Origin of the sequence: Pseudomonas sp. GD03875 (genome assembly GCF_029840585.1) — a bacterium.
Lineage (GTDB): Bacteria > Pseudomonadota > Gammaproteobacteria > Pseudomonadales > Pseudomonadaceae > Aquipseudomonas > Aquipseudomonas paralcaligenes.
In genome coordinates, this window is the sequence record NZ_JAOCCV010000006.1 from 113,908 (window position 1) to 168,554 (window position 54,647).

At 68.0% G+C, this 54,647-nt stretch carries 55 protein-coding genes and 2 tRNA genes (2 of these 57 only partly in view); 29 read left to right on the forward strand and 28 right to left on the reverse strand.

The features are described from left to right. Positions 1–1,171 carry the 5' portion of a phospholipase gene (locus N5D30_RS07190; RefSeq protein ID WP_279908468.1) on the reverse strand. The gene continues 125 nt to the left of window position 1, outside the view, so 1,171 of the gene's 1,296 nt are visible here — the first part of the coding sequence; it begins with the start codon at positions 1,169–1,171; its stop codon lies beyond the left edge, outside the window. Between the two features lie 109 nt (positions 1,172–1,280). Beyond that, positions 1,281–2,006 carry a transporter substrate-binding domain-containing protein gene (locus N5D30_RS07195; RefSeq protein WP_279902118.1) on the reverse strand — a complete coding sequence of 242 codons (726 nt, stop codon included), beginning with the start codon at positions 2,004–2,006 and terminating at the stop codon, positions 1,281–1,283. A gap of 138 nt (positions 2,007–2,144) precedes the next feature. On the opposite strand from N5D30_RS07195, the gene N5D30_RS07200 reads away from it, so the two are divergent. Next, positions 2,145–3,122, forward strand: a complete 978-nt coding sequence (locus N5D30_RS07200; RefSeq protein WP_279902119.1) for a zinc-dependent alcohol dehydrogenase family protein — start codon at positions 2,145–2,147, stop codon at positions 3,120–3,122. Positions 3,123–3,210: 88 nt separating this feature from the next. Here the strand turns inward: N5D30_RS07200 and N5D30_RS07205 are convergent, their stop codons facing one another. Beyond that, complete coding sequence (locus N5D30_RS07205; protein ID WP_279908356.1) at positions 3,211–4,548, reverse strand: DEAD/DEAH box helicase; 1,338 nt, start codon at positions 4,546–4,548, stop codon at positions 3,211–3,213. 303 nt (positions 4,549–4,851) lie between these two features. Here N5D30_RS07205 and N5D30_RS07210 point away from each other — a divergent pair, with 303 nt between their 5' ends. The 4 genes from N5D30_RS07210 (at position 4,852) to N5D30_RS07225 (ending at position 9,891) form a co-directional block, all read left to right on the forward strand. Beyond that, positions 4,852–5,385 (forward strand): sigma-70 family RNA polymerase sigma factor, encoded by a 534-nt coding sequence (locus tag N5D30_RS07210; RefSeq protein WP_279908358.1) that lies wholly within the window; start codon positions 4,852–4,854, stop codon positions 5,383–5,385. Next, positions 5,382–6,350, forward strand: a complete 969-nt coding sequence (locus tag N5D30_RS07215; protein WP_279908361.1) for a FecR domain-containing protein — start codon at positions 5,382–5,384, stop codon at positions 6,348–6,350. Before N5D30_RS07210 ends, N5D30_RS07215 begins: the two co-directional genes overlap by 4 nt. Before the next feature lie 298 nt (positions 6,351–6,648). Then, on the forward strand, positions 6,649–9,042 hold the full coding sequence (locus N5D30_RS07220) for a TonB-dependent siderophore receptor (RefSeq protein ID WP_279908363.1): 2,394 nt from the start codon (positions 6,649–6,651) through the stop codon (positions 9,040–9,042). 195 nt (positions 9,043–9,237) lie between these two features. Next, entirely contained in the window at positions 9,238–9,891 is a 654-nt protein-coding gene (locus N5D30_RS07225) for a 7-cyano-7-deazaguanine/7-aminomethyl-7-deazaguanine transporter (RefSeq protein WP_279908365.1), read from the forward strand. 306 nt (positions 9,892–10,197) lie between these two features. On the opposite strand, the gene N5D30_RS07230 is transcribed toward N5D30_RS07225, so the two are convergent. Then, positions 10,198–10,815, reverse strand: a complete 618-nt coding sequence (locus tag N5D30_RS07230; protein WP_279908367.1) for a hypothetical protein — start codon at positions 10,813–10,815, stop codon at positions 10,198–10,200. Between the two features lie 213 nt (positions 10,816–11,028). On the opposite strand from N5D30_RS07230, the gene N5D30_RS07235 reads away from it, so the two are divergent. The 6 genes from N5D30_RS07235 (at position 11,029) to ampC (ending at position 17,789) form a co-directional block, all read left to right on the forward strand. Continuing rightward, the gene (locus N5D30_RS07235; protein WP_279908370.1) at positions 11,029–12,225 is read left to right on the forward strand and encodes an efflux RND transporter periplasmic adaptor subunit; all 1,197 of its coding nucleotides are present in this window, start codon (positions 11,029–11,031) and stop codon (positions 12,223–12,225) included. Between the two features lies 1 nt (position 12,226). Further along, complete coding sequence (locus N5D30_RS07240) at positions 12,227–14,170, forward strand: MacB family efflux pump subunit (RefSeq protein ID WP_279908373.1); 1,944 nt, start codon at positions 12,227–12,229, stop codon at positions 14,168–14,170. Between the two features lie 4 nt (positions 14,171–14,174). Beyond that, the gene (locus N5D30_RS07245; RefSeq protein WP_279908375.1) at positions 14,175–15,578 is read left to right on the forward strand and encodes an efflux transporter outer membrane subunit; all 1,404 of its coding nucleotides are present in this window, start codon (positions 14,175–14,177) and stop codon (positions 15,576–15,578) included. Between the two features lie 78 nt (positions 15,579–15,656). Beyond that, on the forward strand, positions 15,657–16,196 hold the full coding sequence (locus N5D30_RS07250; RefSeq protein WP_279908377.1) for a dihydrofolate reductase family protein: 540 nt from the start codon (positions 15,657–15,659) through the stop codon (positions 16,194–16,196). Positions 16,197–16,294: 98 nt separating this feature from the next. After that, positions 16,295–16,633, forward strand: a complete 339-nt coding sequence (locus N5D30_RS07255) for an FKBP-type peptidyl-prolyl cis-trans isomerase (protein WP_279908379.1) — start codon at positions 16,295–16,297, stop codon at positions 16,631–16,633. A 79-nt stretch (positions 16,634–16,712) separates the two neighbouring features. Further along, entirely contained in the window at positions 16,713–17,789 is a 1,077-nt protein-coding gene (gene ampC, locus N5D30_RS07260) for a class C beta-lactamase (protein WP_347881186.1), read from the forward strand. A 28-nt stretch (positions 17,790–17,817) separates the two neighbouring features. Here the strand turns inward: ampC and N5D30_RS07265 are convergent, their stop codons facing one another. Beyond that, the gene (locus N5D30_RS07265) at positions 17,818–19,581 is read right to left on the reverse strand and encodes an EAL domain-containing protein (protein ID WP_279908381.1); all 1,764 of its coding nucleotides are present in this window, start codon (positions 19,579–19,581) and stop codon (positions 17,818–17,820) included. A gap of 302 nt (positions 19,582–19,883) precedes the next feature. Between N5D30_RS07265 and N5D30_RS07270 the strand changes: the two genes are divergently transcribed. Continuing rightward, positions 19,884–20,282, forward strand: a complete 399-nt coding sequence (locus N5D30_RS07270) for a DUF202 domain-containing protein (protein ID WP_279908383.1) — start codon at positions 19,884–19,886, stop codon at positions 20,280–20,282. Beyond that, positions 20,275–20,577 carry a DUF202 domain-containing protein gene (locus N5D30_RS07275; RefSeq protein ID WP_279908384.1) on the forward strand — a complete coding sequence of 101 codons (303 nt, stop codon included), beginning with the start codon at positions 20,275–20,277 and terminating at the stop codon, positions 20,575–20,577. Before N5D30_RS07270 ends, N5D30_RS07275 begins: the two co-directional genes overlap by 8 nt. 1 nt (position 20,578) lies before the next feature. Here the strand turns inward: N5D30_RS07275 and N5D30_RS07280 are convergent, their stop codons facing one another. Beyond that, the gene (locus tag N5D30_RS07280; protein ID WP_279908385.1) at positions 20,579–21,139 is read right to left on the reverse strand and encodes a TetR/AcrR family transcriptional regulator; all 561 of its coding nucleotides are present in this window, start codon (positions 21,137–21,139) and stop codon (positions 20,579–20,581) included. A gap of 168 nt (positions 21,140–21,307) precedes the next feature. On the opposite strand from N5D30_RS07280, the gene N5D30_RS07285 reads away from it, so the two are divergent. The 9 genes from N5D30_RS07285 (at position 21,308) to N5D30_RS07325 (ending at position 28,700) form a co-directional block, all read left to right on the forward strand. Continuing rightward, positions 21,308–22,105 carry a crotonase/enoyl-CoA hydratase family protein gene (locus N5D30_RS07285; RefSeq protein ID WP_279908387.1) on the forward strand — a complete coding sequence of 266 codons (798 nt, stop codon included), beginning with the start codon at positions 21,308–21,310 and terminating at the stop codon, positions 22,103–22,105. 71 nt (positions 22,106–22,176) lie between these two features. Beyond that, positions 22,177–23,079 (forward strand): alpha/beta fold hydrolase, encoded by a 903-nt coding sequence (locus N5D30_RS07290; RefSeq protein ID WP_279908389.1) that lies wholly within the window; start codon positions 22,177–22,179, stop codon positions 23,077–23,079. Then, the gene (locus tag N5D30_RS07295; RefSeq protein WP_279908391.1) at positions 23,076–23,804 is read left to right on the forward strand and encodes a nitroreductase family protein; all 729 of its coding nucleotides are present in this window, start codon (positions 23,076–23,078) and stop codon (positions 23,802–23,804) included. The genes N5D30_RS07290 and N5D30_RS07295 overlap by 4 nt, the downstream gene beginning before the upstream one ends. Positions 23,805–23,842: 38 nt before the next feature. Continuing rightward, positions 23,843–24,676 carry an enoyl-CoA hydratase-related protein gene (locus N5D30_RS07300; protein WP_279908393.1) on the forward strand — a complete coding sequence of 278 codons (834 nt, stop codon included), beginning with the start codon at positions 23,843–23,845 and terminating at the stop codon, positions 24,674–24,676. A 10-nt stretch (positions 24,677–24,686) separates the two neighbouring features. Continuing rightward, positions 24,687–25,124, forward strand: a complete 438-nt coding sequence (locus N5D30_RS07305; protein WP_220813267.1) for a hypothetical protein — start codon at positions 24,687–24,689, stop codon at positions 25,122–25,124. Between the two features lie 123 nt (positions 25,125–25,247). Then, entirely contained in the window at positions 25,248–26,381 is a 1,134-nt protein-coding gene (locus N5D30_RS07310) for an MlaE family lipid ABC transporter permease subunit (protein WP_279908397.1), read from the forward strand. Next, a complete protein-coding gene (locus N5D30_RS07315) occupies positions 26,375–27,154 on the forward strand; it encodes an ABC transporter ATP-binding protein (RefSeq protein WP_220813664.1) in 780 nt (259 codons plus the stop codon). The genes N5D30_RS07310 and N5D30_RS07315 overlap by 7 nt, the downstream gene beginning before the upstream one ends. 2 nt (positions 27,155–27,156) lie before the next feature. Continuing rightward, positions 27,157–28,095: an MlaD family protein gene (locus N5D30_RS07320; protein ID WP_279902149.1), complete on the forward strand. Its 939-nt coding sequence runs from the start codon at positions 27,157–27,159 to the stop codon at positions 28,093–28,095. Beyond that, on the forward strand, positions 28,092–28,700 hold the full coding sequence (locus N5D30_RS07325) for an ABC-type transport auxiliary lipoprotein family protein (RefSeq protein WP_279908398.1): 609 nt from the start codon (positions 28,092–28,094) through the stop codon (positions 28,698–28,700). The genes N5D30_RS07320 and N5D30_RS07325 overlap by 4 nt, the downstream gene beginning before the upstream one ends. A gap of 15 nt (positions 28,701–28,715) precedes the next feature. On the opposite strand, the gene N5D30_RS07330 is transcribed toward N5D30_RS07325, so the two are convergent. Continuing rightward, positions 28,716–29,390 carry a class I SAM-dependent methyltransferase gene (locus N5D30_RS07330; protein ID WP_279908399.1) on the reverse strand — a complete coding sequence of 225 codons (675 nt, stop codon included), beginning with the start codon at positions 29,388–29,390 and terminating at the stop codon, positions 28,716–28,718. Positions 29,391–29,441: 51 nt separating this feature from the next. Further along, complete coding sequence (locus N5D30_RS07335; protein WP_279908400.1) at positions 29,442–30,338, reverse strand: NAD(P)/FAD-dependent oxidoreductase; 897 nt, start codon at positions 30,336–30,338, stop codon at positions 29,442–29,444. Between the two features lie 128 nt (positions 30,339–30,466). Here N5D30_RS07335 and N5D30_RS07340 point away from each other — a divergent pair, with 128 nt between their 5' ends. Beyond that, positions 30,467–30,925 (forward strand): Rrf2 family transcriptional regulator, encoded by a 459-nt coding sequence (locus N5D30_RS07340; protein WP_279908401.1) that lies wholly within the window; start codon positions 30,467–30,469, stop codon positions 30,923–30,925. 3 nt (positions 30,926–30,928) lie between these two features. On the opposite strand, the gene N5D30_RS07345 is transcribed toward N5D30_RS07340, so the two are convergent. From N5D30_RS07345 to N5D30_RS07365, 5 genes are all read right to left on the reverse strand, one after another. Further along, on the reverse strand, positions 30,929–31,942 hold the full coding sequence (locus tag N5D30_RS07345) for a VOC family protein (protein WP_279908402.1): 1,014 nt from the start codon (positions 31,940–31,942) through the stop codon (positions 30,929–30,931). A gap of 88 nt (positions 31,943–32,030) precedes the next feature. Further along, on the reverse strand, positions 32,031–33,398 hold the full coding sequence (locus tag N5D30_RS07350) for a DUF1329 domain-containing protein (protein WP_279908403.1): 1,368 nt from the start codon (positions 33,396–33,398) through the stop codon (positions 32,031–32,033). 11 nt (positions 33,399–33,409) lie between these two features. Continuing rightward, positions 33,410–35,263, reverse strand: a complete 1,854-nt coding sequence (locus tag N5D30_RS07355) for a DUF1302 domain-containing protein (RefSeq protein WP_279908404.1) — start codon at positions 35,261–35,263, stop codon at positions 33,410–33,412. A 48-nt stretch (positions 35,264–35,311) separates the two neighbouring features. Next, positions 35,312–36,568 carry a hypothetical protein gene (locus N5D30_RS07360; RefSeq protein ID WP_279908405.1) on the reverse strand — a complete coding sequence of 419 codons (1,257 nt, stop codon included), beginning with the start codon at positions 36,566–36,568 and terminating at the stop codon, positions 35,312–35,314. After that, positions 36,565–37,464 carry a M24 family metallopeptidase gene (locus N5D30_RS07365; RefSeq protein WP_279908407.1) on the reverse strand — a complete coding sequence of 300 codons (900 nt, stop codon included), beginning with the start codon at positions 37,462–37,464 and terminating at the stop codon, positions 36,565–36,567. The genes N5D30_RS07360 and N5D30_RS07365 overlap by 4 nt, the downstream gene beginning before the upstream one ends. 208 nt (positions 37,465–37,672) lie before the next feature. Here N5D30_RS07365 and N5D30_RS07370 point away from each other — a divergent pair, with 208 nt between their 5' ends. Continuing rightward, positions 37,673–38,737, forward strand: a complete 1,065-nt coding sequence (locus tag N5D30_RS07370) for an AraC family transcriptional regulator (protein ID WP_279908408.1) — start codon at positions 37,673–37,675, stop codon at positions 38,735–38,737. An 87-nt stretch (positions 38,738–38,824) separates the two neighbouring features. Here N5D30_RS07370 and N5D30_RS07375 read toward each other — a convergent pair whose 3' ends face one another. Further along, a complete protein-coding gene (locus tag N5D30_RS07375) occupies positions 38,825–39,445 on the reverse strand; it encodes a hypothetical protein (RefSeq protein WP_279908409.1) in 621 nt (206 codons plus the stop codon). Between the two features lie 64 nt (positions 39,446–39,509). After that, positions 39,510–39,899 carry a hypothetical protein gene (locus tag N5D30_RS07380; protein WP_279908410.1) on the reverse strand — a complete coding sequence of 130 codons (390 nt, stop codon included), beginning with the start codon at positions 39,897–39,899 and terminating at the stop codon, positions 39,510–39,512. A gap of 88 nt (positions 39,900–39,987) precedes the next feature. Between N5D30_RS07380 and N5D30_RS07385 the strand changes: the two genes are divergently transcribed. Further along, on the forward strand, positions 39,988–40,293 hold the full coding sequence (locus N5D30_RS07385; protein WP_279908411.1) for a hypothetical protein: 306 nt from the start codon (positions 39,988–39,990) through the stop codon (positions 40,291–40,293). A gap of 10 nt (positions 40,294–40,303) precedes the next feature. Here the strand turns inward: N5D30_RS07385 and cysS are convergent, their stop codons facing one another. Together cysS and N5D30_RS07395 are read right to left on the reverse strand one after the other, a co-directional pair. Continuing rightward, positions 40,304–41,686, reverse strand: a complete 1,383-nt coding sequence (gene cysS / locus N5D30_RS07390; protein WP_279908412.1) for a cysteine--tRNA ligase — start codon at positions 41,684–41,686, stop codon at positions 40,304–40,306. 148 nt (positions 41,687–41,834) lie between these two features. Continuing rightward, positions 41,835–43,502 (reverse strand): glutamine--tRNA ligase/YqeY domain fusion protein, encoded by a 1,668-nt coding sequence (locus N5D30_RS07395; RefSeq protein ID WP_279908413.1) that lies wholly within the window; start codon positions 43,500–43,502, stop codon positions 41,835–41,837. Positions 43,503–43,677: 175 nt separating this feature from the next. Here N5D30_RS07395 and N5D30_RS07400 point away from each other — a divergent pair, with 175 nt between their 5' ends. Both N5D30_RS07400 and lpxH read left to right on the forward strand, forming a co-directional pair. Beyond that, on the forward strand, positions 43,678–44,172 hold the full coding sequence (locus tag N5D30_RS07400; protein ID WP_220813285.1) for a peptidylprolyl isomerase: 495 nt from the start codon (positions 43,678–43,680) through the stop codon (positions 44,170–44,172). 4 nt (positions 44,173–44,176) lie between these two features. Beyond that, positions 44,177–44,896, forward strand: coding sequence for a UDP-2,3-diacylglucosamine diphosphatase (lpxH, locus tag N5D30_RS07405; protein WP_279908414.1), 720 nt, complete (start codon positions 44,177–44,179; stop codon positions 44,894–44,896). Between the two features lie 4 nt (positions 44,897–44,900). Here the strand turns inward: lpxH and N5D30_RS07410 are convergent, their stop codons facing one another. Further along, positions 44,901–45,839, reverse strand: a complete 939-nt coding sequence (locus N5D30_RS07410) for a class I SAM-dependent methyltransferase (protein ID WP_279908415.1) — start codon at positions 45,837–45,839, stop codon at positions 44,901–44,903. A 111-nt stretch (positions 45,840–45,950) separates the two neighbouring features. Between N5D30_RS07410 and N5D30_RS07415 the strand changes: the two genes are divergently transcribed. Continuing rightward, positions 45,951–47,759, forward strand: coding sequence for a monovalent cation:proton antiporter-2 (CPA2) family protein (locus tag N5D30_RS07415; protein WP_279908416.1), 1,809 nt, complete (start codon positions 45,951–45,953; stop codon positions 47,757–47,759). Between the two features lie 88 nt (positions 47,760–47,847). Next, positions 47,848–48,600 (forward strand): sulfate transporter CysZ, encoded by a 753-nt coding sequence (gene cysZ / locus N5D30_RS07420; protein ID WP_279908418.1) that lies wholly within the window; start codon positions 47,848–47,850, stop codon positions 48,598–48,600. 142 nt (positions 48,601–48,742) lie between these two features. On the opposite strand, the gene N5D30_RS07425 is transcribed toward cysZ, so the two are convergent. The 10 genes from N5D30_RS07425 to xcpS all read right to left on the reverse strand — a co-directional run. Then, positions 48,743–48,819 (reverse strand) — tRNA-Asp (locus tag N5D30_RS07425). 21 nt (positions 48,820–48,840) lie between these two features. Beyond that, positions 48,841–48,916 (reverse strand) — tRNA-Val (locus N5D30_RS07430). 85 nt (positions 48,917–49,001) lie between these two features. Further along, positions 49,002–49,517, reverse strand: coding sequence for a type II secretion system protein M (locus N5D30_RS07435; protein WP_279908419.1), 516 nt, complete (start codon positions 49,515–49,517; stop codon positions 49,002–49,004). Further along, on the reverse strand, positions 49,514–50,659 hold the full coding sequence (gene gspL / locus N5D30_RS07440) for a type II secretion system protein GspL (RefSeq protein ID WP_279908421.1): 1,146 nt from the start codon (positions 50,657–50,659) through the stop codon (positions 49,514–49,516). The genes N5D30_RS07435 and gspL overlap by 4 nt, the downstream gene beginning before the upstream one ends. Continuing rightward, on the reverse strand, positions 50,656–51,609 hold the full coding sequence (gspK, locus tag N5D30_RS07445) for a type II secretion system minor pseudopilin GspK (RefSeq protein WP_279908422.1): 954 nt from the start codon (positions 51,607–51,609) through the stop codon (positions 50,656–50,658). The genes gspL and gspK overlap by 4 nt, the downstream gene beginning before the upstream one ends. Continuing rightward, positions 51,606–52,307, reverse strand: coding sequence for a type II secretion system minor pseudopilin GspJ (gene gspJ, locus N5D30_RS07450; protein WP_279908423.1), 702 nt, complete (start codon positions 52,305–52,307; stop codon positions 51,606–51,608). The genes gspK and gspJ overlap by 4 nt, the downstream gene beginning before the upstream one ends. After that, positions 52,304–52,693, reverse strand: a complete 390-nt coding sequence (gspI, locus tag N5D30_RS07455; protein WP_279902177.1) for a type II secretion system minor pseudopilin GspI — start codon at positions 52,691–52,693, stop codon at positions 52,304–52,306. Before gspI ends, gspJ begins: the two co-directional genes overlap by 4 nt. Further along, positions 52,690–53,226 carry a type II secretion system minor pseudopilin GspH gene (gene gspH, locus N5D30_RS07460; RefSeq protein WP_279908424.1) on the reverse strand — a complete coding sequence of 179 codons (537 nt, stop codon included), beginning with the start codon at positions 53,224–53,226 and terminating at the stop codon, positions 52,690–52,692. Before gspH ends, gspI begins: the two co-directional genes overlap by 4 nt. 6 nt (positions 53,227–53,232) lie before the next feature. Next, on the reverse strand, positions 53,233–53,655 hold the full coding sequence (gspG, locus tag N5D30_RS07465; protein WP_220813296.1) for a type II secretion system major pseudopilin GspG: 423 nt from the start codon (positions 53,653–53,655) through the stop codon (positions 53,233–53,235). Between the two features lie 5 nt (positions 53,656–53,660). After that, positions 53,661–54,647, reverse strand: partial view of a GspF family T2SS innner membrane protein variant XcpS gene (gene xcpS, locus N5D30_RS07470; RefSeq protein ID WP_220813297.1) — the 3' portion only. It continues 231 nt past the right edge of the window; the window shows 987 of its 1,218 coding nt (coding positions 232–1,218); the start codon falls outside the window, past its right edge; it ends in the stop codon at positions 53,661–53,663.

Here is a 54,647-nt window from a genome sequence, read left to right on the forward strand (position 1 = left end):
TGAAACCCTTCGCCACCGTGCCTCGCTGCGCCGCGACCCTGGCCATCCACTCGCCGATCAGCGCGTCCAGCTCGTCGGCGCGGGCGTTGGACTCGGCCGCCACCACCCCGGCCGCGTAGTCCTCGTCGAAGGCCGGATAATCCCCGTCCGCGTCGCGCTCGCCGTAGGCCAGCAGCAGCGGGTGGCGGGCCTCGCCCTCGTTCAGCAACGCCTGCATACGGTCGAACTGGTACTGCTCGATGGCCATGTGGCGGTCGGCGACGCGCTGGATGGCGGCCTCGCGGTCCTCCGGGAAGCCGACCTGCTCCTTGGCCGCGATCAGCACCATGCCGGCGGTGCTCACCCCGGGCAGCACGCTGGCGTGGTAGGGCTGGGTCAGGTCCTGCAGGTAATGCATGGCCCAGCCGAGGAAGCGGTAGCCCCAGTAGGGATGGCCGCTGGCGAAGGCCAGCCGGGCCAGCCCACTGTACTGGTAGACCCGCCAGTGGGGCAGCGTCTGCGCCAGGTAGGGCGCGGCCGCGAAGATCAGCGCGGACTCGTGGTAGTAGCCGATATGGAAGGGAGCCTGGGAGGAATACTCGAAACGGGCGTCGCCGAACGGCTGCGGGCCGAAGTTGTAGCGCTGGCCGGCCTGCCCCGGGTTGTCGCTGAACAGGTTGATGTCGTGGCCGTAGTCCGGCTCGTCCGCCGCGCTGGCCAGTACCTGCAGCGCCGCGACCCGCTCGCCCGGCTGCAGCGCCAGGTAGCGCCAGTGGGTCCAGGGGCCGACCTTGTGGAACACCAGCACCTCCTCGCCCCGCAGCAGCGGCCGGCCGCCGGACGCCTGCCCCGGCAGCTGCTGGATGAAGCTGGCCAGCCGGATTTCCGGGTTGATGCGCAGGGCGGCGAGGAATGCGGCGCGGCGGTCGCCTGCCGCGTCCGCCTGCCAGCGCAGTTCGTCCGGGCGCGGCGGATAGTAGGAGAAATGCTCGCGGGCATGGCGCTCCTGCTCATCCAGCAGGCGCTCGATGGCCGCGGCCTGGTCGTCGAGGAAGCTCTCCAGCGGTTCCACCGTCACCTCCTGGCGCAGCTCCGGCAGCTCGCGCAGGGCCAGCAGGCTGCCCAGCGAGTGGTTGGACCAGGCCAGGGCGTGGGTGGAAAGGCCGGCCAGCAGGCCGGCACCGAACAACAGGGCAAGGGACTTCACAGGCACTCCGGGTCAGCGACAGTCGGCCAAGGCTACCGCCGGCGCGCCGGCGAAGCACTGTCAGGGCGCGACAGCCGCACTCACCGATCGGGCTTCAGTAGTCGGCGTAGCGCTGCTCGATCTGCAGGTACTGGCCGCTGGCACGGATCAGCGCCAGGCCGCGGTCGAAACGCTCGGCCTGCGCCTTCAGACGAAAACCGACGCTGTAGGCCGTCGGCGGGAACAGCAGGTACTGGGTCACCGGCTGGGTGGTGTCGACCTGGTCGGCGACCTCGCGGTTGAAGTAGCGCAGGATGCGCGGATCGCCCACCGCGACCTCGACACGCCCGCTGTACAGCAGGCGGTTGCGGTTGATCTGCAGGGCCTCTTCCCGGTAGCGGGGATTGGCCTCGGCCATGGCCTGGAACTCCGGCCCCAGCAGGTAGCGGGCGCGCTGGAAGGCGCTGATCGAATAGTGGCCAAGGTCGGCGATGCCGGTGATCCGGTATCCCCTCGACGACAGCGCCAGGGCGACGTTCTGGCAGTGGATGTACGGCTGCGAGTAGTACGCCTGGACCCCGCTGAAGGCGTTGGTGGTGGCGATACCATCCAGCTCGCCGCGCACGATGGCCAGGTGCAGCCGCTCCATGGGCGCGTAGCGCGCATCCAGCTCGTAGCCGGCGGCGCTCACGGCGGCGGCCACGATGTCGTATTCCAGGCCACGGCTCTCGTTCTCGAACACGTAGGGCGGCTTGTGCGTGCCGAAGCCGATGCGCAAAGACTCCGCCATCACGGCCGGCGCCAGCAGCATCCACAACCACGGCCAGGCGCGTGAAGGCATGGGGTTCCCCTTGGTCAATCGGCCAAGCATAGGGCCTGGCGAGGGGGCCGCGCCATCACCCGCGCGTATGCCGGGCGATTCATCCCACGGCGGCGTCTTGGGTCTAGACTCAGCGCTCTCAGACGATGGAGAACCGCCATGCTCAAAGCCGAATACCAACACCGCGGCAAGGTTCCGCAGGACGTGATCGAAGCGGTCCCGCTGGAGCTGCCGCCGCTGGCCGACGGCCAGGCACTGATCAAGGTGCTGGCCGCGCCGATCAACCCCTCCGACGTGCTCACCCTGACCGGCGAGTACGGCATCCTGCCACCGCTGCCGGCCATCGGCGGCAACGAGGGCGTCGGCCGCGTCGAGCAGCTGGGCGAAGGCGTGAGCAACGTCAAGGTCGGCCAGACCGTGCTGCTGCCGGTCGGCAGCGGCACCTGGGTGACCCACCTGCAGGCCCCCGCCGCCAAGCTGATCCCGCTGCCGGACGCCGACCCGCAGCAACTGGCGATGATGACCATCAACCCGCCGACCGCCTCGCTGCTGCTGAGCCAGTTCGTCGACCTGCAGCCGGGCGACTGGGTGATCCAGAACGCCGCCAACTCCGGTGTCGGCGGCTACCTGATCCAGCTGGCCAAGCTGCGCGGCTTCAAGACCATCAACGTGGTGCGCCGCGAGGCGGCCGTGGCCGGCCTCAAGGCCGAGGGCGGCGACGTGGTGCTGGTGGACGGCCCCGACCTGCACAAACGCGTGCGCGAGGCCACCGGCGGCGCCAAGGTGATGCTCGGCATCGACGCCGTCGGCGGCGCCGCCACCGACCACGTGGCGTCCTGCCTGAGCGAGGGCGGCACCCTGGTGAACTACGGCCTGATGAGCGGCGAGCCGTGCCAGGTGTCGGCCGCCTCCTTCGTGTTCCGCGACGTCACCCTGCGCGGCTTCTGGCTGGCCAAGTGGTTCCAGAAGGCCACTCCGGCCGAGCAGATGAAGGTGTTCGGCGAGCTGACCCAACTGATCGCCAGCGGCAAGCTCAAGGCACGCATCGCCGCCACCTACAAGGTCGACCAGATCAAGGAAGCGGTGGCCGCAGCCGCCAGCGGCGAACGCGACGGCAAAATCCTGATCGTGCCCTGAGTATCAAAGCGTCAATCCCTGTCGGGTGCGCCGTGCGCACCCGATGGATCTCGGCGGTGTTGTTGGTGCGCACGGCGCACCCTACGCTTTACTCCACCGCCGGCTTCTTGCGCTTCAGCGGGGCCAGGCCATCCTGGCTGACCAGGCCGGAGGGCGCCTTGGGGGCGTTGGGTCGGCGCTTGGGCGCGGCCTTGGCGGCTGGTTTCTTGGCGGCGTCCTTCTTGTCGGTCTTTTTCTTCTTGACGCCGGCGGCCTTGCCGGAGGCCTTGACGTTCTTCGGGCCCTGGTAGCTGCCCTTCAGTTCCTTGATGGTACGGCGCTCGAAACGCTGCTTGAGGTAGCGCTCGATGCTCGACATCAGGTTCCAGTCGTTATGGCAGATCAGCGACACGGCCAGGCCATCCGCGCCGGCGCGACCGGTGCGGCCGATACGGTGCACGTACTCGTCGCCGGAGCGCGGCATGTCGAAGTTGATCACCAGGTCCAGGCCCTCGATATCCAGGCCGCGAGCCGCCACGTCGGTGGCCACCAGCACCTTGGTGCCGCCCTGCTTGAGGCGGTCGATGGCCAGCTTGCGATCCTTCTGGTCCTTGTCGCCGTGGAGCACGAAGGCCTTGTAGTCGGCCGCCACCAGATGTCCGTAGAGGCGGTCGGCCTGCGCCCGGGTGTTGGTGAAGACGATGGCCTTGCGGTAGGTCTCGTTGCTCAGCAGCCAGTGCACCAGACGCTCCTTGTGGCCCGGGTCGTCGGCGGTGATGATCTGCTGGACAGTGGTCTCGCTCAGCTGGTCGACGCTGTTGAGCTTGAGGTGCACCGGCTCGCGCAGCACCTTGGCGATCATCTCGCGCAGCACCTTGCCGCCGCCGGTGGCGGAGAACAGCAGGGTCTGCTGGCGGTTGGCGCATTCGTGGGTGATCCGCTCGATATCCTCGGCGAAGCCCATGTCGAGCATGCGGTCAGCCTCGTCCAGCACCAGCACCTCGACGCCATTCAGCTTCAGGCTGCCGGCGTTGAGATGTTCCAGCAGACGGCCGGGGGTGGCGATCAGCAGGTCCGGCTGGCGACGCAGCATGGCCGCCTGTTCCTTGAAGTCCTCGCCGCCGGTGACCAGGGTGCCGCGCAGGAAGGTGAACTGGGAGAAGCGCTCGACTTCCTTGAGGATCTGCTGGGCCAGCTCGCGGGTCGGCAGCAGGATCAGCGAACGCACGTCTGTGCGCTGTTTCGAGCTGGCATCACCGAGCAGACGATTGAGCAGCGGCAGCAGGAAGGCCGCGGTCTTGCCACTGCCGGTCTGCGCCGTCACCCGCAGGTCGCGCCCCTCCAGCGCCGGCGGAATGGCCGCCAGCTGCACCGGCGTCGGCTCGGTGAAGTTGAGCTCGGCGACGGCCTTGAGCAGGCGTTCATGCAGGGCGAATTGGGCGAACACGGGGCATACCTCGGAATGGATCGGAAAACAGGCTGCATAGGTTAACGGTTCTGCCGACCAAAAGCCCGACCGACGCGGCGGTTTGCCAGGCAATCGGGTAAAGCCCCATGCCGGCAGGAAATCCCGTCATTCCCGCGCAGGCGGGAATCCATGGGGCTGGTCCTGGCCGCCTGTATCTGGGTCCCTGCCTATCCGGGTCCCCGCCTTCGCGGGGATGAGGTGCCGGGAGGTTTGCCAGGAGAGCGCCGCCTCGCATAAGATGCGAACAAATCTCAAATGCACTTATTTCCGGTACGCAGCTCGATGTCGACCCTCGACAAGTCCTATCGCCAGCAGGTGGAGCTGTACTACGCCGAGCACCACGGCTGGGTGCGCGCCTGGCTCAACCGCAAGCTGGGCAACAGCAGCGACGCCGCCGATCTCGCCCATGACGTGTTCCTGCGCCTGCTGAGCAAGCCGCGTCGCTTCGACAGCGACAACCACGCCCGCGCCTACCTGAGCGCCATATCGCGCCACGTGTGCGTCGACTTCTGGCGCCGCCGCCAGGTCGAGCAGGCCTGGCTGGAGGTGCTGGCCAGCCGCCCGGAGGACTGCGCTCCCTCCGAGGAACACCGCGCGCTGATCCTCGAGGCGCTGCAGCAGGTGCACGGCATGCTCGCCAGCCTGCCGGAAAAGGTCGCCGAAGCCTTCCTCCTCGCCCAGCTGCAGGGCCTCAACTACCGCTGCATCGGCCAGCGCCTGGGGGTTTCCGAACGCACCGTGACCAAGTACATGGCCCAGGCCATGTACCAGTGCCTGCTGCTGGAAGCCGAACTGGACGCGGTGCTGGACCGATGAGCGCAGCCCGCCCCGACCACGCCACCCTGCAGCAGGCCGCCCAGTGGTACGCCCAGCTCAGCGCCTCGCCGCCGGACCAGGCCATGCGCCAGGCCTGGCGGCAATGGCACGAAGAGAGCGACATGCACCGCCAGGCCTGGCAGTACGTGGAGCGCATCAGTCAGCGCTTCGCCCCCTTGCAGCAGGACGCCGAGACCGCCCTGCAGACCCTGGGTAGCGCACGCCGCAACGCGCGCTCGCGGCGCCAGGTGCTGGGCACGCTGGCGCTGCTCTCGGGCGGAGCGCTGCTTGGCTGGCTAGGCCTCGGCAACGCCCAGCTGGGCCGTCCGCTGCTGGCGCTGCGCGCCGACTACCGCAGCCCGACCGGCGCGCCCCGTCGCTTCGACCTGGCCGACGGCACACGCATCTGGCTGAACAGCGCCAGCGCCCTCGACGTCGACTACCAGGCCGACCTACGCCTGCTGCGTCTGCTCGACGGCGAGGTGCTGATCGAAACCGCCAGGGACCCGCGGCCGCTGGTCGTGGAGACCGCCGAGGGACGCCTGCGGGCGCTGGGCACGCGCTTCAGCGTAGTCCAGCACGCGAACCACACCCAGCTCAGCGTGTTCGACGGCGCAGTGGAAGTGCGCAGCGCCGATGGAGGCGGAGCGCGGGTCGCACGGGCCGGCCAGCAGTTGGCCTTCGACCGCCAGCGGATCGGCGACAGCTCGCCGGCGAACGATCTGCGCCAGGGCTGGCGCGACGGCATGCTGCTGGCCAACGACATGCCGCTGGCGGACTTCGTGGCGGAGCTGACGCGCTACCGCCACGGCCACCTGGGTGTCGCGCCGGAGATCGCCGGGCTGCGCGTGATGGGCACCTACCCGCTGCACGACACCGAGCAGGCCCTGGCCATGCTCGAAGGCGTGCTGCCGGTGCGCGTGCGCTACACCCTGCCCTGGTGGGCCACCCTGGAGCCGCGCTGAGCACGGCGTGCCCGCTGGCACGCGAAATAATTGGCTATGTCCCAATTGAGTGTTGCAAAAATGGCGGGCGAGCGCTGTGGGCCCGTGGGAGCGGCTGGGCGGCATTCCGATTGGCCGCGAAGCTCTTGCGTCAGCCCCTATTCGCGGGCAAGCCCGCTCCCACAAGGGCCGAGCCCATCTACAACAGTTAACTCAGACATAGCCAAATAATTTCGACATCGCGCTTCCGGTTTTCCCTTCTCATCCGAATTAGCAGGTGACAACCGCTTTCTGCCAACCGGAAGATCAAGGAAAACCCATGTCACCACGCACTCCGCGCTTTTCGCTGCGTCCCCTGGCGCTGGCCGTTCCCCTGGCCCTGGCCGGCGGCCTCGGCCTATTGCCCGCCTCCTTCGCCCAGGCCGAACAGCGCCAGACCCTGAGCTACGACATTCCCGCCGGCCCGCTGACCAGCCAGCTCAACCGGTTCGCCGCACAGAGCGGCATCTACCTGGCCGGCGACGGTAGCCTCACCGCCGGCAAGACCAGCCAGGCGCTGCGGGGCGAATACACGGTGGCCGACGGTCTGAACGCTCTGCTGGCGGGCACCGGCCTGGCCGCGGTGCAGGGCGAAGACGGCAACTGGTCGCTGTACCCGATGGCGGAACAGAGCGGCGCGCTGGAGCTGTCCGGCCTGAGCATCTCGGGCAAGGCGCCGGGCTCCATCACCGAAGGAACCGGCTCCTACGGCACCGGCTCGACCAGCAGCTCCACGCGCTTGAACCTGGCGCCCAGGGAAACGCCACAGTCGATTACGGTGGTTACCCGACAGCGCATCGAAGACCAGAAGCTCGACAATCTGCCCGATGCGCTGGACGCCACGACCGGCGTCATCGTCAAGCCCTTCTCGATGGGGGCCGATGCTCCGCAGGTCTGGGCGCGGGGCTCGACCATCAACAACTTCCAGATCGACGGCGTGCCGACCTCGTCTTCCCTGGCCAACTACCTGCAGAGCACCATCGCCTATGACCGCATCGAGGTCGTCCGGGGCGCGACCGGCATGATGAATGGCGTAGGCAGCCCATCAGCAACCATCAACATGATTCGCAAACGTCCCACATTCGACCCGCAGGTCTCGGTCAGCGTCGAGGCCGGCACCTGGGATCGCTACGGCACCGGCATCGATATATCCGGTTCCCTGACCGAATCCGGGAACATACGCGGCAGGCTGGCGGCGGACTACAAGACCCAGCATGCCTGGACGGACAACTACGAGCAGGAGAACACGGCGCTCTACGGCATCGGCGAGATCGATCTCACGGAAAACACGTTGCTGTCCCTGGGGTTCAACCACATCAAACGCTACACGGACTCAGCAACCCGGCTATTCCCCATTGTCGATATCAATGGCCGCAGGATTTCCACCGATCCATCCGATAACGACTCGCCCGACTGGTCCTACTACGACCATACGCTGAGTAGCGCATTCGCCTCGGTCGAACACAGGTTCGACGGAGGCTGGAGCCTGAAAAGCGAGCTGACCTATTCGAAGTATCACTATGATGCGTTTGTCTCGGCCTTCATGGGCAACGTCGACCTGTCGACCGGCACCGGCGGCAGGGTTCAATCCAGCCACTGGGGTGGGACCGCCGATCAGCACAGCCTCGACACCTACATCACCGGCCCGTTCTCGCTGCTGGGGCGCGAGCATGAACTCATCACCGGCGTAACGCTTGCGACGCTGGAGGCAACCAACCCCAGCTATACCCAGACTACGCCGACCCACTACATCCCCAATTTCTGGGATTGGTCGAAGACAAGCCCTGTACCGGCTTTCCGCAGGACCGGGGAAACCGAGTTGCACGAGTACCAGTACAGCGCCTACTTGAGCTCGCGCTTCAGCCTCACCGACGACACGCGCCTGATCCTGGGTAGCCGTGTCACGGACTGGAAACAGAACCGCGACACGCACAACACCGTAACGGATGCCAAGGAGAAAACCAGGAGCCGGGAGAGCGGTGTATTCGTTCCTTATGTCGGCGTGACCCACGATCTGGACGACACATGGACGCTGTATGCCAGCTACACGAAGATCTTCAATCCCCAGCCTTACTACATCCGGGATATCAATGATCAGGCCTTGCCACCGGAAGAAGGCACCAGCTACGAGGCGGGTATCAAGGCGGGCTTCAATGAAGGACGTCTGAACGCCAGCCTCGCGCTGTTCAAGACCGAGCAGGACAGCCTGGCCGTATGGGACGGCGCGACCCGTAGCTATTCCCTGGAAAACGGTACCGACACAGAGGGTGTCGAGCTTGAGTTCAATGGCGAGCTTGCCGAGGGGTGGAACCTCAGTAGTGGTTATGTCTACAGCGTCACCCGCAACGCAGAGGACCAACGTATCGTCACCCGCGCGCCACGGCACAACCTCAAGACGTTTACCACCTACCGCCTGCCCGGCGCTCTGGACAAGCTCACGGTTGGCGGAGGCTTCAACTGGGAAAGCAAGACCGGCGACAACCTCAAGGTCTACACCCAGGAGAGCTATGCGCTGTTCAGCCTCATGGGGCGTTATGACATCAACCAGAACCTCTCCATCACAGCGAACGTCAACAACCTGTTCAACAAGGAGTATTACGTCGCAACCAATGGGTACTGGGGCGTCCACGGCGCTCCACGTAACGTCATGACGTCGCTGAAGTACAGTTTCTGATCCATCAGCGACCGAAGCGCCGTGCGCCGACAGGTGCGCACGGCGCGCCCTACGCAACCCCGGCCTACACATACGTGCGGGCCGCCTCTTGTCAGCCGGCCACGCACACGGCCTCTCATCTCTGTACAATGCGCGCCGCCGCTCAATCCCGGGCGCCATGGGTTCCCTAACCCCATCCATCAAAAAGGTGCCGTCATGACTCCGCTCTCCGAGCCGCGCCAGCGTCTGGCGCTGGCCGCCCTGATCGCTTTCCACATCCTCGTCATCGTCGCCAGCAACTACCTGGTGCAGCTGCCGATCACCCTGTTCGGCTGGCATACCACCTGGGGCGCGTTCAGCTTTCCATTCATCTTCCTCGCCACCGACCTGACCGTGCGCCTGCTCGGCAAGGGCGCGGCGCGCCAGGTCATCGGCCGGGTGATGATTCCCGCCCTGCTGGTGTCCTACGGCGTCTCGATGCTGTTCCAGGAAGGCCGCTTCCAGGGGCTGGCCGCGCTGGGCCAGTTCAACGAGGTGGTGCTGCGGATTTCCGTCGCCAGCTTCCTCGCCTACGTGGTCGGCCAGCTGCTCGACATCCAGGTCTTCGACCGCCTGCGCCGCCTGAGCCAATGGTGGGTCGCGCCGACCGGCGCCATCGTGGTCGGCAGCCTGGTGGACACCTTCGTGTTCTTCTCGGTGGCCTTCTGGCACAGCGCCGACCCGTTCATGGCCGAGCACTGGGTGGAAATCGCCACCGTGGACTACGGCATCAAGCTGGCGGTCAGCCTGATGCTCTTCGTGCCGCTCTACGGCGTGCTGCTGAACGCCATCCTGCGACTGCTGGCGGGCCGCCGCCCCGCTACTACCTGAATCCATCAGGCGGGTGAAGCTTACGTGGGTGCCGCATCCCTGGTGGATGCCCGCGGGTTGCACCCGCCCTACTCTGGGCTGCCTGTACGGCAGTGAAGCCCTTCAGCTCGCGCACCTTGGCGCGGTACTTTTTCTGAGCTGCCTATACGGCAGTGAAGAAGGACCTGCTGCACGAGCGCCTGAAGCTGACATTTCTGAGCTGCCTATACGGCAGAGAACATGGGCGCCAAGCCCCGTAGGGCGGGTGAAACCCGCGTAAATGCCGCACCATCAGTGGCACGCGGGTTTCACCCGCCCTACAGCGCCTTACTTCACCTCGAACGACAGGGTCGCCACATGGGTCACGCTGTCGTACGACTTGCCGTCCACCGTGGCCGAGCCGTTGATCTGCGCCGCGACTTCCAGCACGTAGCGTCCGGGGAACGGGGTGTCCAGGGTGACGCCACCGTCTGCATCGGGCTTCAGCACCTTGGTCCACTGGGCGCCGGTGTGCACGTTGACCTGGGAGGCGGAGACCACCGTGCCCTTCCAGTGCAGCTTGAACACGTTGCCGCCGGGCGTGGTCGGCACCAGCTCCAGGTCGTTCTTCGCCGTCGTCTCGCTGCGGCCCTCGCGCGCTTCGAACAGGGTCAGCGTCTTGCCGTCGGCGCGCTTGGCCAGCATGCGCAGGTCGCCCGTCGCGCCGGCCAGGGCGAAGGTGTCGCCGGAAGCCGTCAGCGCCTGCAGGCGGCCGTCACCCAGACGCTGCTGGGGCTCGGCCAGGGTGGCCAGGCTCAGGCGCTCGGAGGGCTGGTAGTCGCTGAGCACGGCCTTGGCCGAGGCGTCGGCGCTACGCTCGATCCAGAGGTATTCGGCCTGGACCAGCGGCGCGGCGCCGATCGCCAGCGCCAGCAGCAGCGCGCGGCGTGCAAGGGAAGCGGACATGGGAACTCCTTGTGTGGATGAAGAGGAAGGACCTCCTGAGGGAGGCTCTGTAGATAAAGACGAACGAGCGCCGAAAACCCTGCACTCCGATTCACGTTTTTTACAGTCCTGGCAAGGATTTACCCATTCTTGACAGTACTTACCTCCGCCTTACCCACAGTCGACGGCGTGCCCCCTATAGTGGCCACCTCCGAATCCGCCACGTAAACGTCCATGCCCAGACTACGCCCCCGCTACCTGATACCCGCCCTCGCCGCCCTGCTGATCGGCGGCTACGCCCTGAAGACCTGGCTGATCCCCGCGCCGGCCGGCGAAGGGCTGCTGACCGCCGAGGTGCGCAGCGCCGACATCGAGCAGACGGTGATCGCCACCGGTACGCTGGAGGCCTACAAGCAGGTCAGCGTCGGCGCCCAGGTGTCCGGGCAGATCACCAGGCTGCACGTCGATTTCGGCGACCAGGTCAAGCAGGGCGACCCCATCGCCGAGATCGACTCGATGACCCAGCAGAACGACCTGGCCAACGCCAAGGCCGCGCTCGCCAACGCCAAGGCCCAGCGCGCGGTGCAGGCGGCGGCGCTGAAGAAGGCCCAGCTGGCCTTCGCCCGGCAGAAGTCGATGCTGGCGCAGAACGCCACCTCTCGGGAGGACTACGAGACCGCCGAGGCCGACCTGGACACCGCCAGGGCCCAGGTCGCCGCCCTCGACGCGCAGATCCAGCAGGCGCAGATCCAGGCCTCCACCGCCGAGGTGGACCTGGGCTACACCCAGATCACCGCGCCCATCGACGGCACCGTGGTCGGCGTGGTGGTCAAGGAAGGCCAGACCGTCAACTCGGCGCAGTCGGCGCCGACCATCGTCAAGGTCGCCCAGCTCGACCGCATGACGGTGAAGGCGGAAATCTCCGAGGCCGACGTGGTCAACCTGAAGCCCGGCCTGCCGGTGTACTTCACCATCCTCGGCGAACCCGGCAAGCGGCACAGCGCGACCCTGCGCATGATCGAGCCGGCGCCCAGCTCCATCAACGACAACGACAGCTCCTCCAGCGCCTCGTCCGGTACCACCTCCACCGACACGGCCATCTACTACATCGCCGTGTTCGACGTGCCCAACCCCGATGGCAAGCTGCGCATCTCCATGACCACCGAGGTCAACATCGTCCTCGACAGCGTCAAGGACGCGCCGAGCATTCCGGTGTCCGCCCTGGGCAACACCACCCGCGACGGCCGCTACGTGGTCCAGGTGCTGGCCGGCAACGGCAAGGTCGAGCCCCGGCGCATCCGCATCGGCCTGGAAGACTCGATCAACGCCCAGGTACTCGAAGGCCTGGAGGTCGGCGACAAGGTCGTGCTCGGCGACGCCGCCGCCGGTTCCACCACCACCATGCGCATGCGCGGCCCGATGAGGCTCTGACATGGCGCTTCTCGAACTGCGCGGCCTGCGCCGCGAATTCCCGGCCGGCGAACAGACCATCGCCGTGCTCAAGGACGTCGACCTGAGCATCGAGCAGGGCGAGATGGTCGCCATCATCGGCGCCTCCGGCTCGGGCAAGTCGACCCTGATGAACATCCTCGGCTGCCTCGACCGGCCCAGCGCCGGCACCTACCGCGTCGGCGGCCGCGAGACAGGCCGGCTCGGCCCGGACGACCTGGCCGCCCTGCGCCGCGAGTACTTCGGCTTCATCTTCCAGCGCTACCACCTGCTGGGCGACCTGGACGCCGTCGGCAACGTGGAGATTCCCGCCATCTACGCCGGCAAGGACGGCGCCAGCCGCCGCGAACGCGCCGAAGGCCTGCTGCAGCGCCTGGGCCTGGGCGAGCGCCTGGGGCACAAGCCCAGCCAGCTTTCCGGCGGCCAGCAGCAGCGCGTCTCCATCGCCCGGGCACTGATGAACGGCGGCCAGGTGATCCTCGCCGACGAACCCACCGGCGCCCTCGACAGCCACAGCGGCGAGGAGATGCTCAAGCTGCTGCGCGAGCTGCACGCCGCGGGCCACACGGTGATCATCGTCACCCACGACATGAAGGTGGCGGAAACCGCCGACCGCCTGATCGAGATCAGCGACGGCTGCATCATCGCCGACCGCCGCCTGCGCGGCGACGACGATGCGCGCGCCCTCGACGAACCCGCGCCGGCCCGCGAGGCGGGCGCCCTGCGCGCCGGCTTCGGCCAGTTTCGCGAGGCCTTCCGCATGGCCCTGCTGGCGATGCTGTCGCACAAGCTGCGCACCTTCCTGACCATGCTCGGCATCATCATCGGCATCGCCTCGGTGGTGTCGGTGGTCGCTCTCGGCCAGGGCTCGCAGCAGAAGATCCTGGAGAACATCAGCGCCATCGGCACCAACACCATCGACATCTACCCCGGCAAGGGCTTCGGCGACCGCCGCTCGGCGCGCATCCAGACCCTGGTGCCGGCCGATGCCGACGCCCTGGCCGGCCAGGACTTCGTCGACAGCGTCACCCCGTCGGTGTCCAGCAGCGGCACCCTGCGCTACCGCGAACAGGCGCTGAGCGTGTCCATGAGCGGGGTCGGCGAGCAGTTCTTCCGCGCCAAGGGCTACACCTTCGCCCAGGGCCGTGCGTTCGACACCAAGGCGGTGCGCGAGTCGGCGCAAAGCGCGGTGATCGACAGCAACACCTACCAGAAGCTGTTCGCCGGCAAGCAGGCGCTCGGCCAGGTGATCCTGCTCGGCAAGGTGCCGGTGCGCATCGTCGGCGTGCTCGACCCGATCCAGAGCAACTTCGGCGGCAGCGACCAGCTGCGCGTCTACCTGCCCTACACCGCGGTGATGAATCGCATGCTCGGCCAGTCGCACCTGGAGAGCATCACCGTGCGCGTTGACGACAGCGTCTCCAGCGACGCCGCCGAGCAGGGCATCATCCGCCTGCTCACCCGTCGCCACGGGGTGCAGGACTTCTTCGTGATGAACACCGACACCATCCGCCAGACCATCGAGAAGACCAGCCAGACCATGACCCTGCTGATCTCGGCCATCGCCCTGATCTCGCTGCTGGTCGGCGGCATCGGGGTGATGAACATCATGCTGGTGTCGGTCACCGAACGGACCCGCGAGATCGGCGTGCGCATGGCGGTCGGCGCGCGGCAGAGCGACATCATGCGCCAGTTCCTGATCGAGGCGGTGCTGGTCTGCCTGATCGGCGGCGCCCTGGGTGTCATGGCCGCGCTGGCCTTCGGCGCGCTGTTCAGCCGCCTCACCAGCGAGTTCAGCCTGGTGTTCTCCGGCGCCTCCATCGTCGCCGCCTTCCTCTGCTCCACGGTCATCGGCCTGGTGTTCGGCTTCCTGCCGGCCCGCAACGCCGCTCGCCTGGACCCCGTCGACGCCCTTTCCCGAGAGTAGAACCGTGAAGCGATTCCCCCTCGCCACCCTGCCCCTGGCCCTCGCCCTGACCCTGTGCGGCTGCGGCTCGCTGATCTCCACACCGTACCAGCGCCCGGCGCTGGACATCCCGGCCAACTGGCAGCAGCTCGCCGAGGCCCAGGCCGGCAGCCACGCCGACTGGTGGAAGGGCTTCGGCGACCCGCAGCTGGACCGCCTGGTCGAACAGGCCCTGGCGAAGAACAACGAACTGGGCAGCGCGCTGCTCAACATCCGCCGCGCGCAACTGCAGGCGGGCCTGGCGCGCAGCGACCAGTGGCCGCAGGCCAGCAGCAGCTTCAGCGCCGACCGTACCCGCGCCCTGCGCGGCGAAGGCAGCACCTCGCACAGCTACTCGCTGACCGCCTCGGTGGGCTGGGAAGCCGACCTGTGGAACCGCCTGGGCAGCGCCACCGACGCCGCCGAACTGGAGGCCCTGGCCACCGAGCAGGACTACGCCGCCACCCGCCTGTCGCTGATCGGCACGGTCGCCACCCTCTACTGGCAGATCGCCTACCTCAACGAACGCCTCGCCGCCAGCGCCGCGAGCATCGACTATGCGCGCCAGACCCTGGCGCTGGTGCAGGCGCAGTACAACGCCGGGCGCGGCTCCTCGCTGGAACTGGCCGAGGCGCGGCAGAGCCTGGAAAGCCAGCTCGCCAGCGAGCTGGACCTGCGCCAGCAGCGGGTGGAGCAGCTCAACGCCCTGGCCGTGCTGTTCGACAGTGCCGCTCCGGTGGCGATGGACGAGCCCCGGCACCTGGCCCGCACCGACCTGCCCGAGGTAGAAGCGGACCTGCCGGCCTCGCTGCTGGCCCGCCGGCCGGACCTGCGCGCCGCCGAACTGCGCCTGCGCAGCACCCTGAAGAACGTCGACGCCACCCGCGCCAGCTACTATCCGGACCTCAGCCTGACCGGCACCCTCGGCTACTCCAGCGAGGCGCTCGGCAACCTGCTGCGCAACCCGGTCGGCGCGCTGGGAGCGGGCATCACCCTGCCGTTCCTGAAATGGCAGCAGATGCAGCTCGACATCGACGTTTCCGAGACCGACTACGAACTGGCCGTCAACGGCTTCCGCCAGACGCTCTACGAAGCCCTCGCCGACGTGGAGAACAACCTCGCCGGCCGCCGCCACTACGCCGAGCAGGAAGGCATGCGCACCCGCGCCCTGGAGGCCGCCCGGGAAGCCGAGCGCATCTACCGCATCCGCTACCAGTCCGGCGCGGAGACGCTGCAGTCCTGGCTCGCCGCCCAGGAGACCCGGCGCAGCGCCGAGATCACCCTGGCGGAGAACCGCCTGAACCAGCTGCTCAACTACATCACCCTCAGCCAGGCGCTGGGCGGCGATGCCCAGTCTCCCGACAGCCTGGAGGTCGAGCCGGCCGGCTGAGGGGGTACGGCGGGAAACTTCGACGCAGCGCTTGGCTCAAAACCTTACCGGTCGCCGACCAGCCCGCGAGAAACGCCGATGAAACCCACCCTGATCTACCACGTGGCAGCCAGCCTGGACGGCTACATCGCGCGCCCCGACGGTAGCGTCGACTGGCTGCGCGGGATCGGCGACGACCCGGGCTATGCCGATTTCCATAAAAGCGTCGACGGCCTGCTGATGGGCCGTGCCACCTACGATGCGATCAACAGCCTCGAAGGCGACTGGCCCTATCCCGGCAAGGCCTGCCTGGTGCTCGCCCGCAACCCCATCGGCAGGTCTTCCGCCGGGGTGCAGGGGCGCCACTGCACTCCAGCCGAAGCACTGGAGGAACTGGCCGGACGAGGCTGCCAGCGGGTCTGGCTGGTCGGCGGCGGCAGCCTGGCCGCCAACTGCCTGGCCGCCGGCCTGCTCGACGAACTGATCGTGAACGTCGTGCCCTACCTGCTCGGCGCCGGCATCCCGCTGTTCTCCACCGGCCTCGAACGCCCGCTGCGCCTGATCGGCGAGCGGCGCTTCGCCTGCGGGCTGGTGCAGCACCACTACCAGGTGCTCCCGGAAGCCGCGCTGGCCAGCTAGCCGAACCCTCCGCCACCTGCCCATCTCGCTCGCGCCACACTTGCCAAGCGGCCCGATCCCTGCCAAAACGCCGCCAACCAAACCTTCGCGAGCACAGCATGAGCGACGAACTGAAGATCGAAGACCTGCAACCCGGCACCGGCAAGGCCGCCGTCAAGGGTGCGCTGATCACCACCCACTACCGCGGCTGGCTGGAGGACGGCACCGAGTTCGACTCCTCCCATTCCCGCGGCAAGCCCTTCCAGTGCGTGATCGGCACGCGCCGGGTGATCCAGGGCTGGGACCAGGGTCTGATGGGCATGCAGGTCGGCGGCAAGCGCAAGCTCTGGGTGCCGGCCCACCTAGGCTATGGCGAGCGCCAGGTCGGTGCGATTCCGCCGCACGCCAACTTGATCTTCGAGATCGAGCTGCTGGAAGTGCTGACCCGCGACGATTGAGCCGCCGACTACCGAAGGACCACCCATGCGATTCACCACAGCCGCCCTGGCCCTGCTGCTGGGCGCCAGCCCGGCCGCCATGGCGCAGGCCGATCTGCGCGGCGCCGTCGATGCCGCCGTACAGCCCACCATGCGCCAGTACGATATTCCCGGCCTGGCGGTGGCCCTCCACCACCGGGGCGAGCGCCTGTACTTCAACTATGGCGTCGCCTCCCGCGAGAGCGGCCAGGCGGTGGACGAGCACACGCTGTTCGAGCTGGGCTCGGTGAGCAAGCTGTTCACCGCCACCCTGGGCGCCTACGCCCAGGCCGAAGGCCGGCTGAGCCTGGCGGACAAGGCCAGCGAACACCTGCCGGCCCTGCGCAGCAGCGCCTTCGACGCCATCAGTCTGCTCGACCTGGCCACCTATACACCCGGCGGCCTTCCGCTGCAGTTTCCGCAGGCGGTGCAGAGCGAACGGCAGATGCTCGACTGGTACCGCGCCTGGCAGCCGGGCTATCCGCCCGGCAGCCAGCGCCTGTACTCCAACCCCAGCATCGGCCTGTTCGGCCACCTGGCCGCCGCCAGCCTGGGCGAACCCTTCGACCGGCTGCTGGAGCACCGCCTGTTCCCGCAGCTGGGCATGACGGAAAGCCATGTGCGGGTGCCGGCACAGCAGATGGCGCGCTACGCCTGGGGCTACCGGGAGAACGAGCCGGTCCGCGTACAGCCCGGCCCACTGGATGCCGAGGCCTACGGCGTGAAGTCCAGCGCCGCCGACATGCTGCGCTTCGTCGAGGCCAACCTCGATCCAGCGCACCTGCCGGCCTCGCTGCGCCAGGCCATCGCGACCACCCACCAGGGCCACTACCGGGTCGGCGACATGACCCAGGGCCTCGGCTGGGAAGGCTACGACTATCCCATCGACCTGCAGCGGCTGCAGGCCGGCAACTCGTCGGAGATGGCGCTGCAGCCGCATGCGGTCGAGCGCTTCGCCACACCGAGGCCGGCCGAGGGCGACGTGCTGCTGAACAAGACCGGCTCGACCAACGGTTTCGGCGCCTACGTGGTGGTATTGCCGGCACGCGACACCGGCCTGGTGATCCTGGCGAACCGCAACTACCCGAACGCGGAGCGGGTGCGGATCGCCTTGCGCATACTCGCAGCGCTGGAGTGACGGGCCACCGCCACGGGGCCCATCCGGGCTATGCGGGCCTGGACGCCACCCACTGCGGGATCAGTTGGCCAGGCATCGGGCGCGCGACGAAATAGCCCTGGATCTGGTCGCAGCCCAGCTCCGCCAGCAAGGCGTACAGCGGCGCCGACTCGACGCCTTCCGCGACCACCGTGTAGCCCACGCTCTGCGCCAGGTCGATGATCGACTCCACCACCGCCCGGTCCCTGGGGTTGGTCTGCACGTCGCGCATGAAGGACTGGTCCAGCTTGACCGTGGTCGCCGGCAGGTCGCGCAGGTAGGTCCAGTTGCTGTAGCCGGTGCCGAAGTCATCGATGGCCAGCTCGATGCCGAACTCCCTGATCCTGTGCAGGTTGCGCTTGGTCAGCTCGGGATTGGTCATCAGGGCGCTCTCGGTGAACTCGAGTTCGAGCTGTTGCGGCCGGATGCCCTTCTCCTGCAGCAGCAGGATCAGCTCGTCGACGAACTCGGAATCCGCCATGTCCGCCGCCGAGACGTTCAGCGACACGCACCAGTCGTGGCCGGCTGCCGACCACGCGGCCAGCTGGTCCAGCGCAAGGCGGGCCACCCACGAACTGATCTGGCGGATCAGCGGCGTCTTCTCGGCCAGAGGAATGAATTCGCCGGGGCCGACGAAGCCCAGCTCGGGATGCCGCCAGCGCAGCAGGGCCTCGACCGCGCACATCCTGCCCGTGGCCACCTCAACCCTGGGCTGGTACTCCAGGTAGAACTCCTCCTCCGCCCTGACCGCCTTGGACAGCGAGGTCAGCAGCGTGAAGGCGCGCACCTGGGCGTGGTCGAGCGCGGGTTCGAAATGGAACCAGCCCTTGCCGTTGCGCCGCGCATGGTCCGCGGTACTGACCAGGCAGCGCAGCCAGTCGTCGTTCCAGGCGCGGCCGTGCAGGGCGAGTACGCCCAATCCGGTGCGCGGCTGCAACGGGATGCCGGCGCACTCGATGGGCAGCTCGATCTCGCGGGCGAGGCGTTCGATGATCGCGGCGGTGTCTTCCCCCTCGGCCAGCAGGAAGCCGAAGCGGGTGGGGCTGATCTTGTACAGGCTACGGCTACCGATGACGCCCTGCAGCCGCTCCTTGAGCACCTTCATCACCTCGGCGGAGAACGGGTAGCCCAGCGACTTGACGATCTCGTTGAGAAAGGCCGGCGACACCATGTCGGCGGCGATCACCGTCACCGCCTCGTCGCGGCCCTTGTAGACCTCGACGTCCTTCTCGAACTTGATGCGGTTGAACAGGCCGATGGTGGCGTCGATGTAGTTGCTGCTGCGCAGGTCGCGGATGCGCAGCATGACCAGCGCCGCCAGCCTGCGCAGGGTGTCGCGCTGCGCGTCCGACAGCGGAGGCCGCGGCACGGTGTCGATGATGCAGAACATGCCCAGGATCACCCCGTCCTCGGTGACCAGCGGCCAGCCGGCGTAGAAGCGGATGCCCGGGCTGCCGACCACCAGCGGATTGTCACGGAAGCGGCTGTCGGCCAGGGCGTCGCCGACCTCGAAGAAGCCGTTCGCCTCAACCGCGGTGGCGCAGAACGAGTCCAGCAGGGGCGTCTGGTCGCAGGCCATGCCGGACTGCGCGAGAAACCACTGCCGGCTGGCCTCCAGCACCGAGATCAGGGCGATGGGGACGGAAAAGTAGGAGGCCGCGAGGCCGATCAGTTCATCGAACAGGGCGTCCGAAACACCTTCGAAACAGGACAGAGCCGCTATTTCATGCTGCCGAAGGGGCGACTCCAGCTGTGACGACAGGGTTGACTTCACGTGCTACGCCTCGGTGGGTTTCAAGGAAGTCACTCTACTTCAGCCGGCCTCCACGCCACCGACCGGCCATCCGGGAGTTCTGATCGCCGGGACAGCTTTTGCGCTGCCGAAATCCCTACCGCGGAGACAGCGAATGTCCAGCAACTGGCTCGAAGCGCCTCGGTGCATTAGTCTGGCGACTCCCGCCGGCCCCTGCGCGCGAAGCCAGGCACTCCATGCCCGCTTCGCAGTCACGACACATGGCCACCGGCCCCGGGGCGCACCGCAGCCCCGCGTCACCCGCCAGACATTCACGGTACTGCATGAGCAATCCTGAACCCGGCAACCCGCCACGCAAGTCACTCTCCCGCTCGCTGCTGGGAGGCGAAGAACCGGACCCGCGCTTCACCCTGGCCAACGAGCGCACCTTCCTGGCCTGGATCCGCACCGCGCTGGCCCTGCTCGGCGGCGGCATCGCGGTCGAGACGTTCGCCAGCCAGGCGCTCGAACCGATGCTGCGGCTAATCATCACCCTGAGCCTGCTGTTCCTGAGCGTGCTGGTCAGCGCCGGCGCCTGCCTGCGCTGGCTGTCGGTGGAGCGCGCCCTGCGCCATCGCCGCGCCCTTCCTCTGCCCGGGCTGGTGCCGATGCTGGCGGTCGGCTGCTGCGTGGCCGCGCTGATCCTGGTCGTGCTGTTCTGGCCGCGCTGGCAGCATGGCTGACGCGCCTCTCGACGCCGGCCTGCAGGCCGAGCGCACGGAGCTGGCCTGGCGCCGCACGCAGATCTCGCTGCTGGTAATCGCCTGCCTGGCCCTGCGCGACCACCACCCGGCGGTCTCGCTGCTCGCCCTGGGCACCGCCGGCGTGCTCTGGCTGCGCCAGGGCCGGCGCTACCAGCGCAGCCTGGCGATGCTGCGCGACGAGCGCGGTCAGGCGCGCCTGCGGACGGTGCTGGGCACCAGCATCGCGCTGGTGGCCATCGCGGTGATCGCGGCCCTGGATGCCTTGGGCCGCTGAGCTAGGGTGCCAGCTGCGCGATGCCGCGCTCGATCACCGCGTCGAGGTAGCCGGGGTCGCCGTAGATGCGGGCCAGCAGGATGGCGCCCTCGAAGTCGGCCACCAGCTGCCGCGCCAGGCGCTGCGCCTGCTCCTCACCATGGCCCGCGCGATACAGCTCGGTGAACGCGGCCGCCCAGTCGTCGAGGAACAGCCGGATCGGCTCCATCAGCTCGACCTTGCCGTAGGTGGCGTCCACCGCCACCACGCCCATCAGGCAGCCGATCGAGTCGTCCTGGAACAGCTTCCTGGCCCGGCGACCGATGCCGGCGAGCCGCTCCTGCACGGTCAGGCTCTCGTCGTAGGCGATGGCGAACAGGGACTGCTTGAGGCGCCCGTGGGTCCACTCCAGAACGTCGCGAAGGAGCGCTTCCTTGTTCGGGTAGTGATGGTAGAAGGACGCCTTGGTCAGCCCGCAGGCGGCAGACAGGGCGTCCATGGTGGTGCCGTGGTAACCGAGGCGCTTGAAGGTGTTGGCGCAGCGCAGCAGCAGCTCATCGCGGGGAATCTTCAACGGACGCACGGGCCGCTCCTGTTCTCGATCATGGGCGGTGATTCTAGGGCATAAGCGATGACGTCTCAATTTGACGGTTACCGAATGTTTGTTTAGATTTCTCAAACCAAACATTTGGTAAGTAAGTAGAATCAACCTGGCATCGCCAGTCCCCTTCATCCAGTCAGGAGAGTCACCATGAGCGAAGCAAACAGCGGCCCGGGCCGCGTCACCCGCGAGCGGCGCGGCCACCTGTTCCTCGTCGGCCTCGACCGCGCGGGGAAACGCAACGCGTTCGACAGCGCCATGCTGGCCGACCTGGCTCTGGCCTTCGGCGAGTTCGAGCGCGATGACGAGCTGCGCTGCGCCGTCCTGTTCGCCCATGGCGAGCACTTCACCGCCGGCCTGGACCTGATGGAGCTGACGCCCAAGCTCGCCTCGGGCGGCTTCCAGTACCCGGACGGCGGCATCGACCCCTGGGGCGTCTCCGGGCCGCGCCGCACCAAGCCGGTGGTGATCGCCGTGCAGGGCACCTGCTGGACCGCGGGCATCGAACTGGTGCTCAACGCCGACATCGCGGTCGCCGCGCGCAACACGCGCTTCGCCCACCTGGAGGTGCTGCGCGGCATACCACCCTCCGGCGGCTCCACCGTGCGCTTCACCCAGGCCGCCGGCTGGACCAGCGCCATGCGCTACATGCTGACCGGCGAGGAATTCGGCGCCGAGGACGCCCTGGCCATGCGCCTGCTGACCGAGGTGGTCGAGCCCGGCGAGGAACTGGCGCGGGCCATCGAATACGCAGAGCGCATCGCCAAGGCCGCGCCGCTGGCCATCCGGGCCACCCTGCAGTCCGCCTTCCAGGCCCGGGACGAAGGCGACGCCGCCGCCCTCTCCCGGCTCAACGAGCTGCTGTTCTCGCTGATCAGGAGCGAGGACGTTCGCGAAGGGGTGATGGCGATGATGCAGAAGCGCGAGCCGGTGTTCCAGGGCCGCTGATACCCTCCCCCCTGGGCAACGGTGGCGATGACCGCTGCCACTCTTCGCAACATCCGGCTGGAGCCCTTTGCATGACCAGACCCGCTTCACTCTCGGTGATCGACCCGTTGTCCCTGGTGGCGGACGACGGCTACCGCCTGGCCGCCACCCGCTACTCCGCGCAAGGCGCCGCCCGTGGCAACCTGATCGTGGCCGGCGCGACCGGCGTGCAGCAGCGCTTCTACCGCCGCTTCGCCCAGCACGCCAGCGCCCGCGGCTTCAACGTGCTGACCCTGGACTACCGGGGCATCGGCGACTCCGCTCCCGCCACCCTGAAAGGCTTCGAGATGGCCTACCTGGACTGGGGCCTGCGCGACCTGGCCGCCGCCGTCGAACGGATGGACGACGGCCGTACCCCGCTGTACTGGATCGGCCACTCCTTCGGCGGCCACGCCCTCGGCCTGCTGCCCAACCACCAGAAGATCGCCGCGGCCTATTGCTTCGGCACCGGCGCCGGCTGGGCCGGCTGGATGCCCAGGGCCGAGGCATTCAAGGTGCGCCTGATGTGGTCCTGCGTGCTGCCGCTGATCGTCGCCTGGAAGGGCTACATGGCCTGGAGCCTGCTGGGCATGGGCGACGACCTGCCGCTCGGGGTCTACCGGGACTGGAAGCGCTGGTGCGCCCATCCCCACTACTTCTTCGACGATCCCGCGATGGCCGATGTCGTCAGGCGCTACGCCCAGGTGCGCACGCCCTGCGTGTTCGCCAACGCGGTGGACGACCTGTGGGCGCCGCCCGTCTCGCGGGACGCCTTCATCAAGGGCTATCGCAACGCGCCCCTGCGCACCCGAGACCTGGCCGGCCAGTCCATCGGCCACATGGGCTACTTCCGCGAGTCGGCCAGCGCGCTCTGGGACGAAGCCCTGGACTGGTTCGCCGGGCAAGGCGCCGCCGACGCGCCACGGCAGCCTTCGGCCTGCGGGGGCGGACGATGAGCCTGGCAGCGCCGGACCATGCCCAGGCGGCCGAGCGCTTCCGCGCGCTGGTGGAAGGCCGGCGGGCGATCCGCCGCTTCACCGACGAGCCGGTGCCCGACGCGGTCATCCGCGCTTGCCTGGAACTCGCGGTGCTGGCACCCAACTCGTGCAACCTGCAGCCCTGGTCCTTCCAGGTGGTGCGCGACCCCGCCCTGCTCCAGCGGCTGCACCCGGTCTGCCTGGGACAGAGCGCCGCCAGGGCGCCGCTGATCATCGCCGTGCTGGCGCGACCGGACGGCTGGAAGCAGGCCTGCGCCGACGTGCTCGCGTTCTGGCCCGAACCCCAGGTGCCGCCGGTGATCGACCGCTTCTACAAAAAGACCGCACCCTTCCAGTACAACCAGGGCCGGCTGGGCTGGCGCGGCCTGCTCAAGCGCCTGCTGGTCCGCCTGGTGGGGCTGCGGCGCCCGGTCATGCGTACGCCCAACAGCCTGCAGCAGATGCGGCTGTGGGCGGTGAAATCGACGGCGCTGGCCGCCCAGAACCTGATGCTGGCGTTCCACAGCCACGGCTACGGCACCTGCCCGATGGAAGGCTTCGACGAGCAGCGCCTGCGCCGGGTGCTGCCACTGCCCGCGGACGCGATCCCGATCATGCTGCTGGCGGTCGGCGTGCCGGGCGAACGGGCCGTCTACAACCCGCGCCTGCGCTTTCCGCTCGAACGCAGCGTATCGTGGCACTGAACGGCTGCTGAACCATAACAACAAGAGGACTACCCGCCATGACGTTCACCCAGATCGACTACGAGACCCACGGCCCGATCCGCGTCATCCGCTTCAACCGGCCGGACAAGCGCAACTGCATCGGCCCGGTCACCCACCGCGAGCTGATCGAGGCCTGGACGCGCTTCCGCGACGACGACGGCGCCCTCGTCGCCATCATCACCGGCGCCGGCGACAAGGCCTTCTGCGCAGGCGGCGACCTGCAGGCGGGCCTCGACCTGGTGCCGTCCACCCCGGACGAGATCGCCGCCCACGACCGTGGCGAGCGGCCCGGCATCCTCGGCCCGAGCCTCTGGACGGACATCTACAAGCCGGTGATCGCCGCGGTGAACGGCGTGGCCTACGCCGGCGGGCTGGAGTGGGCCTGCTTCGCCGACATGCGCATCGCCGAGGAACACGCCTCCTTCGGCGTCACCTGCCGGCGCTGGAACATCGGCCTGGCGGATGGCGGCAGCCAGCGCCTGCCGCGCATCGTCGGCATGGGCCGGGCGATGGAGCTGATCCTCACGGGCAAGGTGATCTCGGCGGCGGAAGCCCTCGCCATCGGCCTGGCCAACGAGGTGGTGCCCCGGGGCCGGTCGCTCGAACGGGCGATGGAGCTGGCCAGGTTCCTCTGCACCCTGCCGCAACCGGCCATGCGCTCGGACAAGGAGGCGGCGGTACGCGGCTACGGACAGCCGCTGGCCGAGGGACTGCGCATCGAGGCGGAGTGCTTCAACCGCTCCATCCATCACGACGACACCCGCGAGGGTCTGCGCCGCTTCCTCGAGCGCGACCACCCGGACCGGTCCGTCGCCACGCCGCCGAAGACGCCCGGCCTGGTCAGGGACTGAGGCGCCCGCCATGCGCTTCGATCTGCTGCTGAACCTGCACCTGTTCGCCGTGGCCTTCTGGCTCGGCGTGGTGGCGGTGGAATACCTGCTCGAACGCGGCCGCGCGCAGAGCCGCGGCCAGGGTTTCGCCGTCGCCAGGCTGCACCGCAGGATCGACCTGCTCTTCGAAACGCCGGCCTTCGCCGTGGTGCTGGTGACCGGCCTGCTGCTCGTCGAGCCCGCGCGCTTCGGCGGCCTGTATGCCCTCAAGGTGGTGGCCGGCGCGCTGGCGGTCGCCGGCAACCTGCTGTGCCTGGTGCCCGTCCTGCAACGCCGCGCCGCGGCGGAACGTGACGACCTGGCCGACGTGATCCGCCAGTCCCGGCGCATCGACACCATCTCCCTGGTCGCCATCCCGGCCGGCCTGCTGGCGCTGGCCTGCGGCGTCTACCTGATGCTGCTGCGCTAGCCGTGGAGCCAATCCGCGCTTCTCCTGACCCGCTTCGCGTGACATCCTTCGGCTTCCACAGACTTGCACTCGGCGCGCCGCTCGCCCAGATTCAGGAAAGCCCGAGCACACAGCAGGAAGCCCATGTCGGAAGCCGGCAGCATCATTCAGGACACCGAGCACTCGCCACCGCGCCTGCGGGTGCGCGGGGACTGGACACTGAGACACTACAACCGCCTGGAAGCGGAGCTGGAGCGCCTGCCCGCCCAGGCGCCCGAGCCGGCGCTGGACTTCGCCCAGCTCGGCCAGCTGGACACCGCCGGCGCCGCCCTGCTCGGCCGCTGGCTCGGCGCCGAGCGCCTGCTGGCACTGGCCCAGGGCAACCCCGAGCTGCCGCCCGAGCGCCTGGCGCTGCTGCGCACCGTCGGTGAGGCCCTGCACTATTGTCCCCAGGCGCCCGGCGCCGCGCACCGCTCCGCCGCCTACGAGGTGCTGGAGGAAGTCGGCGTCACCGTCACCGGCTTCTGGAGCCGCCTGCGCGCCCTGCTCGGCTTCATCGGCCTGGCCCTGGACAGCCTCGTCCGCACCCTGTTCCGGCCGCGCCGCTGGCGGATCACCTCGCTGGTGTCGCACATCGAGCAGACCGGGCTGAACGCCATCCCCATCATCGTCCTGCTGACCTTCATGGTCGGCGCGGTGGTCGCCTTCCTCGGCGCCACGGTGCTGGCCAACTTCGGCGCGACCATCTACACCGTGCACCTGGTGGCCTTCTCCTTCCTGCGCGAGTTCGGCGTGCTGCTCACCGCCATCCTCATGGCCGGCCGCACCGCCAGCGCCTTCACCGCGCAGATCGGCTCGATGAAGGCCAACGAGGAAATCGACGCCATCCGCGTGCTCGGCCTCAACCCGATGGAGTTGCTGGTGCTGCCGCGCATCCTGGCGATGATGATCAGCCTGCCGATCCTCACCTTCATCGCCATCCTCTCCGGCATCCTCGGCGGCGGCGTGGTCAGCGCTCTGATGCTGGACATCTCGCCGACTCTGTTCCTTGGCATCCTGCAGTCGGAGGTCCCGGTCCAGCACCTCTTCGTCGGCCTGGCCAAGGCGCCGTTCTTCGCCTTCATCATCGCCATCATCGGCTGCCTGGAAGGCTTCAAGTCCGGCGGCAGCGCCAAGTCGGTCGGCGACCACACCACCTCGGCGGTGGTGCAGTCGATCTTCGTGGTGATCCTGCTCGACGCCGTGGCGGCGATGTTCTTCATGGAGATGGGCTGGTGAACGACGTCCTCGTGGAAGTGCGCGGCCTGCGCAACCAGTTCGGCGCCCAGGTGGTGCACCAGGACCTCGACCTGGACATCCGCCGCGGCGAGGTGCTCGGCGTGGTCGGCGGCTCCGGCACCGGCAAGTCGGTGCTGCTGCGCAGCATCGTCGGCCTGCTGCGTCCGGCCGCCGGCAGCATCCGGGTGTTCGGCGAGAGCCTGCTGGACGCCCCGCCCGAGCGCCGCTCGCAGCTGGAGCGGCGCTTCGGCGTGCTGTTCCAGCGCGGCGCCCTGTTCTCGTCACTGACTGTGATCGAGAACATCGCCCTGCCGCTGATCGAGCACGCCGGCCTGTCGCGCCCCGACGCCGAGCGCCTGGCGCGGGTCAAGGTGGCGCTGGCCGGGCTGCCGGCGAACGCCGGGGACAAGTACCCGGACTCGCTCTCGGGCGGCATGGTCAAGCGCGCCGCGCTGGCCCGTGCCATCGCCATGGACCCGGAAATCCTGTTTCTCGACGAGCCCACCGCCGGGCTCGACCCCATTGGCGCCGCCGCCTTCGACCAGCTCATCCTCACCCTGCGCGACGCATTGGGCCTGAGCGTGTTCCTGGTCACACACGACCTCGATACGATCTACAGCATCTGCGACCGGGTCGCCGTGCTCTCGCAGAAGAAGGTGCTGGTCGCCGACCGCCTGCCGGTGGTCGAGGCCACGGACGATGCCTGGATACGCGAATACTTTCACGGCCCCCGTGGCCGCGCGGCCCAGCAGGCCGCGAACAGGGAGAACTGACGATGGAAACCCGTGCGCATCACGTGCTGATAGGCCTGTTCACCGTGCTCGCGGTGGGCAGCGCGCTGCTGTTCGCCCTGTGGATGGGCAAGTCCAGCATCGACCGCGAGTTCAAGCTGTACGAGGTGGTGTTCAAGGAGGCCGTCAACGGCCTCTCCGTCGGCAGCAGCGTGCAGTACAGCGGCATCAAGGTCGGCGACGTGGTCAGCCTGAGCCTCGACCCCAGCGACCCGCGCCAGGTCCAGGCCCTCATCCGGGTCGCCGAGGACACGCCGGTCAAGGAAAACACCCACGCCCGCCTGGCTGTGACCAGCATCACCGGCGGCGCGGTGATCCAGCTCTACGGCGGCACCCCGACCAGCCCGCCCCTGGCCACCCGCAACCACGAGCCGACGGTGATCGTCGCCGACCCGTCGCCGCTGTCGCGCCTGCTCACCAACGGCGAGGACCTGGTGACTAACATCAACCACCTGCTGGCCAACGCCAACCGCATGTTCTCCAGCGAGAACATCGACCGCGTCGGCAGCACCCTGGCCGGCCTGGAGCAGACCGTGGGCGCCGTGGCCAGCCAGCGCGGCGAGATCCGCCAGGCCCTGGCCGAGCTGGCCGAGACCAGCCGCCAGGCCAGCCTCCTGCTGCAGCGCACCAACGAGACCATGCGCGGCGCCAACAACCTGCTCGACCAGCAGGGGCGCAGCGTGATGGACAGCGCCGCCCAGACCATGGCCACCCTGGAGCGCACCAGCGCCAGCCTGGAACAGCTGCTCGCGCGCAACGAGGACGCCCTCAGCGGCGGCCTGCAGGGCATCGGCGAGATCGGCCCGGCGATCCTCGAACTGCGCAGCACCCTGACCTCGCTGCGGCAGATGACCCAGCGGCTCTCCGACAACCCCGGCGCCCTGCTGCTGGATCGTCAACAGAACAAGGAATTCCAGCCATGATCCGCCCGCTGCTGCTCCCCCTCGGCCTGACCGCCCTGCTCGGCGGCTGCTCCCTGCTGCCCGAGGCCGAACCCGTGCAGACCTACCTGCTGCCCTCGCTCCAGCCGCAGGCGGCGAGCCAGGCGCAGCCCCTCGCCCGCTCGCTGGGCATCGGCCGGCCCCAGGCCAGCCTGGTGCTGGACAGCACGCGCATCGCCGTGGTCCCCCAGGGCAGCGAGATCAGCAGCTACAAGGGCGCGCGCTGGAGCGACCCGGCGCCGGCGCTGCTGCGCGACCGGCTGCTGGAAGCCTTCCAGGCCGACGGCCGCTTCGCCGCACTGAGCAGCGCGGAGCAGCACCTGCAGAGCGACTTCGTGCTGGCCGGCAACCTGCTGGCATTCCAGAGCGAGTACCGCGACGGCAAGCCCGAGGTGGTGATCCGCTTCGATGCGCGGCTGGTCCGCGCCGACACCCAGCGGGTCGCGGCCAGCCGCAGCTTCGTGGTGCGCCAGCCCAGCCGGACGGTCGAGGTACCGGCGGTGGTGGACGCCTTCGGCCAAGCCAGCGACCAGCTCGCCGGACAGCTGGTCGAGTGGACCACCCAGCAGATACAGGCCGAGAAATAAGCCCGGGGCGGCTGGTCAGGCCTGGCGGTAGCCGACCCAGCCACGGAACGTGAAGCCCGCGTAGAACAGTTCGACGCCCTCGAACCCCGCCTGCCGCAACAGCGCCTCATCCTGCTCCGGCGACAGCAGCGGCAGGCGTTCGCCGATCGCGGCGGCCGCGCCCTGCGCCTGTTCCCGCGCAACCCCGGACGCCTCGGCGAACGCCGCGTAGCGCTGCAACCAGCGCATCCTCTCCTCGCCCTCGGGGACGCTGTGGTGGGCGACCACCAGCGGCGCGCTGGGGGCGAGTCGTTGCCAGAGTTGCTGGAGGGTGCGCAGCCGCTCCTCCAGGGGCAGGAAATGCAACGTCAGCAGGCAGGTGGCGCCATCGAAATACCCCTCGGCCAGCGAGTCGATATAGCCCTGGTGGAAGTCCACGCGGGCCTCCAGCGCGCCCAGCGTCTGCCGGGCCAGGGCGAGCATCTGCGCCGAGGGATCGACCCCCGCGAAGCGCCAGCCGGGCTGTGCCTGGGCGAACGCCTGCAGCTCCAGACCGCCGCCCGCGCCGAGCACCAGCACGCGGCCGTCCTCGGGCACGCGCTCGGCCAGCAGCAACATCGCCATCCGCTGCAGGCCATGAAATCCAGGCACCTGGCGGACCGGGCCCTCGGCGTAGCGGGCGACAACCTGTGGATCGGAAAAAGGCGACATGGGACCTCCCGGGAACCGGACAGAAACAGGATTCGCAAACGGCTTCGCGGGCTACACGCCCGGCAGGCCGAAGATCAGCGACTGGTGGGCGGCGGCGCCCGCCAGGGTGCCATCGCCCACCGCCAGCGGTACCGAACCCCCCATGCGCGCCGCATCACCGCAGGCGTAGACGCCCGGAACGCTGGTCGCCTTCATCGCGTCGGTGTGGATGATCCGGCCGAACTCGCCCTCGCTGAACGCGCAGCCCAGCAGGCCGGCCAGCGGGTCGGCGACTTCGACCCGGGTGGGCACGAACAGGCCGTCAAGACTCACGCGGCGTCCGCTGCCCAGAACCAGCTCCAGCTCACCTTCCAGGCGCGCCACGGCCTCGCGCTCCAGCGCCACGCCCCGGTCGGCGAGCTTCGCCAACTGCTCCGCGTCGGGTTCGAACGCCCCGTTCAGGAACAGGGTGGTCTCGCCCCAGTCCGGCAGCAGCAGCGCCAGGTGCATGGCCATGGCGGAGGTGGCGACGATGCCGATACGGCCCCGCTCCAGCTCGTAGCCGTGGCAGTACGGGCAATGGAACACGCGGCTGCCCCAGCGCTCGGCGAGGCCGGGAATGTCGGGCAAGCGGTCGACCACGCCGGTCGCCAGGATGATCCGGCTCGCCTCGCGGGCCTCGCCTGCCTCGAAATGCACGCGAAAACCTTCCACCGTGCGCTCGGCGCCGACGGCCCGGTCGGACAGCCATTCCACGGTGGCGTAGGCCATGAGCTGGTCCCGCGCCTGGCGGGCGATGTCGCCGGGCGCGACGCCGTCCTGGGTCAGGAAGCCGTGAGAATGCGCAGCGAACCGGTTGCGCCGCTGCCCGCCGTCCACTACCAGCACCCGGCGTCGCGCCCGTGCCAGCGGCAATGCCGCCGACAGCCCCGCATAGCTGCCGCCGACGACGATCACATCATGCTGCATGTCCCCTCCTCGCTCGCGGCGTCGCCGCGCAATCATGAAACTAATGAAATTACATGATAGGCCGGAGAAATTTGCTCACGCAACTTGAAATGTGGCATTAAGACGACCCGTCACCACAAGGCATGGCCATGAGAAAGGACAGCAGGCTCTCCCGCATGCTCCACGTGCTGCTGCACATGGCGCGGCACGATCAGCCGTTCACCTCCGAGCAGATCGCCAGGATGCTGGACACCAACCCGGTGGTGGTCCGACGCACCATGGCCGGGCTGCGCCAGGCCGGCTACGTGCACTCGGAAAAGGGCCATGGCGGAGGCTGGACCATCGTTCGCGACCTCGAATCCATCACCCTGCTGGACATCCACAAGGCCGTGGGCGGCCCGCGGATATTCGCCATCGGCAACGAGCATGACGACCCGCAGTGCGCCGTCGAGCGGGTGGTCAACGCCGCCCTGGAAGACGCGCTGAACGAGGCCGAGGCCCTGCTGGTCGCCAGGCTGGGCGCCATTTCCCTGGCGCAACTGGCCCGCGAGTTCGACGGCCTGTGCCGGCAGAGTGGCTGGGGCGTCGAAGGGCCGCACGAGAGCTAGCGTCTAGAGCGTGCCGGGTGGCTGGACCTGGCGAAGCTGGATCAGATGGCCGTAGGGGTCGCGGACGATGGCCGCCCGGTCGCTTCGCTCGACCTCCCCGCCACCCGCCTCCTTCATCAGGGCGACGGTGGCGGCGATGTCGTGGACCTCGAAGCCGATGGCCACAACGCCGGCGTCGCCGAACGCCAGCGGCCCCCTGCCCGTCGCCCGGTCGTAGGTGAAGGCCTCCAGGGTCGGGCCACCCGGGCTGTAGCCGGGCATCTCGATGTGCCGGCCACGCACCACCACATCAGGGATGCCGGTCAGCTCGGCGATGAAGTCGCCGTCGTAGTCGCGCTCCGCGCCAACGGTGCCGGCGGCGAAGACGGCGCGGTAGAAGCCGGCGACGCGCGTCCAGTCCGGCGAGTTGTGATTGGCGTGGAGGAAGCGCACCCCGTCGTCGGCGGGCGCGCTCGATCCCAGCCAGGTACGCACCAGGGAATCCAGCGTCCGGTAGACCGTCCGCGGCGTGAACGGCGCGGGCAGCGGGATGTGCATTTCGACGGCGTTGCCGTCCGGGTCCCTGGCATACAGCACCGGCGCCCGCTCGCTCGCCTCGAACACGCTGCTGACGGTCCCGCCGGCGGCCAGCAGCCGGCCGACGACCCCGCGCATGTCGGTGGTCTCGAAGCACAGGTGCGCATAGCCGTCGTCGGAAGCCTGTGGCGCGGGATCGGCGGCCCGCCGCGCCGGGATCAGCGTCAGAGTCGGCCCGTCGCCACCGTAGCCCGGGGTGCGCAGCACCACGGCCTCGCCGGACACCTGCGCCGGCACCCAGTCTTGCCGGGCGACCTCTTGAGCGTCGAAGGTCGCCTGGTAGAAGTCGGCCAGGCGCCGAACATCCGGGGTGGCGATGGTCACGTTGCGGAAGGTCGCCTGGGCCGGCTGGAGACGGTAGTCGCTGGCGGAAAACGACAGCGCCCACCAGATCGCCACGGCCGCGACCAGCACCACCAGGGCGATGGCTGTCTTCTTCATCTGCACGCACTCCGTTCGGGATAGAAAGGGGCCGTCAGCGACGGCCCAAGACCCCAGGTCTCCACCCGGGGACAGCAGCGTCCATGGCTCAGCGCACGCCCGTGCGGCGCAGGGAGGCCGGGGTGAAGTCGTTGGACGACAGCTCGATGCCGTACTTCGGCGCGTTGCGGATCTCATTGCGCAGTCCCGACACGAAATAGCGGCCGTTCAGCAGGTCGTAGCAGGTCTCCACTAGGATCAGCGGCAGTTGCTGCTGGTACACCTGCTGCAGGTGCCCCTCGGCCACACGCCAGATCTGCCCGCGGTTGTCGTAGTGGTCGGCCACCAGCGCCTGCCAGGTGTCCTCGTCGAGGTACAGACGGCGCTTGGCGTAGATGTGGCGGCTGCCCGACTTCAGGTTGGCCTCCACCACCCAGACGCGGTGCAGCTCGTAGCGGGTGTGGTCGGGGTTGAGGTGGCCGGGGCCGATGATGTCCGCGTACTTCAGGCCGGGGTCGTCCAGGCGGTAGGCGTTGTAGGGGACGTACATCTCCTGCTTGCCGACCAGGGTCCAGTCGTAACGGTCCGGCGCGCCGTTGAACATCATGAAGTTGTCGGAGGTGTGCTGGCCGTCGCTGGTGGTCGACGGGCCGTCGTAGGAGACCTGCGGCGCGCGCCGCACGCGGCGCTGGCCGGCGTTGTAGGCCCAGGCCAGGCGCGGCTCCCTGACCTGATCCAGGGTCTCATGAACCAACAGCACGTCGCCGGCCAGCCGCGCGGGCGAGACGGTCCGCCACTTGTAGTAGAACAGCACGTTGGCGTTCTTCGCCGTGCCCGCGTCGCTCAGCGCCCAGGGCATCGCCACGTACTGGTCGAGCAGGCTGGGGGTGAACTGGCCGCTGGCCTGGGGCGCCGAAGTGATGATGTTGCGCTGCAGCGTCGAGCCCATGTAGCGCGCCATGTGGTTCCAGATCGCCTCCAGGCCATTGCCGGCGATGGGGAACGGCACGCCCATGCGGTAGTGCTCCAGGGTATTGCCGCCGCCGGACAGGCTCACCGCCTGGGCGTTCTCGCGGGTCTTCTGCAGCCAGCCGTCCGGGAACACCGCGCTGCGGTGGCTCGAGTAGACCGGCATGCGGAAGGTCTGCGGGTAGCGCTTGAACAGCGCCAGCTGGCCTTCGCTGAGCCGGTCCCGGTACTGCTCGGCGTTGTCGGCGGTGATGGTGAAGAGCGGCCGGTCGCCGGCGTAGGGGTCGGTCATGAAGCCGCTGCCATCGACGCTGCCGGCGTCCTTGGCCAGGCCACCGCTCCAGGCGGGGATGCTGCCGTCGGCGTTGCCGGCCTTCTCGGCGCCCACCGGCGTCAGCGCCTGGCCGAGCGCGGCGGCCTGCTGCGCGTCGACGGCGCCCAGGGAGGCCGTCGCCCACAGCGACAGCAGCAGGGTGGAGCCAGTGATCAGGTTCTTGTAGGTCGTCATGGTCGTCACCGTCAGAAGTTCACGCCGAAGCTGAGCGCGATGAAGTCGCGGTCGACCTGGGTGTTGTAGTCGCCGCCGAAGAAATTGGTGTAGGAGAGGCTCGCGCCGTAGGTCTTGTCGTACTCCGCGTCGAGCCCGACGCTCAGCGCCTTGGCGCCCTCGTTGAAGGGCGTGGTGGTCGGCCCGTAGCCCTCCACGTCGTGCGACCAGGCCAGGTTCGGGCGCAGGCTGACCCCGGCGAACACGTTGCAGTAGTCCCAGATCGCGCGCACCCGGTAGCCCCACGAGGTGGAGGTGGTGAAGCCCTTGTCGTTGCACTCCTCGGGCCGGGTGGTGTTGGTGCTGGTCCGGCACAGGCCGTTGTCCGCCAGCGCGCCGGTGCCGTAGATCGCGTCGCGGCCGTAACGCAGGCCGCCGTCGCCCTCCAGTCCGCCCACGCGCACCAGCGCGGCCTCGCCGACCAGGGTCAGGCGCTCGGCGCCCATCACCCGGTCGAAGAAGTGGGTGGCGGTGACCTGCAGTTGGCTGACTTCCTTGCGCCGGTAGCCGGCGACCCGCTCGTCGTTGCCCGGACGCACCGCCGCGTTCACCGGCGACAGCGCCGGGCTGCCCAGCAGGCCGGTGACCAGGTCGGCGCCGTTGAGCTGCAGCGGCGCGTTCGGCCGGTAGCTGAATTCGCCGGAGAGCGCGGTGCCGGTCGCCAGCGTGGTGGCGAAGCTCAGGCCGTACAGGCGGATGTCTTCCGGATAGTCGAAGTAGTAGCGGCTGGTGCCCAGCCGGTAGGCGCTCACCAGCGACTGCCCGGTGGGCGATGCGACGATGCCGCCGCAGGCCGCGGCGGGAATCCCCAGGTTGGCGCACACCGTGTCGGTGAACGCCAGGTCGGCGATGTTCGGCCCGGCCACCACGCTGAAGTACGGCGTGCGGCTGTGGTAGTTCATGAAGTAGGCGCCGAACTCCGCGTCCAGCGGCGCCGAGAACCAGCGCAACGCCGCCCCCCACTGCCCCGAGTCGCGCGCGTCGTTGTCGCTCACCCGTGGGATCACTATGCCCTCGCGGGTGAGCTGCACGCCGAAGGGTTCGAGCGCCGCGCGGGCCAGCGCGTTGCCCGAGATGTCCGGGCCGACGATGTTCTGGTCGCAGCCGTCGGCCACGTTGTCCACGCCGAAGAAGGTGCCGCAGTTGTCGACCACGGTCTGCTCCCAGTCGAGCTGGTAGAAGGCCTCGACGGACAGGTCCTCGGTCAGGCTCTGTGACAGCGAGAACAGGCTGACCGGGATCAGCCCCTCCTTGATCTCCGCCCCCGGCCGGCGGAAGGCAGCCACGTCGACGGGGTTGACGCTGTTGATGCCGCCGCCGATGAAGGTGCTCTCGCCCCAGCTGATCACCTGCCGGCCCAGGCGCGCGGAACCCTGCTGCCCGGCCAGCTCGTAGTTGTGGTAGACGAAGGCGTCCAGCAGCTGCGCGCCGGCGGACTTGGCGCCCTCCTTGCGGTTGCTGTCGCTGATGTCCTTCCACGGCCGGCTCTCGTCCTTCAGCTCGAAGTCGTACCAGTACTTGCCGCGGAAGAAGGCGCCGCTGTCGCCGTAGCGCAGCTCCAGGTCGTGCAGCCCCTTGAAGATCTTCGAGAAGGTCTCGCCCTTGGCGAAGTTCAGGCGCCCGTCGTCGCCGAGCACGGAAGCCGCCCCGCCGCCGTTGTTGGCGCCGATGAACTCGGATTTGGCGCTCTGCGTCGACCAGCTGGCGCCGACCGACAGTGCGCTGTCGAACTGGCCCTCCAGTTCGCCGAGCTGGAAGGTCACGGCGAGGCCGGGGGTGCTGGTCGCCGCGCAGATGGCGAGCGCCAGCGGTTTCAGGGTACGCATGGCAGTGTCTCCATTTCTTGTTGTTGTTCGTCGCGTGCTGCCGGGGGGTCAGTCCCGCAGCGGTGGCGGATAGTCGATGCGGTGGGCGCCGTGGTTGTCCCTGGCGAAGCTGGCGAGGTAGATGCCGTCCTGCTCCGGCAGCACCTTGGAGATGGCGCGCACCTGGCTGCCGTCGTGCATCAGCCAGTACAGGACCTGCTTGCCGGAGGGATCGAGCACCACGAAGCCGGTCTGCTTCTGCTCGGAGAACAGGCGGTGCGGCAGCCGCAGGATCAGCGGCTTGAGCCAGGGATTGGCGTGCAGCCAGGTGGCGATGGCGGTGCGCGGGGAGAACAGCGCCACGTACAGCCGCCCCTGCTCGTCACGGCTGATACCGTCGGGCATGCCCGGCATGCCTTCCTGCAGGATTTCCGCGGTGCCCGCCCGCTCGCCGCCGATGAACAGGCGCAGCATGCGGAACTTCGGGGTCTCGCTGATCACCAGCGATTGTTCGACGCCCTGCCCGTCCTCCGAACCCCGGTCGATCAGGATGCCGTCGACGAAATGCAGGTCCTGCACCACCAGTTGGGCGGTCTCGCGCTCCAGGTCGAACATCCACAGCCGGCCGTTGTTGGCCAGGCTGACGGCCTCCTCGAAGGCCGCCTCGCCCATGGCGGCGCCCGGGTAGGCGTAGGGCTCGGACATGTACACCCGCTTGCCGTCGCGGCTGATGTCGAGGTCGTTGCAGAACGCCACCGGGCGGCTGTTGCCCTCGTTCATGGCGGCCACCGCCATCGCCCCCTGGCCCAGCGGCCGCACGCTGCCCAGCGCCGCATCCGGGTCCAGCGCAGGCGGTAGCGGCACGCGCAGGGCCACCGGCCGGATCGCCCGGGTGGCGATGTTCAGCTCGTAGACACCCACCGGCGCCTCGCGCTCGGGGGTGAAGCCGTAGAGGTGCGAGTTGCAGAACAGGATGCGGTTGTCGTCGCCGGGCACGAAGCGGGCGCCGGACGGCACCAGCGGGGTCTGGGCGAAGCGCTCGGCCTTGCCGCTCGCCAGGTCCAGGCGCCAGAACCAGCCGTCGCGGGCGGTGACGAACGCCTGCCCGGAGTGTTCCTGGATCAGCACGTCGTCGTGGCCCGGCAGGTCGAGGCCGCTGACCGCCGGCGCCAGGTCGTCCGGCACCCTGGCGGCCTGCATCGCCGCGCTGATCTCGCCCATCCGGTAGGCCGGCGCGGGGCGGATATGCTCCGGCGGCGCGCTCAGCCACCAGGCCGCGCCCGCCACGGCGAGGACGGCCAGTCCCAGCATGCTCTTCGTCTTCATACGCGTTTCTCCCTCGCCTCGATCACGTGAGGCACCTCATCGTCGAGCCAGTAGCAACGGTGCGGCTCGACCACCAGCACCTCCTCGAACTTGCAGCCGCCGCCGCTCCAGCCGATGTGCGGCTCGATGGCCCACAGGCCGAGCTTGTTGCCGATGTGCTCGGGGGTCAGCGCGGCCGACAGGCCCAGCTTGAGGAAGGCGAGATTGGTCTCCAGGGAGAACCAGCCGAACGAGCGGGTGCCGATGCGCAGGTGCCGGCCCTGCTTCGGCTTGACCCGGAACACCCGGTGGCCGAGCACACAGTGCGGGTACTTGGCGTGGATGTTGTCGTAGCCTGCGGCGTGGATGCGGCGGTCGATCTCGGCCCAGATCTCCGCCGCCGTCAGCGGGCTGGCGAACAGTTGCGGAATGTCCTCGCGCAGCTGCAGGAGGAATCGCCGGGCGCGGTCCAGGCTGGGGTTGGGCGTCAGGCACAGGGCGTAGCCGACGTCGCCGATATAGCCGTCGACCACCGGCGACACATCGAGGATCGCCACGTGGTCGGCCTCCAGCCGCCGGGGGCCGGGATGGTAGTCGGCGTAGTCCTGGTAGCCATCGAAGCGCGAATGGTCGCCGAACCAGGCGAAGGCCCGGTGCAGGTAGCGCTCGGTACCGTGCTCGCGCAGGTAGGCCTCCAGCATCTCGGCGGCCTGCTGCTCGGTCATGCCGACCTGCAGGCGCCGGCCGACGTGCTGCACGGCGGCGTAGGCCAGGCGCTGGGCCTTGAGGAATCCGTCCATGGCCTCGGGCGGGGGTAGCTGGTCGGCGCCGTGTGCGTACCTGGAGGAAACCCTGGAGAGCCAGCGGTAGAAGCGATCCAGCGGACCGCTGGGCTTCAGCGAATAGCCGATGGGCATGGCCGATCCTCCCAGTGCAGCGGATCGACGGGCCGGAGCCGGCCATGGGAACGCGCCGGGCGCGAGGCCGGGCGGCAGCAACTGAACGTCATCATGAAGGGACTCGGTGTTGTTGTTATGAGCCCGATGCTAAGAGTCCCCGCGCGCTCGCGATGTTGTTCAGCGGCCAATCTGATGGTTGAATTCCGCCACCACAGGGAGAAGCCGCATGCGATCCGCCGCCGACAGTTCGTCGTTCATCTCGCTCACCGAGCTGCTGGTGCCGGTGCCGCTGCCGGCGCTGCTCATGGAAGTGCTGCTGGAACAGGGGCTGAGCGCGGAGCGCCTGCTGGAGGGCACGGAACTGCGCCTCGAACATTTCAGCCACCCGGATACGCTGCTCAGCTACCGGCAACTGGCCGTGATCATCTCCCGCGCCCTGGCGATGACCGGCAACCCCCGCCTCGGTCTGTTGTTCGGCTCGCGCATCCGCCTCTCCCACCTGGCCGAACTGGGCGCCCTGTACGCCACCGCGCCGACCTTGCGGCACGCCTACGAAATCGGCCTGAAGCACCAGAAGCTGCTCGGCAGCGCCTTCGACATGCGCCTGGTCGAGCGGCCGCGGCACCTGGCGATCATCGCCTCGAAACTGGTGCCGCTGGAGGAGCGCTACTACTTCAACCAGGAGTCCTGGCTGACTGCCATCGCCAACCAGACGGCGCTGGTGATGGAACACCCGCTGAGCGAACTCGGCCTGGAACTGGAGTTCGACTACCCCGCCCCGCAGGACCTCGGCCCCTATCACCGGCTATTCGGCAAAAAGGTTAAATTCGGCCAGCCCTACTGCCAGGTGCTCATCCCCCGCGAACTGCTGGACCGGCGTCTGCCCGGCGCCTGCCCGACCCTGTTCAAGCTCGCCGTGCAGCGCTGCGAGGAAGCCTCCAGCCGCAGCCGCGCGCCGCTGTCGCTGCCCGAGCAGGTGCGCATCCACCTGCGCCGGGAGCTGGAGTCGCCGCCCTCGGTCGAGGCCATCGCCAGCCGCCTCAACCTCTCGACCCGCACCCTGAACCGGCGCCTCGACGAACTGGACTGCAACTACCGCCAGCTGCTGCGCGAAGTGCGCTTCGAGACCGCCGCCCAGCTGCTGCAAGGAACCGCGCTGCCCATCGCGATCATCGCCCAGCGCTCGGGCTTCAACGACACCTCGAACTTCGTAAAGGCATTCCGCGAGTGGGCCGGCACCACGCCGAACCGCTACCGGCAGCACATCCACGAGGCTGGACAGCCACGCTGAAGCCCAGCGGATACATGATTGTCCTGCTGAAAGCCGCCAATGTGGCCGCCAAGCCTCAGCTATTGATTGACAGTTGCTCAGCCAGAATCAGTAGAACTGCACCACCGTTTCGAAGCTGCCGTCGACAGGGTCATAAAACAGATAGGCCGCACCTGCATCGTGGAACAACGCGGGCGCGTCGATTGGAAGCTGGCCCATGAAAACCAGCGGCTTGCCATCGCGGATAGGCCAGTCAGGTCCTTGTATCCACTTGGGCGGCTTGCCAACGCACTTGAAGCATTCCTTGAGTCGCTCCTTGATGAGCTGCCTTTTTCGAGTGTCGCTCAGGTCGCCATCAGTCGGAACGATCTTTTCGATCATGAATTCCAGCGGTGGGTCGAGGTACTCGGGAAGCGCCTTCAAGATCAGGGAATAAAGACCACCGAATCGCCGGGCGGAACGGAAGCTCACTTCCGCCTTATGCAGAAAATCCTCGATGATTCCCTCGGAGTTCACCAGCCCGCCCAGCGACACTCGATCCTGTTTATTGTGAAGACGCCGGTAATGATTCGTCCGAGCCGGGTAACGCTGATCCTCAAAAAAACCAAGCAGTGACTTCATCTCTTCCGTGGCAAGAGCGACATCGAGGGCAGGGCCATCAAGCCGCCCCTCGACGAAGCCGATGAGTATGTCGAGCTGTGACTGATACTTCACCAACTCTGGACGCATCGATGAGGCTCTCCTGCCCTAACCGCGGTCGAATCGTGTAGCCAGGCAGCTGCCGACCGGAATGTCATGCAATATGAATCTGGAAACCATTCGGCTCTGATCTCATATCCAGGAAGGCATCCCTTATTTCCTCGGCACCTTCTTGGTCTTTCTGAAAGTCGAATTCGACGATCTCTGCATCGAAGCCCAATGTTTTCACGCCACGCGAGGTCAATTGAACACGTATGCAATCGGCACAAAGTGTCACGCAGGTGGCGAGGCCGCTTCCGCCTTCTGACTGATCGGTTCTTTCGAGCCAGATACCCTCAAGCGGTTCTTCATCGTCATCATGAAAGCCACAGACAATATGAAGAACGTCCTCTCTTCCGTATTTTTCCGAAGTGAAGCCAAGGCTGACCCATATTTCCCAATCCGTCGTTCCTGACTTCAGAGAGTGGCACGAGAATCTATTCAAAGAGTCAACTCCGTCTCGATGCGCATTTCGGCTTTCTACTACCGACTCCGCTCACCATCATAGAAGCCCGAAGTGCATGGCCTTCTGCATGCCCATCGAGTACCAGAGTGACTCGCCCGATCTTGCCCGCCAGATTCCTTGCAGACGGATCGGTAAAGGGGCCTTCGATATCCACTCCGACCATCTTCAAAGCGGATACCTTATTGTCACGGTCTTTGAACTGTATCCATTCGGGGCCGGTGATTTCCCCTTCTATCAAGATACCCCTCAGCAACGTCAGCGGACCTTGCCCGGAATCTTGATATTCGACCTCATCGAGCTGCATTTCAAATGGCATGAGGTACTCGTTAATACGTTGCCAAAAAAGGCCGCTCAAGAGCGGCCTTTTTCATAAAGCAGACCACTCACTCGGCCAGACGCCAGGTCGTGCCGCCCTTGCCATCCTCCAGCACCACGCCCATGGCGGTGAGCTGGTCGCGGATGCGGTCGGACTCGGCCCAGTTCTTCTCGGCGCGCGCCTGCAGGCGTGCGGCGATCAGCGCTTCAACCTCGGCGGCGTCGACCTTGCCGACGGCGCCGGCCTGGAGGAAGGCGTCCGGCTCCAGTTGCAGCACGCCGAGCACACCGGCCAACTGCTTGAGCTGGGCAGCCAGGCCGGCAGCGGCCTGCACGTCAGACTCGCGCAGGCGATTGACCTCGCGGATCATCTCGAACAGCACGGCGCAGGCTTCCGGTGAGTTGAAATCGTCGTCCATCGCCGCGCCGAAGCGCTCGACGAAGGCCTCGCCACCGGTAGGCGCCGCTTCCGGCAGACCCTTGAGGCCGTTGTAGAAGCGCTCCAGGGCGCCCTTGGCTTCCTTGAGGCTGTCTTCGGAGTAGTTGATCGGGCTGCGGTAGTGGCTGGACACCAGCAGGTAGCGCACCACCTCCGGGTGGTACTTCTCCAGCACCTCGCGGATGGTGAAGAAGTTGCCCAGGCTCTTGGACATCTTCTCGCCGTCCACGCGCACCGCGCCGGCGTGCATCCAGGCCTTGGCGTAGAGCTTGCCGGTGGCCGCCTCGCTCTGCGCGATCTCGTTCTCGTGGTGCGGGAACACCAGGTCAGGGCCGCCGCCGTGGATGTCGAAGGTCTCGCCCAGGCAGCAGGTGGACATCACCGAGCACTCGATGTGCCAGCCCGGACGCCCGGCGCCCCAAGGCGACTCCCAGCTCGGCTCGCCCGGCTTGGCGCCCTTCCACAGGACGAAGTCCAGCGGGTCTTCCTTGATCTCGTCGACCTCGATGCGCGCACCGATCTTCAGCTCGTCGATCTTGCGCCGCGACAGCTTGCCGTAGCCCACGAACTTGCCGACGCGGTAGTACACGTCGCCATTGCCCGGGGCATAGGCGTAGCCCTTGTCGATCAGGGTCTGGATCATCTGGTGCATGCCGGCGATATGGCCGGTGGCACGCGGTTCGATGTCCGGGCGCAGCACGTTGAGGCGGCCCTCGTCCTCGTGCATCGCCGCGATCATGCGATCCACCAGGGCCTCGAACGGCTCGCCGTTCTCCTGGGCGCGCTTGATGATCTTGTCGTCGATGTCAGTGATGTTGCGTACGTAGGTCACGTCGTAGCCGCGCTGGCGCAGCCAGCGGGTGACCACGTCGAAGGCGACCATCACCCGTGCATGGCCAATGTGGCAGAAGTCGTACACGGTCATGCCGCACACGTACATGCGCACCTGGTTGCCTTCCAGCGGCTGGAAGGGTTCCTTGACCTTGCTCAGGGTGTTGTAGATGGACAGCATCTTTAAATTTCCTCAAGAACGGTTTTCAAGACAGCGAGCGAAGATCAGGCAAGGCGAAGCGGGGTGAGGAAACGGAATGTACTGCAGTACATGAGCATTCCGAACCTCGCTTCAACACAGCAGATCGAGCGCAGCAATTTGAAAGCCGTTATTGCCCCCAGGTGTCGCGCAGGGTGACGGTACGGTTGAACACCGGCTTGCCGGGCTGCGAGTCCTTCAAGTCGGCAACGAAGTAGCCTTCGCGCTCGAACTGGAAGCGTTCCTCGGCGCCGGCGTTGGCCAGCGACGGCTCGGCGCGGCAGCCCTTGAGCACCACCAGCGAATCCGGGTTGATGTTGTCGAGGAAGCTGCCGCCCCCCTCGTCCTTCTCCGGGTTGGCGGAGCGGAACAGGCGGTCGTACAGGCGCACTTCGCACTCCACGCTCTCGGCGGCCGGCACCCAGTGGATCACGCCCTTGACCTTGCGGCCCTCGGGGTTCTTGCCCAGGGTGTTCTCGTCGTAGGAGCAGCGCAGCTCGACGATATTGCCTTCGGCATCCTTGATCGCCTCGTCGGCGCGGATCACGTAGCTGCCGCGCAGGCGCACTTCGCCGCCGGGGATCAGGCGCTTGTAGCCATCCGGCGGGGTTTCCTCGAAGTCACCGGCATCGATGTAGATCTCGCGGCTGAACGGCAGCACGCGCACGCCCATGTCCTGCTTGGGATGGCGCGGCAGCTCGAGGTTCTCGACCTTGCCCTCGGGGTAGTTGGTGATCACCACCTTGAGCGGCTTGAGCACGCACATGGCACGCGCGGCGTTGGCGTCCAGGTCCTCGCGGATGGCGAATTCCAGCATGCCGATGTCGACCACGCCGCCGGCGCGGTTGACGCCGATCATGTCGCAGAAGGTGCGGATCGAGGCCGGGGTATAGCCACGGCGGCGATAGCCGGACAGGGTCGACATGCGCGGGTCGTCCCAGCCATTGACGTGATTCTCGTCGACCAGCTGCTTGAGCTTGCGCTTGCTGGTGATGGTGTAGTTCAGGTTGAGCCGGGCGAACTCGTACTGGCGCGGCTGGGCCGGTACCGGCAGGTTGGCCAGGAACCACTCGTACAGCGGGCGATGGTCCTCGAACTCCAGGGTGCAGATGGAGTGGGTGATGCCCTCGATGGCGTCCGACTGGCCGTGGGTGAAGTCGTAGCTCGGGTAGATGCACCACTTGTCGCCGGTCTGGTGGTGATGGGCGTGGCGGATGCGGTAGAGGATCGGGTCGCGCAGGTTCATGTTGCGCGAGGTCATGTCGATCTTGGCGCGCAGCGAGCGGGCGCCATCCGGGAACTCACCGGCCTTCATGCGGGCGAACAGGTCGAGGTTCTCCTCGATGCTGCGCTCGCGGAACGGGCTGTCCTTGCCGGGGCTGGTCAGGGTGCCGCGGTACTCGCGCATTTCCTCGGCGTTCAGATCGCAGACGAAGGCCTTGCCGGCCTTGATCAGCTCGATAGCCCAGGCATGCAACTGGTCGAAGTAGTCGGAGGCGTAGCGCTCCTTGCCGGCCCACTGGAAGCCCAGCCACTCGACGTCGCTCTTGATCGCGTCGATGTATTCCTGGTCTTCCTTGGCCGGGTTGGTGTCGTCGAAGCGCAGGTTGCATTCGCCACCGAATTCCTGGGCCAGGCCGAAGTTCAGGCAGATCGACTTGGCATGGCCGATGTGCAGGTAACCGTTGGGCTCCGGCGGGAAGCGGGTGACGATCTTGGCGTGCTTGCCGCTGTCCAGGTCGGCCTGGACGACGGGGCGCAGGAAGTTGGCGGCTTTTTCGACGGTGGGCTTGCTCATGGTGTCCTTAGATGCGGTGCGGCCTCCGCGCGGGAGGTAGGCCGGTCGAGACAAAGCCCGTATGATACTCAACCCGCCATATACCTGACAGTCGCAAAGCGACCAGGCGCGGCCTTACTTCGCGCGAATGCGCCGCCGCCCTGCCCGCCTTGCCCGAATCCGAGAGCGCATCGTCATGATCAAGCTGCACACCAACCACGGCGTCATCACCCTGGAACTGTTCGAAGACAAGGCCCCGGAAACCGCCGCCAACTTCAAGGAATACGTGAAGAGCGGCCACTACGACGGCACCGTGTTCCACCGCGTGATCGGCAACTTCATGGTCCAGGGCGGCGGTTTCGAGCCGGGCATGAAGCAGAAATCCACCCGCGCGCCGATCAAGAACGAGGCCAACAACGGCCTCTCCAACAAGGTCGGCACCGTCGCCATGGCCCGCACCATGGACCCGCACTCCGCCTCCGCCCAGTTCTTCATCAACGTCGCCGACAACGGCTTCCTCGACCACACCGCGCCGACCATGCAGGGCTGGGGCTACGCCGTGTTCGCCCAGGTGACCGAGGGCATGGACGTGGTCAACGCCATCAAGGGCGTGGCCACCACCATGAAGTCCGGCCACCAGGACGTGCCGGTGGACGACGTGATCATCGAGAAGGCCGAAATCGTCGAGTGATTCGATGATCCTGCTGATCTCCGATCTGCACCTGGAAGAGGAACGCCCGGACATCACCCGGGCGTTTCTGCATTTCCTGCACACTCGCGCCCGCGAGGCCGAGACGCTGTACATCCTCGGCGACTTCTTCGAGGTGTGGATCGGCGACGACGGCATGTCGCCGTTCCAGCAGGGTATCGCCCGCGCCCTGCGCGAACTGAGCGACGCCGGCACACGCATCTTCCTGATGCACGGCAACCGCGATTTCCTGATCGGCCGCTCCTTCTGCCGCGCCGCCGGCTGCACCCTGCTGAAGGACCCGAGCATCGTGCAGTTCAATGGCGAGCCGGTACTGCTGATGCACGGCGACAGCCTGTGCACCCTGGACGTCGGCTATATGAAGCTGCGCCGCTGGCTGCGCAACCCGCTGACCCTGTTCATCCTGCGCCACCTGCCGCTCGCCACCCGCCACAGGCTGGCGCGCAAGCTGCGCAGCGAGAGCCGCGCGCAGACGCGGATGAAGGCCAGCGAGATCGTCGACGTGACGCCGGAAGAAGTGCCACGGATCATGGCCGAGCACGGCGTGCGCACCCTGATCCACGGCCACACCCACCGTCCTGCCATTCACGAACTTCAGGTGGGGGGCGAAAACGCCCGGCGCATCGTCCTCGGCGACTGGGACAAGCAGGGCTGGGCCCTGCAGGTAGACGAGCACGGCTTCCACCAGGCGCCCTTCCCGCTCTGAGCCATCACTCCAGAACGAACACCAGCGCCTTGAGCGCACTGTCCTCGTCTATGTCAGCGAACTCCGGCGGGTTGGCCAGGCGCTCCACATAACGCAGCTGCGGGGCTTCGCGCGCCATCTCGTCGACGAGAAAGGCGACGCCGATGGACGGATCGTTGCAGCAGGCCAGCACCCGGCCGCCCGGCGCCAGCAGCTCGGGCAGGCGGCGCAGCACCTTGGCGTAGTCCCGGGTCAGCACGAAGCTGCCCTTCTGGAAGCTCGGTGGGTCGATGACGATCAGCTCATAGGGGCCTTCCCTGCGCAGCTTGCCCCAGGAGTTGAACAGGTCGTGGCCGAGGAAACTCACCCGCGCTAGGTCGTGGCCGTTGAGTCGATGGTTGTCGCGGCCACGGCTCAGCGCCGGCCGTGACATGTCCAGGTTGACCACCCGCCCGGCGCCGCCGGCGACGGCCGCCACCGAGAAGCCGCAGGTATAGGCGAACAGGTTGAGCACCCGCAGGCCCGTCGCCTGCTCGCTCACCCACTGGCGCCCCAGGCGCATGTCGAGGAACAGGCCGCTGTTCTGCTTGCGCCCGAAATCCAGGAGAAAGCGCAGCCCCTGCTCCTCGATCTCGCCCTGCTCCACGGCCTCGCCGAACAGGCATTCCGTGGCGCTGTCCGACCGGTAGCGGTGCTGCAGCAGCAGGTGCGCGGCGCCGCTGGCGCGCCAGACGGGCGACGCGGCGAATTGCAGCAGCATGTCCTTCAGTACGGCCAGCCCCGCATCGTCCGGCTCGCGGAACAGCGACACCAGCACCACGCCCTGCAGCCAGTCGACCGCGATGTGCTCCAGCCCCGGCCACCTCCGGCCGCGTCCATGGAACAGGCGGCGCGCCTCGCGCGGCAGGTCGGCGAAGGCCGTGAGCAGATGCTGGTGCAGAGTGGCGATGGATTCGGCGTTCATGGCGGTGCTGGCGAATGCGGGAACGCATTCTAGCCCAGCCCGCGACGCCTTGGCCGGGCGCGCCGGAGCCCCGAACTGGTACTCTCGCGCTTATTTCGACGGGAGAATGCCATGCCCCACGATGGCAGCCTGCTGCAGGGCGCGGTCGTATTCCTCTTCGCCGCGGTGCTCGCGGTCCCGCTGGCCAAGCGCCTGCAGCTTGGCGCGGTGCTCGGCTACCTGCTGGCAGGCGTGCTGATCGGCCCCTCGGTGCTCGGCCTGATCGGCGACCCGGAGAGCGTCGGCCACCTCTCCGAACTGGGCGTGGTCCTGCTGCTGTTCATCATCGGCCTGGAACTGTCGCCCCGGCGCCTGTGGGTGATGCGCAAGGCGGTATTCGGCGTCGGCCTGGCCCAGGTGCTGCTGACCGCCCTGGTGATCGGCACCGTGGCGCTGTTCGGCTTCCACCAGCCGCTGCCGGTGGCCATGGTGCTCGGCCTCGGCCTGGCGCTCTCCTCCACGGCGTTCGGCCTGCAACTGCTGGCCGAGCGCAAGGAGCTGACCAGTCCCCACGGACGCATGGCCTTCGCCATCCTGCTGTTCCAGGACATCGCCGCGATCCCGCTGATCGCGCTGGTGCCCATGCTCGGCGACGCCACCCCGCACCCCCTGCCCGGCCAGGAACTGCGCGGGCTGCTGGAAGTGTTCGGCAGCATCGCCCTGGTGGTGCTCGGCGGCCGCTACCTGTTGCGCCCGGTGTTCCGCATCGTGGCGCGCACCAACATCCGCGAGGTGTCCACCGCGACCGCCCTGCTGGTGGTCATCGGCACGGCCTGGCTGATGGAGCTGGCCGGCGTCTCCATGGCCCTGGGCGCCTTCCTCGCCGGCATGCTGCTGGCCGACTCCGAGTATCGCCACGAACTGGAGTCCCATATCGAGCCGTTCAAGGGCCTGCTGCTCGGGCTGTTCTTCATCAGTGTCGGCATGGCGGCCAACCTCGCCCTGCTGTGGCACGAACCGCTGACGGTGCTGGCTCTGACCCTGCTGCTGATCGGCCTCAAGCTGCCGGTGCTGCTGGTGGTCGGCCGCCTCGCGGGCGGGCTGTCGCGGGCCAGCGCGGTGCGTTTGGCGGTGCTGCTGGCGGCCGGCGGCGAATTCGCCTTCGTGGTGTTCCGCATGGCCCGCAGCGAACAGCTGCTCGATGGCCACCTGCACGACCTGCTGGTGATCGCCATCACCCTGTCCATGGCGCTCACGCCGCTGATGGTGATGCTCGCCGCGCACTGGCTCAAGGCGGCCCCCACCGCGCCCCGCGAAGTGCCGGAAGAACTGCAGACGGTGGACAGCGACACGCCGCGGGTGGTGCTGGCCGGCATGGGCCGGATGGGCCAGGTGGTCGCCCGCGTGCTGCGCGCCCAGGGCGTGCCCTTCGTCGCCCTCGACACCTCGGTGGATGCGGTGGAAATGTCGCGCAGCCTGGGCGAGATGCCGATCTTCTACGGCGACCCGCTACGCCCGGAAATCCTGCGCGCCGCCCAGCTGGACAAGGCGGAATGGTTCATCGTCGCCACCGACGACCCGGACACCAACCTCAAGACCACCGAACTGGTGCGCAAGCTGTATCCCCACGTGAAGATCATCGCCCGCGCGCGCAACCGCCAGCACGTGCACAAGCTGTGGGACCTCAACGCCCAGGCGGTGCGCGAAACCTTCCACTCCAGCCTGGAAATGAGCCGCCAGGTGCTGCGCGGCCTGGGCCTGAGCGAGGAACAGGCCGCTGCCCGCCTGCGCCGCTTCCAGCGCCACGACGAGGAAGTGCTGGAGGCGCAGCACAGGGTCTACGACAACCAGGCCGCGGTGCAGCAGACCGCCCGCCAGGCCCGCCGGGAACTGGCGACCCTGTTCGACAGCGACAAGGTCGACGAGGGCGTTCCTAAGTAGGCATCGTGGGCCAAGGGGCCTGCCAGCGCTTTCCTCCCCCCTTCAAACTGGTTAAGGTCGGCGCATTTCCACCCTCACGGAGCCTTCCATGCCCACTCCCGCCCTGTCCGGTCCCCAGTACCTGAGCGAAGGTCTCAAGCTGGTCCTCAGCCCGGGGCTGCGCCTGTTCGTGCTGCTGCCCCTGGCGGTGAACACCCTGCTGTTCATCGGGCTGATCGTGATCGCCCTGCAGCAGTTCGGCGGCTGGGTCGACGGCATCATGCCGAGCCTGCCGAGCTGGCTGAGCTTCCTCGAATACGTCATCTGGCCGCTGTTCGTGATTCTGGTGCTGGTGGTGATGTTCTTCACCTTCACCATGCTGGCCAACATCATTGCGGCGCCCTTCAACGGGTTTCTCGCCGAGAAGGTGGAAGTGGTGGTACGCGGTCGCGACGACTTCCCGCCGTTCAGCTGGAGCGAGCTGATGGCCATGGTCCCACGCACCCTCGGCCGCGAGCTGCGCAAGCTGGGCTATTTCCTGCCCCGCGCCATTCCTCTGCTCATCCTCACCTTCGTGCCGGTGCTCAACGTGGTGGCGGCGCCGCTGTGGATTCTGTTCGGCATCTGGATGATGGCCGTGCAGTACATCGACTATCCGGCGGACAACAACAAGCTGGGCTGGAACGAGATGCTCGCCTGGCTGCGCGAGAAGCGCTGGCAGAGCCTGGGCTTCGGCGGCATCGTGTACCTGGCGTTGCTGATCCCCTTCGTCAACATCCTGGTGATGCCGGCGGCCGTGGCGGGTGCCACGCTGTTCTGGGTGCGGGAGCGGGGAGAGACGGCGCTGCAGCGCCAGGGCTGAACCGAATGGCGGCAGCCGGGATACGGATTCCGTCCGCCGCCGGATGGCGCGGATCGGAAACCTGAAATGCAGACAAAGAAAAAGCGGCTCAAGGCCGCTTTTTTGGCTTCCCGTTCTCGGTGATCCGAGTGGAAGCGATGTATGGCGCAGCGGACGGGACTCGAACCCGCGACCCCCGGCGTGACAGGCCGGTATTCTAACCGACTGAACTACCGCTGCGCGTCGGTCTCGCAAGAGATATGGTGGGTGATGACGGGATCGAACCGCCGACCCTCTGCTTGTAAGGCAGATGCTCTCCCGGCTGAGCTAATCACCCGAGTAGCCTTGCGAGGTGGCGCAATTTACGCAGAGGCCTCGCCTAAGTCAACACCCTGCTTGAATTTTTTCTTCTCGACCGCCGCTCAGCCCGCCCGCAGCAGCAGGCGGGTGCTCACCAGTCCCTTGTCCGCCCGCTCCAGCCCGGCCTCCTCGACCCTCACGCCCTGCTCTTCCAGGCTCATCAGCCAGCGCAGCAGACGGGCGAAGTCGGTCGGCTGCAGGCTCACCTGCAGGCTGCCGTCGCCCTGGTTGTCCAGGCGCTCGACATTCAGCCCCTGGCTGGCCGCGCTGCCAGTCACCAGGCCCTGCAGCGCGGCCGGGTCGACGCTGCTGGACTGCGGCCTGCCCTGCGCGGCGCGGACCTGCGGCGCGTTCGCCTGCAGGTAGGCATGCAGCGCCCGCTGCTGCTGCAGGAAACTGCGCGCCTGCTCCAGGTTCTGGCTGACCGGGCGCCATAGCAGCATGTAGAACAACACCAGCAGCAGGAAGCCGGCGAGCAGGCCCAGGGCCATGCGGTCGCGCGACGGCATCGACTGCCAGCGGATGACCAGCGGGTTGCGCGCGACGCGCCCCTGCCATTGCGAAACCAGACCCGTCATCCGTTACCTCCGATCACCAGGCGCGCGCTGACGCCGTTGCCTTCCCGGCTCGCCGAGCCCATGTCCACCGCCAGCCCGGACTGCTGCAAGCGCGTGCGCAGGCTTTCCAGCGTGGCGAAGTCGCTGGCCTGCAGGTTGAGCGCCAGGTTGCCGCGCTGGGCGTTGAAGTCCAGTTGCTGCACCTGCACCCGCGCGCCCTCCTCGCCGATGGCCGAGGCGGCCTGGTCGAGCAGTTGCAACAGCTGTTGCTGGCCACCGCCCTCCGACTCGGCCAGGTGCTGGTCGAACTGAGCACGCAGATTGATCAATTTGCTGTCGCCCGGGAACAGTTCCCGGTACAGCTCCCGGCTGGCCTCGGCATAGCGCTCGCCCTCGCGCTGCAGATGCCAGCCCTGGGCCAGGTTGAAGCCCCATTGCAGCACCAGCCACAGGCCCAGCAGCGCCGCCAGCGGGCGCCAGCGCTGCCATTGCCCGGAAGGCTCGCGCCGGGCGAACGCGCCCTGGGCCAGGTTGCAGGCGGCCACGTGTCCGGCCAGCCAGACCAGTGGCTGGGCGTGCTCGTGGCATTGGTCGATGTCCGCAGGCGCCGGCTGGCCGGCCGCCACATGGGCCACCCGCGGCGACGGGCAGAGCCCGGCCAGCTGCGGCCAATCCTCGCCACGCAGGGCCAGGCGCGCCTCGCCGCTGCCGCCCAGCAGCCAGCGTTCCCCCAGGCAGAACAGCTGGCTGCCCTCTTCCGTCAGCAGGTCGGCATCCACCTCAATGCGCTGAGGCGGATTGTCGCCGCACAGCGCCAGCCAGCCGGCCAGCCAGTCGCGGCGCACCACGTGGACCCGATGGCGGCCATCGGCCAGCTGGTCGCCCACCGCCAGATGGAAATACTCCACGTCGTCGGCCAGCAGTTCCTCCACCGCGAACGGCAGGGCCTTCTGCAGCCAGCGCGCCTTGGTGGTGGGCAGTTGCACGGCACAGACGGTCACCGCCTCCACCGGCAGGACCAGGCGCCAGGGCCGGGCGGCAGCCGGCACCGCCTCGCTGAACGGCAGCTGACTGCCGATATCACCATCGACGCGCCAGACCAGCAGGTCGGCCGCCGGCCCGGCGCAGGCGCCAGGCGGAAGAAACAGGGTGAGCAGACTCATTCCTCGGACTCCTCGACGGGCGTGGGCGCCAGGCCCTCCTGCCCCAGATCGCGCGCCATCAGGCGGACGCGCCCATCATTACCACGTTGCAGATAACTGGCCAGCACCTGGCGCCGGTCGCCCAGCAGCACTTCGGTGGTGACCCGGAAATACTGGCTGCCGGTGGTCAGCCCCTGGGGGTTGACGCCATAGCTGGCGAGCTGCTGGACGAAGGCGCCCGGGTCGCGGTAGCCGGTGTTCCCGCGCCGCTCGATGGCGGCCTTCAGCGCCGACTGCGGGATGCCTTCGCCGAGGCAGGCCAGCACCTGGGCGCTGGCGGTGTTCACGTTCAGTTCCACCTGGCTCGGCAGGGCGCCGACGAAGGGCGCCAGGCGCCGGTAGTCGGCCTCGCTCATGCCCAGCAGCAGGCGCAGTTCGGACACGTCGGCAATGCGCCCCGGGCCGGTGCGATAAGCGGGTGTCAGCAGCAGGTACTGGTCGTCCTCGGCGCCGCCCTGGCCGCTGGCGTCCTGGTCGGAGTCCAGCCAGTCCTGCAGGCGCTCGGCGTAGACCGGCGTCAGTTGCAGCAGCTGCAGCAGGCGGCGGAAGCGCAGCAGCGCCTGCTCGCCGGCCTGGCCGCCGACGGCTAGGCTGTTGAGGTTGAAGCGGCCGGACAGGTCCTCGATGCGCAGGCGCAGTTCGCCGCCTTCGTCCAGCGGAAAACGCAGCTTGGGATTGGCCCAGGGCTCGGCCAGGTGATCGACTTGGTCGGTGACCATGTCCCGGCGCAGGATGGCCTTGGCCAGCAGCTCGCCGCCCTCGGCGTAGTACTGCGCCTGGCGCACTACCAACTGGTTGCCGGTGCTGCGGATGGCCAGCTGCTGGCGCACCACCAGCGCCGCGCAGACCACGGTCACCAGCGCCACCACCAGCAGCACGGTGATCAGCGCCACCCCACGCTGGCGGCTCATGACGGCGGCTCCTGGGGCAGGGTCTCGTCCGGCACTAGGTCGCCCTCGCCGCCCTCCTCCCCACCCGGCGGCAGGATCTGTTCCTGCTGCGGCATTTCCGGCATGCGCCAGAGGCGGCGCAGTTCGCCGTAGTAGCGGTGCTCGACGATCAGTTCCACGGCCCGGGGCAGCTGGGTCAGCGCCTCGTCGGCGCTGCTGGCGTTGGCCGGTGGCCAGTCCTGCAGCCAGCGCCCCTCCAGGTCGAGGAAGCGCAGTTCGAAGCGCTTCACCCCGTCGAGCGCCTGCTGCACCCGGGGCTGGCTGTCCTGGGCCTGGTCCAGTACCGGCCAGTAGAAGCGCTGCCAGCGCTCGCCCTGCAATTGCCAGCGCACCCGTTGCAGGGTCGCGCGGGGCTGGCCGAGCGGGTTGCGCCAGCCGCTGCGAGTGAATTCCAGTTGGGTGTCGCGACCGCTCTGCCCGCGCAGCGAGGGCAGCAGGTCGCCCAGTTGGTCGCGCACGGGACGCGCGCGCACCTGCAGCACATCGCGCTCGAACGCGCCCATGGCCCGGGTCAGCTCGCGCAGGCGCCGCTCCTGTTCGCGCTGGGCGGTGTCGGTCTTCAGCACGCTGTCGAGCATGCGGTAGGTGGCCATGGCGAGTACCGCGAAGATGGCGATGGCGATCAGCACTTCCAGCAGGGTGAAGCCGCGCTGCCTCATGGCTCCACCCCGACGAAGCCGCTGAGGGTGGCCAGGGCGTTGTCCTCGACCTTGCCGCGCAGCCCGCGCTCGGGGCGCAGCGCCACGCGCACCGTGACCCGCAGCATGTCCGGCTCGCTGGTGGACTGCACCTCGGTCTGCCACAGCCAGCGGCGCCCGGCATAGCTCTCCTCGCCCTGCTCGCGCCCCACGGCGGGCGGGCTGTCGGCCAGCTGCAGGTCCTGCAGGCGGTTGTCCGCCAGCCAGCTGGCGAAGGTCTTGTCCTCCAGCCGGGCCGCGGTCTGCAGCGAGCGGGCGCTGGCGCTGAGCACGCTGGCGGCGACCACGGCGAAGATCGCCAGGGCGACCAGCACTTCCAGCAGGGTGAAGCCGCGCGCGCGCCTCATCCGGAGCGCTTCCCGGCGATCTCCGGCTTCAGTTCCGGTTCGGCGAAGCCATCGCTGACCAGCAGCAGCACCGGTGCGTCACGCCCGCTGCCGCCGGCCAGGCGCAGGGTGAAGGGTGTCAGCTCGCCGCTGGAAAGGATCAGCAGCTGGGGCGTCTTGGGCGCGGCCTTGTCCTTGTCGCCCTTGGGCGACGGCAGGCCGACGCTCTGGTTGTCCACCTCGATGCGCAGCTCGACCCATTCCGGCAGCTCGTGCACCTTTTCGCCCACCGGCTCCCAGCGAGAACGCAGCGGGTCGTAGCGCAACACCTGGTAGCTGCGGGTCTCGAAGCGCACGCCGTATTCGCGATTGTCCAGCACCGCCTCGTCGATCAGCACCCGGAGCAGGCTGTTCAGGCGCTCGGCCTCGTCGTTCAGCTTGCGGGCGGGACTGCTGGCCAGCCCGCTGCCGATCACGGCCAGGCCGGTCAGCACGCCGAGCAGCACCAGCACCACCAGCAGCTCGATGAGGGTGAAGCCGAGCGCCCGCCGCATCGCCGATCAGAGGTCCCAGTTGCCGATGTCGGTATTGGCGCCGTCGCCGCCTTCCTGGCCGTCGGCGCCCAGGGAATACAGGTCGATCTTGCCGCGCGATCCCGGCGACAGGTACAGGTACGGGTTGCCCCAGGGGTCGATCGGCAGCCGCTTCAGGTAGCCCTCGGCATTCCAGTTCTTCGCCGGCGGGTTGCCGGTGGGCTTCTTCACCAGCGCTTCCAGGCCCTGCTGGGTGCTCGGGTAGTTCTGGTTGTCCAGCTTGTACATGTCAAGCGCCGCACCGATGGCGCGGATGTCGTTCTGCGCCGCAGTCACCTTGGCCTGGTCCGGCCGGCCCATCACCTGGGGCACCACCAGCGCCGCGAGGATGCCGAGGATGACCACCACCACCATGATTTCAATGAGCGTGAAGCCCTTCTGCTTGTGCATCGTTTTCAACCCACCAGTTGGTTCAGAGAAAGGATCGGGAGGAGGATGGCCAGCACGATCACCAGCACCACCGCGCCCATGAAGACCAGCATGAACGGCTCGAACAGCCCGACCAGCAGGCCGATGGTGGCCGCCAGGTCGCTCTCCTGGTTGCGCGCCGTGCGCGACAGCATCTGGTCCAGCTCGCCGGAGCGTTCGCCGCTGGCGATCATGTGCAGCATCATCGGCGGGAACTGCCGGCTGGCCTCCAGCGCCCGCGACAGGCTGCCGCCCTCGCGCACGCGCTGGGTGGCGTTGGCCACGTCGGCGCGGATGATGCGGTTGGACACCACTTCCGCACCGATGGCCAGCGCCTCCACCAGCGGCACGCCGCTGCGCACCAGGATGGCCAGGGTCGAGGCGAAGCGCGCCGTCTCGGTGGCCGAGATCAGGCCGCCGACCAGGGGCAGGCGCAACAGGAAGGCGTGCCAGCGCCGGCGCAGGTCCTCGTTGCGCAGCGCGCGGCGGAAGGCGACCACCGCCAGCACCGCCAGCACCACGGCCACCGCGCCCCAGGTCTTGACCAGTTCGCTGAGGAAGATCAGCCCGCGGGTCAGCGCCGGCAGGGTCTGCCCGGAGTTGACGAACACCCGCACCACGTCCGGCACCACGTAGCCGAGCAGGAAGCCGACGATGCCCAGCGAGGCGAGCATCAGGATCACCGGGTAGAGCAGCGCCATCTGGATCTTCTGCCGCGACTGCTGGCGCTGCTCGGTGTAGTCCGCCAACTGCTCCAGCACCGGCCCCAGGTGCCCGGCGTGCTCGCCGGCCGCGACCGTGGCCCGGTACAGCTCGGGAAAAGCCGCCGGATAGGTCGCCAGGGCCCTGGCCAGGCTGTGGCCTTCCAGCACCTTGGCGCGCACCGCCAGCAGCATCGACTGGATGCGCGGCTGGCGCGACTGGGCGGCGGCGGCGCGCAGCGCCTCCTCGATGGGCAGCGCGGCGCTGATCAG

Excerpts from the sequence above, each read along its gene's own strand:
- N5D30_RS07195 (WP_279902118.1), bottom strand. The coding sequence starts at position 2,006 with ATGCCTTCACGCGCCTGGCCGTGGTTGTGGATGCTGCTGGCGCCGGCC.
- N5D30_RS07200 (WP_279902119.1), top strand. The coding sequence starts at position 2,145 with ATGCTCAAAGCCGAATACCAACACCGCGGCAAGGTTCCGCAGGACGTG.
- N5D30_RS07210 (WP_279908358.1), top strand. The coding sequence starts at position 4,852 with ATGTCGACCCTCGACAAGTCCTATCGCCAGCAGGTGGAGCTGTACTAC.
- N5D30_RS07215 (WP_279908361.1), top strand. The coding sequence starts at position 5,382 with ATGAGCGCAGCCCGCCCCGACCACGCCACCCTGCAGCAGGCCGCCCAG.
- N5D30_RS07220 (WP_279908363.1), top strand. The coding sequence starts at position 6,649 with ATGTCACCACGCACTCCGCGCTTTTCGCTGCGTCCCCTGGCGCTGGCC.
- N5D30_RS07225 (WP_279908365.1), top strand. The coding sequence starts at position 9,238 with ATGACTCCGCTCTCCGAGCCGCGCCAGCGTCTGGCGCTGGCCGCCCTG.
- N5D30_RS07230 (WP_279908367.1), bottom strand. The coding sequence starts at position 10,815 with ATGTCCGCTTCCCTTGCACGCCGCGCGCTGCTGCTGGCGCTGGCGATC.
- N5D30_RS07235 (WP_279908370.1), top strand. The coding sequence starts at position 11,029 with ATGCCCAGACTACGCCCCCGCTACCTGATACCCGCCCTCGCCGCCCTG.
- N5D30_RS07240 (WP_279908373.1), top strand. The coding sequence starts at position 12,227 with ATGGCGCTTCTCGAACTGCGCGGCCTGCGCCGCGAATTCCCGGCCGGC.
- N5D30_RS07250 (WP_279908377.1), top strand. The coding sequence starts at position 15,657 with ATGAAACCCACCCTGATCTACCACGTGGCAGCCAGCCTGGACGGCTAC.
- N5D30_RS07255 (WP_279908379.1), top strand. The coding sequence starts at position 16,295 with ATGAGCGACGAACTGAAGATCGAAGACCTGCAACCCGGCACCGGCAAG.
- ampC (WP_347881186.1), top strand. The coding sequence starts at position 16,713 with ATGGCGCAGGCCGATCTGCGCGGCGCCGTCGATGCCGCCGTACAGCCC.
- N5D30_RS07270 (WP_279908383.1), top strand. The coding sequence starts at position 19,884 with ATGAGCAATCCTGAACCCGGCAACCCGCCACGCAAGTCACTCTCCCGC.
- N5D30_RS07275 (WP_279908384.1), top strand. The coding sequence starts at position 20,275 with ATGGCTGACGCGCCTCTCGACGCCGGCCTGCAGGCCGAGCGCACGGAG.
- N5D30_RS07285 (WP_279908387.1), top strand. The coding sequence starts at position 21,308 with ATGAGCGAAGCAAACAGCGGCCCGGGCCGCGTCACCCGCGAGCGGCGC.
- N5D30_RS07290 (WP_279908389.1), top strand. The coding sequence starts at position 22,177 with ATGACCAGACCCGCTTCACTCTCGGTGATCGACCCGTTGTCCCTGGTG.
- N5D30_RS07295 (WP_279908391.1), top strand. The coding sequence starts at position 23,076 with ATGAGCCTGGCAGCGCCGGACCATGCCCAGGCGGCCGAGCGCTTCCGC.
- N5D30_RS07300 (WP_279908393.1), top strand. The coding sequence starts at position 23,843 with ATGACGTTCACCCAGATCGACTACGAGACCCACGGCCCGATCCGCGTC.
- N5D30_RS07305 (WP_220813267.1), top strand. The coding sequence starts at position 24,687 with ATGCGCTTCGATCTGCTGCTGAACCTGCACCTGTTCGCCGTGGCCTTC.
- N5D30_RS07310 (WP_279908397.1), top strand. The coding sequence starts at position 25,248 with ATGTCGGAAGCCGGCAGCATCATTCAGGACACCGAGCACTCGCCACCG.
- N5D30_RS07320 (WP_279902149.1), top strand. The coding sequence starts at position 27,157 with ATGGAAACCCGTGCGCATCACGTGCTGATAGGCCTGTTCACCGTGCTC.
- N5D30_RS07325 (WP_279908398.1), top strand. The coding sequence starts at position 28,092 with ATGATCCGCCCGCTGCTGCTCCCCCTCGGCCTGACCGCCCTGCTCGGC.
- N5D30_RS07330 (WP_279908399.1), bottom strand. The coding sequence starts at position 29,390 with ATGTCGCCTTTTTCCGATCCACAGGTTGTCGCCCGCTACGCCGAGGGC.
- N5D30_RS07335 (WP_279908400.1), bottom strand. The coding sequence starts at position 30,338 with ATGCAGCATGATGTGATCGTCGTCGGCGGCAGCTATGCGGGGCTGTCG.
- N5D30_RS07340 (WP_279908401.1), top strand. The coding sequence starts at position 30,467 with ATGAGAAAGGACAGCAGGCTCTCCCGCATGCTCCACGTGCTGCTGCAC.
- N5D30_RS07345 (WP_279908402.1), bottom strand. The coding sequence starts at position 31,942 with ATGAAGAAGACAGCCATCGCCCTGGTGGTGCTGGTCGCGGCCGTGGCG.
- N5D30_RS07350 (WP_279908403.1), bottom strand. The coding sequence starts at position 33,398 with ATGACGACCTACAAGAACCTGATCACTGGCTCCACCCTGCTGCTGTCG.
- N5D30_RS07355 (WP_279908404.1), bottom strand. The coding sequence starts at position 35,263 with ATGCGTACCCTGAAACCGCTGGCGCTCGCCATCTGCGCGGCGACCAGC.
- N5D30_RS07360 (WP_279908405.1), bottom strand. The coding sequence starts at position 36,568 with ATGAAGACGAAGAGCATGCTGGGACTGGCCGTCCTCGCCGTGGCGGGC.
- N5D30_RS07365 (WP_279908407.1), bottom strand. The coding sequence starts at position 37,464 with ATGCCCATCGGCTATTCGCTGAAGCCCAGCGGTCCGCTGGATCGCTTC.
- N5D30_RS07370 (WP_279908408.1), top strand. The coding sequence starts at position 37,673 with ATGCGATCCGCCGCCGACAGTTCGTCGTTCATCTCGCTCACCGAGCTG.
- N5D30_RS07375 (WP_279908409.1), bottom strand. The coding sequence starts at position 39,445 with ATGCGTCCAGAGTTGGTGAAGTATCAGTCACAGCTCGACATACTCATC.
- N5D30_RS07385 (WP_279908411.1), top strand. The coding sequence starts at position 39,988 with ATGCCCATCGAGTACCAGAGTGACTCGCCCGATCTTGCCCGCCAGATT.
- cysS (WP_279908412.1), bottom strand. The coding sequence starts at position 41,686 with ATGCTGTCCATCTACAACACCCTGAGCAAGGTCAAGGAACCCTTCCAG.
- N5D30_RS07395 (WP_279908413.1), bottom strand. The coding sequence starts at position 43,502 with ATGAGCAAGCCCACCGTCGAAAAAGCCGCCAACTTCCTGCGCCCCGTC.
- N5D30_RS07400 (WP_220813285.1), top strand. The coding sequence starts at position 43,678 with ATGATCAAGCTGCACACCAACCACGGCGTCATCACCCTGGAACTGTTC.
- lpxH (WP_279908414.1), top strand. The coding sequence starts at position 44,177 with ATGATCCTGCTGATCTCCGATCTGCACCTGGAAGAGGAACGCCCGGAC.
- N5D30_RS07410 (WP_279908415.1), bottom strand. The coding sequence starts at position 45,839 with ATGAACGCCGAATCCATCGCCACTCTGCACCAGCATCTGCTCACGGCC.
- N5D30_RS07415 (WP_279908416.1), top strand. The coding sequence starts at position 45,951 with ATGCCCCACGATGGCAGCCTGCTGCAGGGCGCGGTCGTATTCCTCTTC.
- cysZ (WP_279908418.1), top strand. The coding sequence starts at position 47,848 with ATGCCCACTCCCGCCCTGTCCGGTCCCCAGTACCTGAGCGAAGGTCTC.
- N5D30_RS07435 (WP_279908419.1), bottom strand. The coding sequence starts at position 49,517 with ATGACGGGTCTGGTTTCGCAATGGCAGGGGCGCGTCGCGCGCAACCCG.
- gspL (WP_279908421.1), bottom strand. The coding sequence starts at position 50,659 with ATGAGTCTGCTCACCCTGTTTCTTCCGCCTGGCGCCTGCGCCGGGCCG.
- gspK (WP_279908422.1), bottom strand. The coding sequence starts at position 51,609 with ATGAGCCGCCAGCGTGGGGTGGCGCTGATCACCGTGCTGCTGGTGGTG.
- gspJ (WP_279908423.1), bottom strand. The coding sequence starts at position 52,307 with ATGAGGCAGCGCGGCTTCACCCTGCTGGAAGTGCTGATCGCCATCGCC.
- gspI (WP_279902177.1), bottom strand. The coding sequence starts at position 52,693 with ATGAGGCGCGCGCGCGGCTTCACCCTGCTGGAAGTGCTGGTCGCCCTG.
- gspH (WP_279908424.1), bottom strand. The coding sequence starts at position 53,226 with ATGCGGCGGGCGCTCGGCTTCACCCTCATCGAGCTGCTGGTGGTGCTG.
- gspG (WP_220813296.1), bottom strand. The coding sequence starts at position 53,655 with ATGCACAAGCAGAAGGGCTTCACGCTCATTGAAATCATGGTGGTGGTG.